The sequence below is a fragment of the Salmonella sp. SSDFZ54 genome (assembly GCF_004010735.1).
GTDB classification, from domain to species: domain Bacteria; phylum Pseudomonadota; class Gammaproteobacteria; order Enterobacterales; family Enterobacteriaceae; genus Salmonella; species Salmonella enterica.
Genome location: NZ_CP034821.1, coordinates 57,672 through 113,929, shown reverse-complemented (window position 1 = coordinate 113,929; position 56,258 = coordinate 57,672). Strand labels below are relative to the sequence as shown.

The following is a 56,258-nucleotide window of genomic DNA, read 5'->3' as shown; positions in this document are numbered from 1 at the left end:
TGCCGGTTTCTTGTCTACCGGATTGGCAACACGCTTCGCTTTGGCGATCAGTGATTTCTGGAATTTTGCGGAGTTTTTGCGGGCCGCTTGCCCCATGACGGTACCAAGCGTCTTGATATCCGGCGACTGAGCGTTAGGAATAGCTTTTCCATTCAGCCTCACAGACGATATATCGCCAGTATCGTTTACCTGTATGGCAAGAATTTGTCCGTCGTTAAGAACCAGCTTTGCGGTTTTAACTTTAACGCCATCTTTCGTTGTTGCGCGGTTGCTGGAGTCAACCTCAATTACCGTAACACTGGTTTTATTGATCGCCGCGATAAGGGATTTCAGCCCCTTTTCATTAACCTGGTCAAAATCGACCGTTGCATACTTATTTTTCGTCATCTGACACATCCTGTGCGAGATTTATTACGTAACTTCTGCGGATTTGCTGAGTAACAGGGAAAATCCGATACAACGGGTTAATGAACGAGTCGCCATGCGTAACCATGACGTTGAAATGCCACAGCCGTTCTCCTTTACCCATATATTCAGTGGGTATGTACAACCATTCACTGTTTTCGCCCTGTTCAGCCGACGTCAGACAACGTTGTTCGCCTTCAATCACTGTCGTCGGCTTCTGAACATCGCGGATCCAATATCTGACCGTTGCGCCGCGCAAAAACGGGAATTTAGACCGGTATTTGAACGGCACCCGGATGAAACCCGGTTTAATTTCCACATCACCAAGTTCTAAATGCGTGATGTCCTTGCGTTTTAGCAAATAGCGATCGGCTAAGGCTAACGCAAGAGCGCATACACCCCAGCCAATCATTTCCCACCTCCCTTTTTCACCAAACTTGTAAGAACATTCAGAATGCTATCGATATTCACTCGTTTCATCCCTGAAATCACCTCATGACCGTTATTGCTGGCTATCGTTACCATTAAGTACGTAATTGATAACTCCCAGCCCTCGTGTTGCCCCAATAGGTACGCCACCGCGCCAGCTGTCACTGCAACAAAGATCTCCGTAACCAATCCCAACAAATTGCCAGACTGGCGACCGTCTCGGACATCCATCAGGAACGTGCCTATCCCACCAATTACTGAAAGCAGGAGCGCAATAGCAACTGGAGCTAATTCCTGTGTGTCAAGCACAAGTTCCCTCCTACGTTGTCAGGAGGTAATGGTATGCAAAGTAACTTCTCAACCGGTTATGTTGCATAAGAGACTTACCTATTCAACCGACTTTTGGAACCTTCAATAATAAGCCTGCTATTGGCGCTGAAAATAAGAACCATGCAGCTCTGAAGGCTTTCATTCATGTCCTTATATTCCGCGAGATACATGCCAATAAAGCCAGCAAGTACGGCGGAAATACATTCGGCCAGCAATTTCTTGCATGAAGACTCGTAACGGTTTTCACATAGCCCACTCAAATACGAATACACCCCACCAAGAAGGGATAACATCACGATATGTACATAAAATGTCATTTTTTACCTATACAACAGTAAGTTGAACAACATTTGAGAACGGTATGCACTTTGTGATTTCCACACACACTGGTTTTGTTAATTAAAACCTGTAGCTTGCAATAAATAACGATAGTGGGCAGAAAATATGCTAATAGGCTATGTACGCGTATCAACAAATGAACAAAACACTGCTTTGCAACGAAATGCCCTTGAAAGCGCAGGATGTGAGCTGATTTTTGAGGACAAGGCGAGCGGCAAAAAGGCTGAACGCCCAGGGCTAAAAAAGGTTTTGCGTATGCTTTCCAGAGGTGACACCCTGGTCGTATGGGCGTTAGATCATTTTGCGGGCAGCAGCGTTACTTGGTTGTGATGTTGGAAAATGAGGTCTTACAGCGAATTGATTTCATCTCACCTCCTTTACATCAATTCGCCACTATCGAAAAAAACATCGTGGGTTGAGTGTGGCTATTGGGGCACAATCAATCTGTGTTGCCGACCGATTCAATTGGTTTGAGCGTTACTTTCTATGCACGTTCGTTTGGCGGGGTGTTTTTTATACAAAGTTGACAGAGCCACATCGTAGATCAATGCGACCTGCTTGCGGGGGACTCCTTGCGCTAATAAACGTCCGGCCTGCTCCCATTGCTCTGGTGTCAGTTTTGAACGGCGTCCTCCTATCCTGCCGTTAGCCCTTGCCACAGCCAATCCTGCACGCGTTCTTTCAATAATATTTTCCCGCTCCAGCTCTGCAGCCGCACTCAGCATCGTGTAAGCAAAGCGGCCAATTGATGTGCTAATTTTTATCCCTTCTGTAACCGAAATAAACTCAATGTTGTTTGATAAAAAAAAGTTCAGTAACTCAACAAGATGAATCAGAGAACGTCCCATTCGGTCCAGTTTCCAGACAACAACCGTATCGCCAGGCCGCAACACTTTTATCAGCTTATCAAGCCCTGGTCGTTTTGACTTCGCACCGGATATTTTATCTTCAAAAATCCGGTCACATCCTGAACTCCTGAGCGCCTCCAGTTGTAATTCTAAATTTTGGTCAAAAGTTGACACTCTCGCATAACCATATTGCATACTTTATCACCAGCGATTGTTGCTAAAAGCGGGAAAAAATATCGTTCAGACGACACGGAGGCAATTCGCAAAAACCTTGGTTTAGGAGAAACGATAAATCTCGCTGCGGGTGCACTGCAAAAATCGCAGAATGGCGGCGATATTCCGGACAAAAAACAATTTGCGAGAACTATCGGCGCGGTAACATCGACTACCATTACACTTGGTGAATCAGGCTGGTTCAAAATCGCCACGGTTGTAATGCCGCAGGCTACATCAACAGCGGTGATTAAACTGTACGGTGGGGCGGGGTTTAACGCTGGTTCACCTGAACAGGCGGCAATCAGCGAACTGGTATTGCGTGCCGGTAATGGCTCACCTGTTGGAATAACTGCCACGTTGTGGAGACGCTCGCCTGCTGCGGCTAACGAGGTCGCATGGGTTAATACATCAGGCGACACCTACGATATTTATATTAATATCGGCCAGTATGCGTACTGGTTAATTGCGCAATATGACTACACCGGTAATGCAAATGTCACGTTGCACAGTACGCCTGAATATTCATCAGTACAGCCGGGAAACTCAACCAGCGGTCAGACATATACAATTTACAGTAGTCTGATGAAACCAACAGCCGGTGATGTGGGTGCATTGCCGATTACAGGGGGACAGCTAAACGGTCCGTTAAGCATTGGTACTGACAATGCACTGGGCGGTAATTCAATTGTACTCGGTGATAACGATACCGGTTTTAAAGGCACTGTTGCAAAGTTAGCGATGAGGCAGCCTTTTGTCTTATTCAAAGGCCTTACATTTCAAAAACTCTGCTTACCAGGCGCATTTCGCCCAGGGGATCACCATAATAAAATGCTGAGGCCTGGCCTTTGCGTAGTGCACGCATCACCTCAATACCTTTGATGGTGGCGTAAGCCGTCTTCATGGATTTAAATCCCAGCGTGGCGTTGATTATCCGTTTCAGTTTGCCATGATCGCATTCAATCACGTTGTTCCGGTACTTAATCTGTCGGTGTTCAACGTCAGACGGGCACCGGCCTTCGCGTTTGAGCAGAGCAAGCGCGCGACCATAGGCGGGCGCTTTATCCGTGTTGATGAATCGTGGGATCTGCCACTTCTTCACGTTGTTGAGGATTTTACCCAGAAACCGGTATGCAGCTTTGCTGTTACGACGGGAGGAGAGATAAAAATCGACAGTGCGGCCCCGGCTGTCGACGGCCCGGTACAGATACGCCCAGCGGCCATTGACCTTCACGTAGGTTTCATCCATGTGCCACGGGCAAAGATCGGAAGGGTTACGCCAGTACCAGCGCAGCCGTTTTTCCATTTCAGGCGCATAACGCTGAACCCAGCGGTAAATCGTGGAGTGATCGACATTCACTCCGCGTTCAGCCAGCATCTCCTGCAGCTCACGGTAACTGATGCCGTATTTGCAGTACCAGCGTACGGCCCACAGAATGATGTCACGCTGAAAATGCCGGCCTTTGAATGGGTTCATGTGCAGCTCCATCAGCAAAAGGGGATGATAAGTTTATCACCACCGACTATTTGCAACAGTGCCGTATTGAAATCGGTGATTTTGATAACCTTCATGTCACAGCAACAACGAAAGAGGAAGCCGTCCACCGCGCCAGTGAGGTTTTATTACGTACACTGGCTATTGCGGCACAGAAAGGCGAACGCGTCCCATCTCCCGGAGCTTTGCCTGTAAACGACCCTGACTACATAATGATTTGCCCACTGAACCCGGGCAACACTCCGCTGTAAGCACCATTCAAAACACATACAAAACGGCGAGTTACAACAACTCGCCAAACACATTCGATCTGCATGATCGAAATTATTCGTTTCACCAGAAAAATCACCGAAGATACAATAACCACATGAGCTGAAAAGACTTTTTCAGTCGGAGGAACAATGAGACTGAATACGACCGGTATTGCGGCCAGAATGATGCTCTCGCTGGACAAAAAAGCAATCGGCGAAAAACTCATCAACGGTCGTCAGATAAACCCGACACCGCTGCAGGTCCGTTACCCACAAGGGGTGAGAGACGTGCTGGGGATAATGAGCGAGCAATTAGCCATATCCACCGCTGATTTGACCCGAATCCTGCTTGAGGATGCTCTGCATAATATGTTCATGCCTGCGGATAACACCACGGGAAACATTATAAGCAGAATTGAATGCATCATGCTGTCGCATGATATAAATGCACCATTGCTGGCAACATTGTTGTCGCCATGGAATATCCGTTCGACGGTTATACAGGACCCGGCAAGACTTGCTGACTATCTCTCAACTGACGCTCTCGAACATCTGGCTGAATATTTTAATCTTAATCCGGACTGGGTGAATGGCCGCGAAAATTATCCGATAGCATTGTCCTGTGAATGGCCAGATACTGCTGAAAACTTCAAAATGCTTGTTAATGATGACGGTAACACTGACATTATTTTCTGGCATAGCTTCCCCTACGCAGGAAACGCTAAAAGGGAATATTGCGGAGTAATATTGCGACAGAAAAAACTTATAAACGGTTCCGTAATATATCCCGCTCTGTCATTAGTACCCACACTAATGAACGATGAGAAAAGAAAATGGTTAACTGAATATACAACCAGGCAGAATGCAACAATGTCTTTGCGCCGCGTCACGTTGCGACCTGGCCTTGCCGGTAACCTTATTACAGGACAAATACTACCTGTTAGTTTATTTAATACGTCTTTATTACCCTGGTAAATACCAGATAGTACCGAAGTAAAAATTTACGGCACATCCGTGTCATAGCGTTATTTTGTCTGAATTCTGATAAACAGGAAATTAAATGATGAAGAAAAATCATATTACCCGCACCATCATTGCATCTGCTGTATTATTTTCATTTAACGCTGCAGCAGCGACGTCATATTTTGAAGCGCGTAACGATGCAATGGGTGGCACCGGGGTGGCATCTTCCCATTATGGTGTGGCACCTCTGGCAAACCCGGCTTTACTGACAAAGCACAACAGCAATGATGATTTCAGCCTGTTACTGCCGTCCGTGGGCGCACAATTGTCAGACCCGAACGACATCGCTAACAAAGCCGATGACATTCAGGATGACTGGGATGCCTTCGACCGCGCGGTCGACAGCAATTACGGTGTTGACCAGGCAGCGGCAAACCTGAAACAGCGCCTGCTGGAGTTCCGCAATATCCACGCTGATGCGCAGGTGGGTGTTTCTGCCGTTGCGGCACTGCCGAATGACACGCTGCCGGTTGCCCTGATGGTGAAATCTTACGGTACGGTCAGCGTTGACGGCAAAGTCAGCGACGCCGACCTGGACTATCTGGAGAAAGTCGCCAACGGCACAATCACGGATGTGGACAAAAACGCGCTCACCTCCCGCGCGTATGGTCGTGCCGCAGTGGTCACTGATGTGGGTATTTCCTTTGCAAAAGAACTGGAAACCGCCGGTCAGAAATGGTCACTGGGCTTCACACCCAAATACCAGCGCGTGGATCTGTTCAACTACAACGTCTCCGTGCGTGACTACGACAACAGCGATTTCAGCGACGACAAATACCACAACACGAAAAACGGCGTGAACGCCGACATCGGGGCATATACCGACCTCGATGACAACTGGACGCTGGGTCTGGTGGCGCAGAACCTCATTCCACGCAGCATCGATACGAAAGTGGTCGACGGTGTTAAGGAAACCTACAAAATCCGTCCGCAGGCCACTGCCGGTGTGTCCTGGCACAACGACCTGTTCACCACCGCACTTGATGTTGACCTGACACCGGCCAGCGGATTCACCTCCGACAGCAAACGTCAGTTCGCCAGCATCGGCGCAGAATTCAACGCATGGAAATGGGCACAATTGCGTGCCGGTTATCGCCAGAACATGGCATCAAACTCCGGAAGCGCCTTCACCGCAGGCGTTGGCATCTCTCCATTCGACGTCGTACATATCGATGTATCCGGCCTGGTCGGGACCGACCATGATTACGGTGCAATCGCACAACTCCAGTTCACTTTCTGATTCATATTCCTGCCCCCGGTACTTTCCCGGGGGTCTTTTTATAGGCCCGGAGAAAGCACAGTAAGAAGGTATTAAGTTCTAACAATCGTCAGTGAGGGTGATATTTCCGTGCCCGGCTTAGTCTTGACGGAGAATACAACAAAGATGCATAGAGGATATTTGAATTTATATAAAATCTGATATACTCGGTAAGTAACAAGAGTGTACGGGCACATGTGCCTGTCTGAATTGCAGGTTATCCGGACGAGGGCCGGGGACTGTTTCAGGGACAAGCGCTGGTACATTCGATTCACAAATCGTCGAGTCATCCTTCATGGATCGATTCGGCGCGGAGCGTTAAAGATTACGCTCATGTTTGTTTATCTGACAACACATCAACCAGCCAGTCAGAGATAATTACCTCAGTTCAGTAATCTATGAGGATATTTACCTCTCCACTCTGGCATTCATCTCCGGTAATACAAGAACGACTGGTAGCAAACATCATCCTGTCTGTATCTGGACACCGGTATATTCAATTTTGATCTGGCTGCCCGAAAACTATTATGGGCGTATTCTACCTACGGTGCGTTTTTCCGCCCGTAGCTGGCTGCAATTTTCCTTCTCAGCATACTTCTGCTCCCATGAGGTAATGCATGTTTGACAAAGAAACGTACATCGAAAACAAAGCCTTTACGGTGCGACCATTTGATCCCGCAAACCTGCGATTGATCACCGACAGGAAAAATAAATCTTTCATTTTCCAGACAGAATGCATAGTCGCTGTGGAACCGCGCCAGTCGTTCGGGGACCCGATGGTTACCGAATCTGACGTCATCCTGGCGAACGACGTTCGTATCCGGGTATCGCTATCACCTTCTGACGTGTTCCGGCAGCTCAGCAAAAACACAGACCTGTAAGTAACCCTCCCCTAACTCTTTCTTCACTGCTCAGGAAAATCCACCATGAACCGTATGATACCTGCGGGGTGTCTGGCCGTACTCCTGCTGGGCGGCTGCCACGCAACACCACATAAACCCGATTACGGCGCTGCATCCGATGTGGCCAGAACCCGCCACGCGCAGTACCAGCTGTGGGAGCACGGTGCGCTGTCAGGACAGACGCACGCTGTAACCTCCCAGCCCGTGCTGACCGCAAACAGCGGACGACTTTCCTTTGACTGGGACGGCGATGCCATTGAACTGCTGGACAGTCTGGCCCGTGCCCGGGGTCTGCAGTTTGGTTACAACGGCGTCCGGCTCCCCCTGCCACTGACGCTGCATGTCCGGGATATGACCTTTGAAAATACGTTAAGGCTGATACAGGCACAGACCGCCTGGCGCGCCACACTCACTCAGTATCCCGGCGTACTCTGGCTGGACTTCATGCCGGTCCGGAAAAACCACAAGGAGTGACCATGTTTCGTCATCTCATTCTGGCCACCACCATTGCCGTCGCACTGTCCGGCTGTGCACAGATGGCAGCCGGCAGCCGCCCGCACACAGACACCGGCACGCCGGATATCAGTACCTTCCTGCATCCGGAAAATGCCCGCCCCGACGGCATGTCGGATATCCGCTATCAGTTGCTGAACGAGACAGGAAAAACACTGGGATTCCGGGGAGGACGTGCAGAGCGCGCCGCCGAGCTGCGCAGGACACTTGAACACCGCGCCACGACACTTGATGCCCTGTATGACTTCCGGCCACTGCTCAGCCCGGAAGGCTGGCTGCCCCCGGTGATTGACGAAGCCCGGGACGTGGCACATGTCACGGGCGAACAGTTCAGAACGGCGGACACTGTGTGGACCATCGTCTCTCCTGAACGCTTCGTCAGCAATCCACCCGGCTGGCGAACCTGGCTGTTCACCGGTCTGTCGGACAAAGTCACGCCGCCTGACGGCAGCGTTATCCCGGAGGACCGCAGTCAGCGAAAAGTCTGGGAGCAGGCGGTCAGGACAGGCTGGCAGGAAGGGCGTGATGCAGCAGACCAGATCCTTGAAGCCAACTTTAACCGCCTTAACCGTGACTATCGCGGCATGATGCTGTACGCCATGCTGCGCTCACGCGGAATGATTTCAGCACCTGCCGTCTCCGACACCGTTCAGTCCGTCACCGGCTCCGGCACAAAACTGGTCACCGGCGACCGCGTCCGCAGGCTGAAACAGCACGCAGGCTTCGAACTGAACAAAACGCACTGGCGTCCCGTCATCAGCACGGAGAAACCGTAATGTCCCATGAATTCACACCGTATGACTTTCACGGCACACCGTCTGCGGAAGACTTCAAAGCCTTCATGGCATGGTGTGCCACACAACAGGTATCCGATATCAACATGCAGGGCGGCAGTCCGCTGTCCGTGGCCCGCTTCGGTCGCCGTTGCCGGGCAAGTCACATGGTGCTGGCCTGCGATACGGTCAGCCGGCTCACGGATGAAGTCTTTGGGCTGGATATCCGCCCGGTCATTACCAGCGGGCAGCCGGTGGACCGGGCCTTCCAGCTTGACGGCGACATGAACGGCCGTTACGGCCTGCAGCGCGGGGAGCGGGTCCGTTTCCGCTGCAATTTTATTCTCGGCACTGCCGGACGCTTTGAAGAGTCCATCTCCCTGACCATGCGGGTCATTCCCTCGGCTATCCCGTCGCTGGATTCGCTGAATATTGAACCGGAACTGAAAGCGGCGCTGCTGCCACAACAGGGGCTGGGACTGGTCTGCGGGGCCACCGGCTCCGGCAAGTCCACGCTGCTGGCAGCAATATACCGTTACTGCCAGGACAATTTTCCTGACCGCGTCATCGTGACCTACGAAGATCCGGTTGAATATATTCTCGGGCGGGACTCTGACCTGCTCAAACCTCACCAGTCACAGATTGGCCGGCACGTGCCCAGCTTTGCTGAAGGTATCCGTGCTGGCATGCGACGAAACCCGGACCTGATTGGGGTGGGTGAAATCCGCGATCAGGAGACGGCTGAGGCTGCCATTGCCGCCGGAGAATCCGGTCACGTCTGCCTTGCCACCTGCCACACCCACTCACCGGGTGAAACCATTTCAAGGATGCTGGGTCTGCTGCCGGTGCAGTCCCGTGATGGCATGGCGCATGCCCTGCTGGGCACCCTGTCATTCATTGTTGTGCAGGTGCTGGTCAGAACCCGGGATGGACGCCGGCGTGCTGTCCGTGAGTTCATCACTTTTGACACGGCACTGCGAAGTGCACTGGGTCAGCTTCCTCATGAAAAGTGGGGAGAACATATCGACAACATCATCCTGCTCGAAAAACGCAGAATCGCCGATCAGGTTGCCACCCTGTACCGCCGTCATGACATCACCCGTGAGGAGGCCTGTCTGTTCATCCCCCATCACGAGTGGTCACGACTGCCCGACGCGTGAGGACACACCATGTATTACGCATGCCGCTGGCGGGATGCATCGCCACCCGTCGCTGTTTTTGGCATTCCGTTGCCGTTCACACTGATTTACCTGTTCTGGTGCCCGTTTCCGTCCGGCAACACGATTTTCATCTGCACGCTTGTCCTGGGCGCATTCGTTCTGCTGGGCCATTTTGGCTGGCGACTTCAGGTGCTGCTCCGGCGACTGGTTTATCTCTGGCACGGAAGCCGGGCTGCCGGTCGCCCGTGGTGGTATCGCCACTTCACGGAAGCGCCCCGTCGCTGGTCCGGTCTGTGAGTTCCCGCCCATCCTGCCGAACCGAAAATGTTACAGCTGTTTCACTGATGCCACCCCGGTTTCCGGCGGTGGTTTTTTTCCGTCTTTTTTCAGGAGAAGCACTCATGCCGTCTGTATCCCGCTACCGCACCTGGCTTGCCGTGCCTGCAGATGAAATAGAAGATCTCAAAAAAGCACATCCCCCGATGAACGGGCACACGCCCGTCATCTGGGACAAGGAGCACAAACTCTGGTTCGCCCGCCCGGGGGCGGACCTGTCCAGGCTGGACCGCTGGCTGCCCCGGCCACAGGACGTCTCCATGAACGGCAGTGATCCGGTCACCGAGTTTGCCCAGGTTCTGGAGAATGCCGGACTGGTTCTGAAAGAACTGCCGGTCATGGACGGGAAAATCCACCGTGTCCCGACCGCCGATGACAAAAAGGGACAAAAAAGTGGCGCATATCGCGGATTCCTGGACGGCAGACCTGCCGGCTGGTACAGGGATTACCGCAGCGCGGATGATTCGCCGGTCACCTGGACCTTCTCCGGCGGAGAACAGACAGATCCCCGCGCAAGACTCCACCTGAAAGCGCATTCAATGCAACGCAGGGAGGACGCGGAGCGGGAACTGAAAGCGCAGTACAACAGACAGGCCGCGTATGCCCGCCGCTATGTCAACAAATGGCCGCAGGCCACAGCACATGAATACCTGACCCGGAAAGGCATTCAGGCTGCACCGGGGGTGCGGGTAAACAACAAAAATGAACTGGTTATTCCCTTCAGTAACCGTAACGGCGCGATACGCTCTTACCAGCGTATTCCGGTCACCGGGGGGAAGGATGCCCGCATCCTGATAGATTCGGAGAAAACCGGTAACTGGTTTGCGCTGGGCACACCGCGCAACGGTCAGCCGGTACTGTTTGCCGAGGGCTATGCCACTGCGGCCTCCCTGCACGAAGCCACGGGCCTTCCGGTGCTGATGACGGTGGATGGAGGCAACATGATTGCCGTTGCCGAAAATGCCCGGCAAAAGTGGACGCAAAGCCCCTTTATCTTCTGTGCCGACAACGATCATGCAATCCGGGTTAACAAAGGTATCGTCAGTGCAACAAAAGCCGCAGAACTGACAGGAGGAACGGTCATCTTTCCTGCGTTCACCGATGCCGAAAAAGCGCAGGGGCTGACCGATTTCAATGACCTGGACGCCAGCCGGGGACGGGCCGCTTTTCAGCATGTCATCAACGCCCAGTTAGAACATATCGGCATTTCCACCCCCAACAGCAACACTCCGGAAATCCGGGAGGCACTGGTGATCGGCAACCTCGTTTTTACACCGGTCCACACTGAGGAAAAAAATATGACTCCGACAGAATATCCTGAAACATCACCCGATACAGCACACAGCAGTGAACATGAACCGGCACCTTCTCTGCCTCCTGCACCGCCTGAAGTGCAGCCGTCACTCTCCGGTAACGTTCATCATGAGCCGGTGACAACCGGGGAGGAGATGAAGCAACCGGAAAGCATCGCTGACCAGGACTCTCCGGAGGCCCCCACGGACAACACACAGACGTCTGACGTTGTACCTGACACCTCCGGTACAACCGCTGAGCTCCGGGAAGGACATGAGGCTGTCACGATGGCGACAGCGCAGGACTGGCAACACTTTGAGGAGGAGATGAAACAGCCCGAAAATATCGCCGGGCACGACGCGGATGAGACATCCGCAGAGCACACTACGTTCGTATCGTCGGCAGATGCCCCGGAACCTGAGCCCTCTGCCACAGAGACAGCATCCACTGAAGCGGCTGTCAGCAATGACCAGGCAGAGACAACGCTCACACAACAGGAAAAACCTGACACGGCAGAAACCTCCGCAGAACATACGGATGCCACTGCAGCAGCGCCGGCAGAACAGACACCGTCTCCGTCAGCGAGTGAGCCAGCCCTCCCTGAAGATACTGCCGGCGATGAGCAGCTGGCAGCAGAGACATCCCTACAGCCGGATGTACCGGGTGCAGGTGATGACGGATACCCTGGCTATGACGTCGAATACCAGGACTACAGCGCGGAATATGAGGACTATGATGCCAGTGCCCTGCAGGAGTACGCAGCCATGCAGCAGGCAGCCACGATGCAGCATGCAGAGGCTGAAGCCGGAACGGAGACAGAACAGACAACGGACGTGCCCCTTCAGCAGCCCCAACAGCCCCGTACAGAACCGGCACAACCGCAGGCCACCTCAGCCGCCCCCGGAGGCACTGCATCCCCGGCATCAGAAGCGTCAGACAACAGCGAGCCCGACGCCATCACCTATGGCCCTGAACGAAAAAATCATACCCGCGTCCGCACGGATATCGACAAACTGGTCCGCAGTCTCCAGACCAGAGAGCAGTCTGACCATACACTGCAGTATCACCTTCCGGATGGCACGCACGCCTTCACAGACGTCGGAGGGCATCTGCTCATGGCTAAAGGGCAGAGCACGCAGGAGCAGTCCATCCTGGCCGCTCTCGGGGTGGCCATGCAGTATTACGGCGGGGTGATTGAGCTCACCGGCAGCGATGAGTTCAAAAAACGGACAATGGAAATCATCGTCGACTATGACCTGAAGGTCACGATGAAAGATCCCGTGCAGCGAAATGCGCTGGAGCAGATGCGGGCAGAGCGGGAGAATCCTGACACCATCATGACGCACATGCCCACACCGGAACTGAACAGAACAACCGGACAGGCCATGACGCAGCCGGAAGCACCGGTACCATCACAACCTGCTGCTGTACCGCCCCAACAGCCCGCTGAAGCTGCGGCATCGCCGACACAGGATGAAACGCCACAGCCGCCGGCAGAGGCATCCGCACCACCGGTCACACCCGTACCGCCGGCAACAGAAACGCAGAACGCTCCGGCACCCACAACCAGCGATAATGCGCGTATGGTTCCGGGCAAACCTGTCACTGGCCGTCTGGAGGCATCCGGACGGGGCACCGATCCGGAAAGCAACCAGATGACTGACTGGATACAGCTGAAGACACGCTCACAGACCGTCACTTTCTGGGGGGATGCCTTCGGCAAACTGACCCGGGATTACAAAGCCGGGCAGATGGTCACTGTGACAATGGCCTCACGCAACGAAGCACAGTGCGAATGGACTATGCAGTCTGCAGGAAAAGCAACAGCAAGGATCTCTGAAGAGCCGCAACCCGGCGAACAGATGAAACTCTTCGATGCCGGGACATTCCGGGCAGCAATGGAGCAGATTTGCCGGGTACTGCCACAGTGGCAGGATGAGCTGAAACAACTGCCACTGCCGTCACAGGATATCGCCCTGCTGGACAACGGGCGTCCGGGCACCCCGACTGCCTCATCCCGTTGCCTGCCAGCACCGCTGCCGCGCAACAGTCTCACAATGATCGCCGGGGGCAGTAATGACAACGGCCTGCAGGCAGCCCTGTTCCGGACAGCCGGGAATTACTATCAGGGCGTGATGCGGCTGGGCGGGCACGGGCTTTTCCCCGTTCTTGTCACACCGGTCAACCAGAAACTGGTCGTTACGGCCATCACGAAAGACGGCCCACGCTATGCCGGATACGGCAATGCCCGGACGTCCTCTCAGGACGGCACCCCCGTACCTCCGGACACGCTCAGCTTCACACTGGCCGGTAATAAAACCACCCTGCATGTGCCGCTGACGGCCCCCCGTAAGCTGTCTGCCGACAACTTCCGGCTGCTCGGTTTCCCGCAAACCATGCAGCAGTGGGACCAGCAGCAACAGGCAAAAAAAACACAGCAGGCGGAGATGGCAGCACAGCACAACCCCGCGCCGGGACGGTGAGACCCGGCACCACTTCGTCTGCATAACCTTCATTTTCCAGATTAAAGGAACCCGCCATGACACAGAGCTCCGTCAGACGGGTGGCTGCAGCCACCTGTCTGCTTCTTTTGCCTTTATTCGCCACCCCGGCCTCCGCCGCTTCCACATGTCGGGCATACACAGCAGCACAGGAAGGGGCCTCCCGGGGCTATTCGCTGGCCAAATCAGCGGCGCAGTCCTGGTCTGACTATGAGTCGGATTATTCCGGTGCCCTGGAAGACTGCCTGTCTCAAATCCGGGATTTGTCCCTGACGGTCAATCTCAGTGCCAATATCGATGCCCTGCTGCAGTCACTGGAGAAGAAAGTCTGCAGTGTCGTGGTTTCCTCAGCCAACAGTTACATCCCCCCCAGCGTGACGCTGGACCCCTGGAGCGAGGTTACCAGTTCTGTTAATTCACTGTTCTGAGTCCGTCATGCAGAAAACAAAAAAACCGGCTTCGGCCGGAAAAGCAAAACAATCGTCACGGGAGAAAACTCCTTACGCCGATGCCGTGGCCCTGATGAAAAAAGCAGCCGACGTGCTGACCATCGGACGCGGCATGATCCACATCACGCTTGTGCTGGCGTATGCCCTTGCCGTAATCGTCACGCTGGCAGGCTGGCTGGTCTGGAAGGTCGCCCACCCTCCGGTGCACTACTTCTCAACAGAGAACGGCGTTATCACCCGTATTGTGCCGACAGATGAACCCGGATGGTCCCAGAATGACGCCATTGATTTCGGTGCCCGCGCCCTGCGCGAATCCTTCTCTCTGGATTTCGTGCACTTCCGGGAGCAGACGGCGGCGGTCCGTCCGTACTACTCCGCCGAAGGCTATACCGGCTACGTCAGGGGACTGGAAAGTTCCAACATCCTCTCCTCCATACGCGATGACAGGATGAACCTGACCAACAGTATCGGTGCCGGCGTTGTGTCAAAAACCGGCCGCCTGAGCGACGGTACCTGGGTCTGGGTGATCCAGTACCGGGTCAGCCTGCAGCTTGTTGGTCAGAAAACCAAACGTCCCGAACAGAAGCAACTGTTCGAAGTCACCATCCAGCGCACGGACCCCCGTGTGAAATACGCCGGGATGGAAATCCGCCAGATCATCTCCCGCGACGCACCGCGCGATTAACCAGTCCGAGGACACAATGCCAAAATTACTCCCTTTGACGGGGCTGCTTCTTGCCGTCCTGTCAGGCCAGGTACTGGCCGAATCCACAGGAACGCCGGGGACATCCGCGCAGGGTACGCGGGGAAGTGTGCCGGCCTCCCCCATCAGCGGCACCGCCCCCCTGCCGGGACTGTCTCCGGCAGCTCAGGAGGCGGCTGCCCTTGACTCACCGCTGACCCCGGACGAAATCCGGGAACTGGCAAAACGGCTGCAGGCCACGGAGCAGGCGCTGGCCGCCCCGGTGACCAGCGTCGTTCCCCGCATCAGCTCACTGACTGTCAGTCTTTCTCCGGGGGCCAGCCTGCCGGTTCTGCGCCTTGCCCTCAACAACGCCAGCACGGTGACGTTCCAGGACAGCACGGGAGCCCCCTGGCCTCTGGCGGCACCACCGATGAATCCGAATGAACATCTCTTTCAAATCAACTACATCCCGGACTCACCGGTATTCTCCGTCCTGCCACGTACAGCCTGGGCATCAGGCAACGTCACGGTGCTTCTGAAAGGACTGGAAGTGCCGGTCATCATCAGTCTGACCAGCGGCGATCCCGACAGCAATATATCGTCACGTGAAATCGATGCCCGTCTTGATTTGCGCATCCCCCGGCAGGGACCGCAGGCCGCTGCCGGCCCCACACCACCGGCACGGGTGGCGCTTCATGATGAAACGCTGCAGGCCTTTCTGGACGGGACACCGCCCGATGGTGCCCGTCGCCTGAAGGTCAGGGGTGGGCCGGATAATCTGCGGGTGTGGCGTATCGGCGATGACCTGTATGTCCGGTGCCGTGCAATGCTGCGCGATGAGTTCGAACAGACGCTGTCATCTGCCGACGGAACCCGCCTGTGGAAGCTGCCCGTCACCCCGTTGTTAACGTTTTCCGTTGACGGTCGCACCGTCACAGCCTCACCGGAACTGGAGTAAACGATGTCCACAGAAAAGGATGCCGGACAGTCCGGCAAAAAAGGCGTTGTACTGGTCGTCGCTGCGCTGGTACTCATCGCCGGCATAAGCTACGTCGGGATGGGCTGGTTCCAGCCACAGGAAAGAACACAGAGCAGACTCGCCCTGAGTGCCGCCAGCGTCCGGACAGGCACCACCACCGATGAAACGGCGCATTACCGGGAGCTCCTGCGTCAGGATAACGATCAGGGCGCAGCAGAGGCAGAAAAAAACAATACATCCTTCCTGGCCAGTATTCCCCGTGGCGTGGATATCCCCGTCGAAAACACAGACACGGGAAAAACCGGCCAATCCGGTAACGACGAAAAACGCACAACACGGGAAAATAACCGGACGCCGCCGTCACAGCAACGCGTGAACGACAAGGACAGGCAGGAGCGCCTGAAGCAGCTGCTGGCACGCCTGCGAAATACGACACCGGCCACACTGACGGTGGCTACCGTACCCGGCGGGGAGAGCGGCGGGAGCGGGCGCAGCAACGGGGGACAGAGTCAGGGCATCTGGCACAACTGGACCTCATCGCTGTCCAGTGGGAACAGCATCATTCCTGCCACCATGCGCAGCACGGATGTGACCACACCGCCCGTCACGATAATTCCGGCGCTGACCCGTGTGCCGGCTTATATCGAGACGGCAGTGGATTCGGACAACACCACGTCTCAGGTGGTGGCGAATATCCCCGCAGGTCCCTGGGCCGGGGCCAGACTGCATGCGGCCCGTGTCACCCTTGTCGGCGATGGTGTTGAAATCAACTTCACCCGGATGTTCTGGCAGGGTACGGAATACAAGGTTAATGCCTGGGCACAGGATCAGAAGACGCTGCAGTCTTCCGTCGCCAGCGACGTTAACCACCGCTACGTGTCCCGCATTTTCCTGCCCGCCTTTCTGGGAGGCTTTGGCGAGGCCGGCTCGCTGTTCAAATCCGCCAACACACAAATCCTCACCAACCAGTACAGCACCCTCGCCAGTACGGCAATGCCGTCCGGCAAGGTGCTGGCAGGCGTGATTGGCGGCGGAATGGCAGAAAAAGGTGGCAGTGTCCTGCAGCAGGATGCAGCAAAACTGCCAGCCACCCAGGTCACCGTAAACCGCAACGAAACCATCGCCATCCAGTTTGTGGACGGCGTCTACAGCACGGATGCCATCAAACCCGGAGCCAGCCGGACAACACAAAACGCACAGGTCACGTCGGAGAGCCGACAGCCAACACTGGCGCAACTTCGCGCCCGACAGAAAACAGAGGACGAATCCGATGAGTAAGCAGCACAACAACACCGGTGACTTTGACATCCCGGACATACTCCCTGATCCCGCCACAGACACAGACCTGCAGGTGCTCACGGCACCGCCACCGGACACAGACCCCGACCTTCCTGAAGCGGACGAGGAAATCACGGATACCGATGACGATCCGGAAAGTGCCCCGGAAGATGAGGAAGATACCCCACTACCCTTCTGGCACTGGCAGCGCCCGCTCTTTCTCGGCCTCAGTCTTCCCATTATCGGCGGTATTCTGCTGGCCATTGTCGCCCTTGTCGTCACGTCACTGCCCTCCTCACCGCCGGCAGGCAACGACCTGACACTTACCCCGGCGGAAACGACGGCGGCCGACACAGCTCTCCGGACGGCACACACGCAGTCCCGCGCGATGACGATGGACAACAACCAGCCCGGAGAAGCCGTCCCCCCGACCGGGGGCACTGACCTTCAGGCACTGACCCGCGCTCTGAAGGAGGAAATGGATCAGCGAACAGACGCCCTGCAGTCGCAGATAACAAAACTGTCCGGGGGCGTCGCCAGCCTGTCAGATGCCCTGCGCAAGGATGAAGACGCCCTGCGTAACCTGATGACCCGGGTACAGGCGCTGGAGGCGGCAGTCCGGCAGACAACCACGGCCCCGCGAACTGCGGCGCAGCCTGCACAGGCGACAGACACCGCACCGGCTTCCCGGCGCGCCACCGTCCACTCCGCCATCAGTGGCATGCGTATTGTGTCGATGGACAGCGGCATGGCCTGGATACGCTGGAAAGACAGTACCTGGTCTGTCCGTCAGGGAGACCAGCTGGGCAGTGTGACCATCACCGGTATTGACCCGGCTGAACGCACTGTGACCACCACCGGCGGAGTGATCCACTAATGTCCACAGATGCACTGTCAGCCATCATCAGTTTTGGCAACAACATCTACAGCTCCGGTCTCTCCTTTCTGGTTTCCTGGAGCACATTCGTTGGTGTGGCAGGCTTTGCGCTGGTACTGGCCAGCGCCCACAGCAGGGGAAACCGGGGCGGTCAGGTGTATACAGGGAAGACACTGCTCAGCCTCTTCTTCTGTGCCGGTCTGACATGTCTGAAGCCGCTCGTGAATGCTTCCGGTGCGCAGTTTGGCTTTGAAATGACCTCCTTTGACAGCATTTCCTGGGCCCCCACATCCACGTTTGGTCAGGGGGCTGAAGCCGTCAACGCCCTGCTGACAGTGGCACGCCTGTTCGGTATTGGCTGTTTCATGGGCGGCCTCAACACCCTGAGACGTTCCGGACTGGAAGGTCATACGGCACTGAGTGCCAGTGAAAACACCAGTCTCGGCTTCGGAAAAATCATTTTCGGCACGCTGCTCGCGTTCATCGACAACGTGCTGGATGCCACGCTCACTTCGCTGAACATCCATTTTTAACCCTTCAGTCCACCTTTCTGTTTTATGAGGAAAAACATATGCGTAACTATCTCCGCACGCTGTCCCTGTGCCACCCGGCTGAACGCTGGCTGATGATCTGTGCCCGTATCAGCTGGCACCTGACCCGCCAGCAGCATCGTCTGGTGAAAGTACTGACCGCGCTGCTGGTTCCCCTGCTGCCCATTCAGGCTCATGCCTCCTCAGACTGGGCCGCAATTCTGAACAGTTGGGCAAACGGTGCCGACTCCGGCCTCACCTCCCTGCTGACCTACGCAAAATTCGGGGGGGCTGCGCTGTTCATCGGGGGCCTGGTGGGTTTCTCCCGTGTGGGTAAAACCCCCAACGTCACGGCGAAAGGCTGCTTTATTGCCCTGCTCGTCGGGGCCGGGCTGTTCTCCGTGGGGGCGCTAATCAACAGTACCCAGAGCCAGTCCGGTCTGGAAACCACCACCGTCGGTTAATTTCTCACCGTGCCGTTTCCTGCGGGAAACGGCATTCAGGGAGTGTTTTTATGCTGATTAACAGAAAAAAACTGCCGGCCCTTGCCGTTCTCTTCAGTCTTGTCATTCTGCCATCCGTCTGTCCGGCTGCAGAGCAGGTAACCGTGGGATTCTCCCCCGGCGGCAGTGCTCAGGCGGCAGTGCTCGATGTCATCGGTCAGGCCCGGGAAAGCATTGACCTTGCTGCCTATTACCTCACCTCAAAGAGCACGGCACAGGCACTGGCTGAGGCTGCTGAACGGGGCGTCAGTGTACGCGTGGTGGCAGACAAAAAAGCCAATGGTTCACGCTATACCGCCGCCACCTGGCTGGCCCGTCACGGTATTCCCGTTCGTGTGAACGGGCATTACGACATCATGCATAACAAGTTCATGATTATCGACGGGCGGACCGTGGAAACCGGCAGCTTCAACTACACCGCCTCTGCCGACAAACGAAACGCAGAAAACGTCATTGTCCTTCGCGATATGCCGGATGCAGCACAACCGTATGCCCGGGAATTCGAACGCCTGTGGAATGAATCCGAACCGCTGAACAGCGGGCTGTAAGTGGAGGAATTCATGAACCTGCCTTATCCGGACGTTGTACCCGACACAACGTACGACCAGCGGCCACAGCCGCATCACGGCGGCATTTGTCCGGCCTGCCGGATGAATGCCAGTACACTCTGGCAACTACCGGACGCCAGCGTTCTCCGCCACCATGAACAGCATATCGTCACGCTGCAACATATGCTCGAGCCCGGCAGGAATACAGCGGGGGCAACAGAAGCCTGCCGACACTACCTGGAGCAGCACCTGCCGTTCGGCACAGATGAAGATCTGACAGACACGGTGGATATCAGGCCCCTGACATCAACTGAAGCCACACAACTGGATTCACGGCGTCACGCATTCAGGAAAAACGCCGTCTGTGATATCTGCCATGCCTGGCTGTGGCTGAACGGACCAGCGGCCACGCAGGGTGAAATGGTCTGGATGCCCGACCTTGCCGCCCCCTGGATAGTTGGCCTGAACCGCCTGGCACTCCGCGACATGATGAGCACCAGTGATACGCGCCAGCAGGCCGGACGCCGCGCACTGGATCACCTGTTGCTGTTCAGTCGCCCCGTGCGCCGTATGTTCGGCTCCTCCCGCCCTGCGGATTTTGCTGCAACCCTGCTCAGCGCACCGCCCGGTGAACGCAGCAACATGCGCAAACGCCTGCGGGGACTGGCGCTCATCCTGCGCCCGGCATCCCTTCATATCTACCGTACAGAGAAACCGTAATGTCAATCATCACCCGCATTGAAGACAGCCTCATCTGGCTGTCCCGCTACGGACTTGCCAGAGAATTTCCGGAATACTGCGATCTGGAAACAGTCATTGCACTGACCGACGATGACCGTATCCGACACCCGGAACTGACCTCCCCTTACATTGCCGTCACTGCCAGAGGAGAATACATGTCGACACTGGAAATCGCCGGCGCACTGAAAGAGATGAGGGAGGATGTTCCACCGGATCAGATTCCACCAGGAAGCCCGTGCACCTCCCTGGCGCATTTTGCACAGCACCTGACACCTGCGCTGGCGACGTTTTTCCGGACCCTCGGACACAAAATCAGTATGGTTCTCGAGCGGGACCCCGAAGGCGGAGAAGCGGAAATCCGGAACATGCTGGCCCCCCAGTATGCCTCCCTGCGCCGGACCGGCATGCAGATGGAGGATATTCTTGACGAGAAAATCGCCACGCTGTCTCCCTGGCTGATCCGCGAACGCTGCTGGCTGTCCGTCTGGAGCTCACATGAGGCAACCAGCCGTACGGAGTACACGGATTACCTGAAAAAGAAAACGCAGACAGAAACAGCAATGCCTCATGCCAGGTACGGACAGCCGCTCTGGGAACCGATGTTCTCCGGGCTGAAAATCCGGCATGACGCACTTATCAACACACTGATTCATGCCCTGTCTGCCGACAGGGAAGGTCAGCTTGTCAGACTGATGGAAACGGCAGAAGTCTGCAGGGAACTGCGCAGCCAGATACTGCGCGGACAGGTTCCCCGGGACTGGCGACCGGTCCTTGCCGGTGAAAACAGACCCGCAGGCTGGCCACAGCAGGATGATATATCCGCACTGCTCGCCCCACCACTGAACTTTCAGCTGTTCAGCGATGATGTGGAGACATCGGGCAGTCTGGTCCGGGCTGGCGGACTCTGGCATGGCACGGCGAGTATCGTGCTGCCACCGCAGCAACTGCAGAGCATGAACGACCTGATTGTCCGTATTCCCCGGAGCGTCCCCTGGCGGATACGCATGGATATTGCGCCCGGCGGCATGAAAAAGCTCCAGGGAAAACGTTTTCTGGCCAGTATGGGACGCTTCATTAATTCCATCCGCCCCCTGAGCGATGCCATTGAGACGCTTGCTGAAACTGACCGCACCACGCCGGTCTGCGTCATGACCATCGTGGCATCCACCTGGGCGGCCACAAAGGAGGACTGCCGACGTAACCTGATGCTGCTGCGTTCAGCACTGGAAGGCTGGGGCATCTGCGAGGTCACCACTACGTTTGGTGACCCACGCCGTGGCTGGGTGAACAGCCTGCTGGCTGCCTCCACCTCATCCGGCCCGAACCTGCTCTACCCGCCGCTGAACGAGGCACTCTGGCTGGCGCCCTTCAACCGTCCGGCATCGGCCTGGTCAGATGACGCGCAGGTGATGGGGCATGTAGAGGACGGGAAACCCGTTCCGCTGGGGCTGGCCAGCTCCCGACAGACAAAGTTCACGGAGATTGTCGGTGGTGAACCGGGCACCGGGAAATCGGTACTGGTGAACGCCCTCAGTAACGCAATGGTGACCTCTGCCATGCAGAAACTGCCGTTTCTTGCTGTCATTGACAAAGGGTACTCCGCGCTGGGTCAGATCCAGCTGGTTCGCGATAACCTGCCGGAAGACAGGAAAGATGAGGCGGTGGGCATCGTACTGAAGAACAGCGACGAATACTGCCGCAACCCCTTTGACATTCTGTTCGGTGCCCGTTATCCCATCCCGCCGGAGCGGGAGTTCATGCTCAACCTGCTGTATGCCCTCTGCATTGACGCCTCGAAAGCCGATGCCCCCAACCCGGCAGACACCCGACAGATTTTGTCCCGGATCATCGATGCCGCCTTCACGCAGACCGCAGAGACCGCTCCCCGCCTCTATGAATACGGCACCCTCCCGGCGGTGGACCGGGCGCTGGCCGAGAGCGGCCTGCGGGAAATGCATGACGCAGAGTGGTGGAGTCTCTGCACCTGGTACGACGTGCGGGATATGCTGCACGACAGAGGGTATCAGACAGAGGCGCAGCAGGCGCACTACCAGGCCGTTCCGGAGCTGACAGACATGATCGGTCTGCTCTCCACTGAAGCCATCCGGACCACCTTCGGCACCGTGCAGCGTGACGGCTCACAGGAGCTGCTGCTGAGTTATATCCAGCGCTCGCTGACCAGCGCCCGCAGCGAGTACAGAATGCTGGCAGGCCGGACACGTTTCGCCCTGAACCCGGACACGCGCCTGATTGCCGTTGACCTGAACCTGGTGGCCGGAGATGCCACGCCGGCAGGAAGGCTGAAAACCGGGATTATGTATCTGTTCGCCGGGCAAATCACCAGCGGGGACTTCATCCTGCCGCAGTACCAGGAAGAGGTGAAAAAAACGCTGGCACCGGCATACTGGCCGGCCATGCAGGAACGTATTCGCCAGCTGGACCAGGAAATTAAAACAAAGCTGTACGATGAGCTGCACAATGTGCGGGGTATTGATTTCATTCTGCAGGCGCTGGAAACCAACGACAGGGAAATGCGTAAGTTCGGTATCCGGACCGTGCTGTGCTCCCAGTATCTGGGGGACTTCCCGGAGGCAATATTAAAATCTGCCAACTCACTGTGGCTGATGAAAATCCGGGAAGGCGACAAGGAGCTTCTCCGGAAGCACTTTGGCGTACCGGACGTGACGCTGACACGCTTCTCACGACATACCGGAGGTGCCGCACCGGACGGCAGCGGAACATCGTTCCTCGGCGTGTTCAGAACCCGCCTGGGAACAATGGCCCGGATACTGAAAAACACACTGGGGCCCAGAGAACTCTGGGCACTGAACTCATCACCGGAAGACAGCGCCCTGCGCCGTCTGCTGAATGAAGAGGTGGGTACGAAAACCGCACGCCGTATTCTGGCAGAGAACTTTCCGCACGGCTCGGCAGCCCGGGTGATTGAGTACCGCCGGAAACAGGCCGGTGACAGGGAAGCAACGTCAGTGACGGCAGGACTGGCGACAGAACTGCTCGGAAAGCAGGGTTATCGTCTTTAAAGGAGTCTGTCACTGCCGGTTGAACCATACATCACCGGGCTGTTACGCTATGCGTGCAATGCAGAGATGTGCCCCGACGCGCTGCTCATACCCTGCGGGGCATGAACGTTCGCCGGGGCATTTTCAGCCCTCACACAGCCTGTACCCCCGATTCTTTCCCTTTTTTCTTTCTTCATCACATCCGTGAGGTATTTTCATGCGCCTTACTTTTTGTCGGCTCCCTGCTGCCGTCTTCGGCCTGGGATGCTACTGCATACCACTGGCGGTCTCCGCAGTGACCGTGAATGTGAATTCAAGCGTTCCCATATCAACCGAGGTTGTTCCCCAGCTCAGTACCGCAAACACGGCACTGGCCAGCATCCTGACCACTGAGCAGGAAATCGCAACGGCGATTGCGGAAAACGCGTCGAAAACCAATGCCATCATCACGCAGACAGCGCAGGCAAACCGCGAACAGCAGATTTTCAGTAATCAGGTCCAGCGGCTTGAGGAAGCCCGTAGGAGCTTCACTCTGCCGGAAAGTATCTGCAGTGAATCCGCCTCCGGCGTGGCCGTTCAGGCCCGCAACGAGGCGCGGGCCACCACATCCAGCCTGTCTTCCGGTTCAGGGATTTCAAAAGCCGCCGTGAAGGAGCGTTTCACCACGCCGCCGGCCTCCGAAGCCACGGATGCCTATACAGGTGCAGCTGTTCATGCGTCGTACTGTACGGAGGTCGATTACAGCGCTTTCGGCGGAACCACTCTCTGCCCTTCCGTTGGCAGTTATCCGGGCGGCGACAGCCAGGTCCGGTCACTGTATGACGGAGCGGGGAAAACAGGAAAGACTCCCGACCTGACGTTCTCTCAGGACCAGATAGATGCCGCACAGGCCTACCTGAAAAACACGGCCAGACCTTCTGCCGGGCGAACGCTGAAAAAAGGGGATGCCGTCACGACTACTGGCATGGCCTACACCGGCCTGCAGAATGAATTCAATGCCATTCTGGATGCAGCTGCAGAACCCCAGCAGTCCCTGATTGCTGACAGTACCCCCAATTCCGCCACCACCGCTGCCGTGAACGAGGCCATTAACGGCTCTGATTCGGCAAAAAGCTATTACGAAGCCACGGTGTCAGATACGGCCAGAACGTCCGGAATGAGCAACCGGGAGTTTGAAGCCTTTGAAGTGGGACGCCGCTATGCCAACACGGATTATCAGACGGACCTGCAGCAGATGGACGGGGACAACCTGACACGAGAACAAATCCGCATCAGTTCGCTGATTGCCTGGGAGCTGCACGACATTAAAGAGCAGATCAGGAAAAACAACATTCTCACAGGACAACTGCTGGCCGTCACCGCACGCGATTCCTACGCGGCACGACTGGGCGCGCTTGAAGACAAAATCAATAACGGAGTCAGCCGATGACACACTCCCCTGAAAACAAAGAGAGCAACATTCTCACACGCATGGGCCGGACCGTGCTCTGGGTCCTTCTTCCGGTCGACGCCCTGCGTGTTATCGGGAAAACCGCCCGCAACCAGGCTAACGCCCGAATGAAGGATGCCCGGAAACACCTTCCCGGCCTGTCCGGCACAGCCGGCGATGAAACAACAGCACCGGACAATCAGACCACTGAGGGCTGGGCACAGGCCGTGGCAGCGTCAGGCAAAACACCGGCACAGCTGGAGCAGGGATACCGCCGCCAGCAACTGGTATTCCGCTTTATTTTCTGGATATCTGCGCTCTCAACCGGTTACTGGACTACCCGGACTCTTGACACCCCGTCCGGGCTGTTTTTCTCCAACATATTTCTGATGCTGGGCTGCGCCATGTGCGGATTATCGCAGTCACTCATTGCAGGATTCCGGCTGTGGCAGATACGCAACCGCCGTGTCAGCCCGGCAGAAAAAGGCACATTTCGTCATTTCCTCGCTGAGTCAAACTGGTTCAGCGAGGCCACAGGTATCGGCAAAGGGAAACACTGATAATGCCACTCATCATTCAAATCACCATCAGTGAAGACACTGAACGTTCACGCCGTAAAGGACAGGTTCCGGGCTGTCATATCCATGTGGATCAGATATCTCCCGTCATGGCTGCCACAGAGGCCGAACAAATGACGGCAGAAATGCTGCTCAGTCACGGCTTATCGCTCATGACCCCGTCAGCATCTTTTCCCACCACGCCAGACGCCACCACCAAAAAACACTGATTCTGGTTTTCATCCGAAAGCGCCGGAGTGCTTTATGAATAAAAAAATCAGCCTGCTGGTCACAGCGGGCCTGCTGCCATTCTGTCTGCCGGCACAGGCAGACGACGTCACATACGAAACCATTGCTTCCGCAGCGGAGAAAAGCACTGACCTGTCCCGTCAGGCGCTGGTCACCATATTCGGAGATGTGGTCGTCAACCCGTTCAGTTTCACGAACGCCAGTGTCATCGGCAATACATTTGCCATATTCAACGGGATTCTGTGCGGGCTGGCTCTGTTCTGGTTCGGCTTCATTGGTATCCGCAAGGTTATCAGCGCGGCTCAGGCCGGACGTTTTCAGGGCGCATCCGCAATTATCAGCACCCTGCTGGCGTTTCTGGGCATTGTGCCCACGGCCAGCGGCTGGTCACTCTCGCAGCTCATTTTCCTCTGGGGCGTCTCAGTGATGGGCGTGGGGGGAGCAAACCTGATAGTCACGACTGCCGGTAACGATATCGCCGGCGGGTACAGTCTGACGACCCAGCCAACCAGTGCCAGCACAAGGACGGCAGCGCGAGGCATCTTTGAGATGGAGTTGTGCAAATATGCCATCAACCAGTCGCTGTCAGATCTGAACAGCCTGATGCAGTCGGAGACGGCCTACATGACCACCACAACCAGCAGTACCGACAAAAGCTACACGCTCACGGTCAGTAACGGCAGTGGCACATGTGGCTCTGTTGAACTGCCTTATTCATCTGCCAGAACAGCTGTCTCAGACAGCTTCTTCAATGGTCTGAGCGACCAGGATGTCAGCGGTATTTATACTGCCCAGAAAAACGCGCTCAGCACGATGATTAACACGATGGACTCGGCAGCAAAAACTTTCCTGACGACCTTCATTGAACGCCGGGATAACAACACCGGCACCTTCGAAGACGTGGAAAGTATCATTCAGTCGGCTGCATCCAGCTATGAAAGCACGGTGCAGCAGGCCATCAACAACGTGAACGGTGAAAACACGATACAGGAAGCATTGACAGAGTACCTGGACACCCAGGGCTGGATCACTCTGGGCGCGTGGTATCAGACCTTTGCGACCGCCAACCAGAGACTGGCAAGCATTGCCAACCAGGCACCTTCAGTGACATCGCTTTCATCAATCGGAGAGTCCGGCCCAACCGATTTATATCAGGCAGTACTGGCTGCATACCGGACAAACTTGCAAAACACTACCTATACACCAACAGCTCTCGGCTCAGGGACAGTATTGTCAAAAGATGAAATGGGAGATCAAGAAAGTAACGATGCAAAATCTCTTCTTTATAGAGTCTTAAAGCCCTCATTTGGTGTAGATAGAGTCAATGACATAGTTGAACAATTAAATAAGAACACAACCAGCCCATTAATAATCATGAAAAATATTGGGGACTACACTCTAGCTTCAGTTGAAACAACTTACGGTGCATATATTGCCGCACAAGCCATAACTAAAGGGGCAGAGAATTCTGCCATTGGTTGGTTCGTTAATAAATTCACAGGAGTAGCCACCTTTATTAATAAAATATTCTCCGCTACCGCGCCAGCCATTAACTTTTTCCTGTTATGGGTTTTTGTTATTGGCTTTCAGCTTTCTATCTTTTTACCTGCAATACCATTCATCTTCTGGATGATTGCCATAGGTAACTGGATAGTGAGCGTACTAATCGGTTGCGCTGCCGGCCCACTCTGGGCAGCAACACATCTCGGCGTAGAACATGACAGGGGAAGTCGTGCTGCCTATGGATATATTTACCTGATCGATGGGATGATCCGCCCTTCATTGATGGTTCTGGGTTTTATATTCGCATCTGTCGCCGTTGTTGCTGTAGGAACAATCCTGAACAAGCTCTTTGCTGTTGCACTCACAAACATTCAGGCAGATTCGCTGACTGGGATTGTCAGTATCGCGGGTTTTCTAATGATATACGCAAGGATGTGTACCACAATGGTAACCAATATATTTGCTCTTCAGGCATATATGCCAGATTATATTATAGCTTTCCTCGGTGGCAGAGAAGCAGCAAATACATATTCTGGCATGGTGGACTCAGTGAAAGGTATTTTTGTTTCTGGTGGAAGTAATTTAAGAAGGTCTCCTGCCACAAATATTATTCAGAAGAAGGATACAAACAAAAATGATGATGGCATAAAAAGTTAATTCCATTGACTACTCTCCCCTGCAATATTAAAATAACAAAGATAACAATGTTGGCGGGGGAGAGAATTATGTATAGTGAAGTAAAAAGATATAAATGGTATCAGGAAATCGCTCTGATTTTGTGGTACCCATATCTTTTTGTTGGTTTCCCAATTACCCTTTTCTTTTGCTGGCTTATAATACACTCAGACCATAGAGCATATGGTGAATATTATCGCAATGAATATAATCTTGCATGGATTTGTATAATCATTGCATTCGTTCCTATCATCATCCACTTCTGGACTATGCACAGACGAACAGCAGTCCTGAAAAGAGTTGTTGAATACGTGAAGGAAGAAACAGGATTCACTCTTGCACGGGGATGGAGAGATGAGGTATTTCTCCGCTACCATTCCACCTGGGTGGGTATAGATAACATTAACGGTAATCTGTTATATGTGAAAGTATTTCCCAACGGTGTACTGGACGTTATAGGCCTCAGCCCGTCTAATATCAGTGCTTACGGAATTGAAAGTAATAAGTTAATCACATTACATACGAATCTGCCGCGATATCCATTCATCAAATGGAGTGATTTCGGTAAAAACGAAAGATTTTATGAACTCATCACTCAATTCATGAATAATCACAGCGGTGACAACAGATTCCAGTCACGCATATTCTCGTTGCGCGAGAAACTGGAGGATATATCAGGCCTCATCGTTCCGGATATTTCTGTCACAACCGGCAGTAATATGACTCATGCCGAAAAAATCGCACAGGCCCACGCCAACGCGCAAAAACTTAAAGCATGGCAGGCGGAAATGCAGCGCAAGGAAGACGAGGAGCGCGCGCGTGAACGCCAGCAGCAGAATGCAAACCATTCAGCACCGGCAACAGATGAACCGGAATATGTTGAACTGCCACGAATCCCTGAATTATCACCGGAAGAGCAGGCAGCACTGGACAAATCGATGGAAAAAGAGCGCGCAGAAATGGAGAAAATTCTGGGACCAATCCCCACGTCATTCAATTAAGACTCTCCATCTGCCGTCTCTCTCAGGGCACCGTATGGTGCCCTCTGCAATTATTAAAGGGCAGGAAGCGGTCACCTCCTGCCCTTAGTTACGTTTCCGCAGTCATCAATCGATGAACTGACGAATCAGTTCCAGAACAGCAATCAGCGCGTTTGCAACGGCAACTACTGCCCTGAGAACGATGATTAACAGATTAATCATCCGCTTCTCCATCACTGGAGAAAGAACCCCGCTGTTCGCTCTTACACTGCCTGTCACAACGGTTTCTATAGTGTCAGTTATAGACAGTTCTTCTCCGACCAGAGCACCAAAACCAGCACCACCTGATGTTTTGGCCAGGACTTGCAACCTGTTCTTCCCGCTGAACAATATGCCGGACAGAACATGCCTCAGAGCTGACATGCCGAGTATACACTTATCCAGTACTTGCAGAAATATAATTCCGGACGTACTATTTACAGGTCAGTTATAGACAGTTCTTTTCCGACCAGAGCCACCAACTCTGTAGCGGAACAGTAAAAAAGCCGACCTCACCAGTCGGTTTTTTTACGCTCGTAACTCCTGCATATCTGTTTCTCCTGCACGATGATGAATAATCTGAAATTCCACGCTAAACCACCTGAAAACAACTCTTTCTGGGAAAGAGTCGCCATCGTCACTGCTGCCGCATTCATTCTTTTTGCGGTATTCTGGCGTGCCTGACTATTCCCTGAAGAAGTTCCCCGCCCTGCAGGACTTTAACCTCAACCAGGACAGACGATGAACAGAATGATGATTGCGGCACTCACTGCCGCCGGCATGTTACTTTCGGTCAGTGTGACACAGGCTGCGGAGCCTCCAGCTCTCCCCAAAAAGGTTGACTGCAGAAAACCATCTGAGCCACCAAAAGGTAAGGACGGAAAACCGTTACCGCCACCGGACAGCAAATTCAAAGACGGGAAGAAAGACAGCAGGCCGGTTCCACCTCCGGATGGCTGCACCCCACCACCGGACGGTAAAAAATAAAAACAGGGCGCAATGAGGCCAGCCTTCGCAACAAAGCGGCGGCAGAAAACCTGCCGCCGTGTTGCCCGTTAACGTTTAACTTCGTAGGCTAACGTTGCCACAAGCACTGTGTTTCCCTGCTGGAGCCGGAATCCGCAAAGCGAATCCCTCACTATCCAGACAAAACACAGAATCGTCACACAGACGACGATTAACATCATTAAAAACGTTCGCTGTGGCATCATAGCCCCTCCATTGCCTTCCGGCGGTTATCGGGCTACTATAATGTTGTCTAGGCATTACAGTAGAGCCCCTGGTTGATTGATAAAAAAATCGCCTGGGGCTTTCTGCTGTATACCGTCCACAAAACGCTTTCGGCATACAGCCTCAAGCGCCCGCAGCTATTCTGACTTTTTTCGAACTCCGCAACAATCCTTTTGTTTTCCTGACGTTATTTCACACCTGTCGACAGGGGCTTCTGCCCGCCTGCCGCCAGTCCCACACATCCTTTCTTTCTGTATCAGGGCATCTTATGAGACTTTTCATTGCCGAAAAGCCTCAGGTGGCCATGGCCATCGCTGAGGCACTCTCCGATATCAACAACACGCCTGTTTCCAGAAAAGACGGCTACATCCTCTGCGGGAAGGACGCCATCACCTGGTGTCTCGGACATCTCCTGCAGCTTCAGGAGCCGGAGACCATTAATCCTGACTGGGCAATCTGGAAAGCAGAAGACCTGCCCATCCGGCTGTGGCCTCCCCGTTACTGCCCGAGAACACGCCGGGAGCCTGGCAAGCCTCCTGCCGAAGACCCCGCTGTACTCAGGCAACTGAACGTGATCTCTTCCCTTGCCCGACAGGCCTCACGTATCGTGCATGCCGGAGACCCGGATGACGAGGGGCAGTTGCTTGTCGAGGAGGTTCTGGTCTGGATCGGGAATCAGTTGCCGGTGGACCGTATCCTGATTAACGACATCACGCTGGCCACCGTCAAAAAAGCCCTGGCGGACATCCGCGACAACCGCCAGTTCTGGCCGCTCTACCAGCGTGCACTGGCCCGCAGTGTGGGTGACCAGATGTTTGGCTACAACATGACCCGGGCCTGTACCGTGGCGGCCCGCGCACGTTACCCGGAAATGCGCGGCGTGCTTCCGGTGGGCCGGGTTCAGACCCCCACGCTCGGACTGGTCGTTAACCGCTGGCTGGCCGTCAAAAACCATCAGGAGGCCTGGTATTTCACCGTGGATGCCGCATTCTCTGGCGCAGAACACGCTATCGAAGCCCGGATGCAGGTACCTGAAGATGCCCCCTGCGATGAGAAAAAACGTATCAGTGACGAGGGCTGGGCGACCCGTTGCGCGCAGTCACTGACAAAACAGCCCGCCGTGGTGGAGAACGTCAGGACAGGCACCGAGGTAAGTAATCCGCCGCTGCCACTGACGCTGCTGGATCTGCAGCGCCTCATGGCCCGTCAGCACGGCATCGATGGCCAGACCACGCTGGCCATCACACAGTCCCTGCGCGACAACTGGAAAGCCATCACCTACAACCGCAGCGACTGCCCGTACCTTTCTGATGATCAGTATGCGGAATCCCCCGCACTGCTTGACGCACTGCAGCGCACGGGCTGCTGGCATAACCTGCCGCTGGACCCGTCACGCAAATCTGCCGCTTTCAACACTGCAAAGGTGGGGGCACATACCGCTATCATACCCACGACGTCGCTCCCCGATCTGAGCAGACTGAATGACCAGGAGCGCCTCGTCTGGCAGACCATTGCGGAATACTTCCTGGTGCAGTTCATGCAGCCCCGCCAGCGGGAAGTGGTGACCGTAACGCTGACCTGCCGGGGACAACGTTTCATGGTTCGTGCACGACGCCTGCTGGAGCCGGGATACACCTCGCTGCTGAAAGCCTCCCGACAGGAAGACACAGAGCAGGATGAACAGGGCACACTGGCCGGGGATAACACGGCCTGGCTGAAACGTCTGGTACCGGGACAACAGCTGCAGTGTGTCTCCGCCACGGCAGTCCGCCACAAAACCACGCCACCGCCCCTGTTCACAGAAGACACGCTGCTGGCGGCGATGGCACGCATTGCTGACTTCGTCACCGATGAACGGGTCCGGGCGCTGTTGCGCCAGAAGGATGAAGACAAGGAAAAAGAGAACGGCGGTATTGGAACAGCCGCCACGCGGGCCGGGCATATCCAGCTTCTCAGGCGTCGCGGCCTCATCACAGAGATGAAAGGCAAACTCATTCCCACCGAAAACGGCATCGCCCTTATCCGCAGCCTGCCGCCCACCATCACCCGCCCTGACCTCACGGCGCTCTGGGTCGAACGCCAGAATGCCATCATCGACGGCAGAATGACCGTTGAGCAGTTTGCTGAAAAGCTGCACGAGGAACTGAAAGTGCTGGTTGTCCGGGCTGCTGATATCAACGGAATAAAACCAGGCGGTGACCAGGCAGTCAGCCTGCCCTGCCCCGGTTGTCGTAAACCGCTCCGCTTCTGGAAGGACAACGTCAGTTGTTCAGCCAGGTGCGGGTTCCGCCTGTCAAGGACGCTGCTCGGCAAGGAGCTGACGCAGCATCAGCTGACCACGCTTCTGACCACAGGACGCTCCCCGTTAATCAGGGGTTTTAAAGGGAAAAATGACAAAACCTTTGATGCGTATCTGGTGTTCCGGGATATCAGGAAAGGCGACATCGGCTTTGTGTTCCCGGAGAGAAAGAAAAAACGTTAAGGAAACGACATCATCATGAGTACGTCCACAAACAGTGTGCAACAGGGTGAGCAGGGACTTGCCCTGGTTGCCATGATCATCATTTCGATCATTCTCTTTCTGGTTGTCTGGCTGAAAGGCACGGTATATGCCACCTGTGCGTTTCTGCACAGCTGCTGGGGCATTCTGCTGGCACTCCCCCGGGATTTCGCCCTGCACAGGCTGGCAGCAGAGAAGTACAACCTGCTCGCAGAAACGGCCGCACGCGCTGACAGTATCACCGCCTCCGAATGGCTGGACGTGATGGCAGACACCGTCACGATACTTTATGCCGTGCTGTTCCCGCTGGGGCTGCTGCTGTTATATCTCTGGTGGGGACATCCGTCCCAGAACCGTTTCAGCCGCAGACGCGTCAGCATCACCACACTGCCACACATGCTCGCTCCCCTGTCACCGGCCCTGCAGTACATCCTCGCCCGCAGTAACGGCCGGAAACGGCTTCTGCTGGACCTGCCGTCCCCGACAAACCGCCTGGCACAGACACCCCAGGCCTTTGTTAAAAAGTACAGACTGGTTTCCGGCAGAATTCTGGATGAAAGGAAGACGGCAGCCTGTTTCATGAAACAGGCCGGTCCGGCGCTGGCGGGGTGGAAAAGCCTGAGACCACATCACCGGGCTTTATTTACCGTCTTCGGACTACAGTTTTTTCTGCAGGACCGCCCCGCCGCAGAAGCCCTGCTGGACAAACTGAACATCTCCGCCGCCACGGCCCGGAAAACGGGGGCTTACCGAAAATGCCGGCATCCGTTGCCGGACTGGTCACTGGTGACACAGGATTTCATGCGCGTGGCACGCCATCCTGCGGCACGCCGGTGGCTGAAAGAGCACCGTTTTGTACGCAGTGGTCTGGTCTGGCTGTATGCCCATGACCTTCGCCTGAATTCGCCCCGCTGGTACTGGCTGAAAGAACTCGAGCGGCCACTGTGGTATGCCCTGCACAGGGCAAACAGCAGCAAGGGATTCATTGAGGGGGCGGGTATTGTGGCCATCGCCAGAAACGAAGGGCTGGCGAAAAGTCTGCACCTTCCGGTTCCGGAACCTGACGTCAGTATGGCAGTCCGGGGACTCCGGGCAGACCTTATCGCCTGTGGCCTGTTGTGGGAAGAAGAAAACACACCGCCCGCACGACCGGAAACACACAACGCCGGCTGGGAATGCCCGGAGCTGTGACCTGCATCCCCGTGCCCCGCACGGGGAAATTCACGCCTTTATTCATTCCATAAACACATAACGGATATCACCATGTTTCAGAACGATATTTTTGACGAAGACCAGAACAGCACCTGGCATGCCGAATCCACTGACAACTATTTCATCGTCACGGAACGCTACAGCGACAACACGGAAAGGGTGGCACTGGTACTGAAAAAGGACATAACACACCTGTACTCCCCGACGGACGCGAGCGGCATCAGACTCTCTTACAGTAAATGGAGCGGTGATGAGCTGACTTTAATGCCCGACCTGTCGCCGGAAAAAGCCCGCAGGGTGGTTGATGCCATTGCGGATGAAATCCGCCGCAGGGAAAGTACCCCGGTCATACTTCGCCCGCTAAACAACATAAAAGCAGAACGCAGTATCACCTGGTTCGCCCGGCGAATTGTTCCCGTGGTCGGCGGCATACTCATCGCAGCCGGACTTATGTGGATGATATCGGGCTGGAGCGGCCCATTCACCGCCGCTGAGCATATCTACCGTACAGATATGACGCCACAGTATGTCGGGGAGGACAAGCCGGAGCCGGTGCACACTGCTCATGAACGCCCCCTCCGCCAGGTGCTCAGTTCAGCGGTGGCAACCCGTGATGCCGCCACACAGCATATCCGTGACCGTCTGCCGGCGACACCGGATGCCGTCACTCAGCGACAGTCGCCTGCAGAAAGTACAGAACACCCGTACACATCGACACAACCGGCGTCGGGCGAACAGCGTCTGGCGGAAAATCTGAAACGCGCGGATGAACGCAACATTTTCACGGTTCCGCTCTCTGAAGGACATGAGCGGACGCTTTATGTCTTCTCGGACCCGTCATGCCCGCACTGCCGTGATATCGAACCTGTGCTGGAGCGTCTTTCCGGCAGTTTCAACATTCGCATATTCCCGGTGTCCGTGATTGGCGGAGAAAAATCGGCCAGCATGGCACAGAAAGTGCTGTGCGAATCCGATGCCACTGCCCGCCGCAACGCCTGGAAGGCACTGTTCAGCCCGGGCGAGGAGATGCTGTTTCCGGTTAAAAAAGAGAACGGGGATACGAAAGCAGCATCAGACTGTGAGCTGGCTTCCCGCGCCGTCAGTGTGAATGACAAGGCATTCCGGGCCTATCAGTTTGCCGGAACGCCGTGGGTGCTCAGTGACCGTGGTCAGGCCGTCCCGCAGGAGCTACTGAACAACGCAACAGAAGTCGCCCTCTGGCTGAAACTGAACGACAACACCACGAAGTCCGAAAAATAAGAACTTATTTTGAACACGCTAACTCAGAGCTGAAATCCAGATAAAGGAAACTGCTATGTACCTGCATCTTGTTCCAAAACTTTTTCATCGCATGGCTAATAAATGCAGCCTGAAATCCATTTCCATACCTGAACTTGATTTTATAATTGACAGCGATTCGTTATCTGTAGGCAGGCCATGGCCTAATAAATGTGTATGGGTTGGAATGAGGAAAGGAAGGAAAGCCGTTAATGGTCTGATATTGCAAACAAATAAAAAATTAAGATGGTTTACCACCATATACACCTGGGATATTGAAAACATGGGGTTAATTCATCATCAGGTCAATACTTATATAGAAGATGATGAGTTTGATATGGTGTCACAGGAATTTCTTTTAAACGGTGCTTTTGATAAGTGGAGCGACAGAGTACATACCGCTTACGAGAATAAGCCGCCAGCAAGAATCCAGCCCAAAATGGAGTCCTTGTTAAATAATCCCGGTGAAGACAGTCATGATGTATGGGAAGAGTTCGAATGGGGAAACTTCCTTATATCCAGAGAAGAAAGTATTTTACTTCACACCATTCAGTCTGAACGATTAAACACCGACTTCTCTTTATTCAGGAGACAGCCACCAGTTAATCAACCATTACTTGTTTAAAGAGGCCCCTGTCGTTTTCCGATATTTATGTGAGTTATAAAACAACATGAAGACTAATAAAAAAAACACAAAATGGCATGTTTTTTACCGTAGGAATTCAGGAGAAGAGAGATTACTTGGCATGTCATCATTTCAGGAATGTCTTTCCGTATCTGCAGAACTAATGACTCCATCGAACTACATGATATGCATAAAAAGAAATGGCGAGAGGATAAAACGCTGGGACAGGGAAATCATCGCCGGCTCTAACAAATGGCTTAACTGCCCACCTGATAGTTTCGAAATATTAGGCGAGCTGATAACCATCAATAAAGTTATCAGGCAATAATTCCGGCCTCAGTAAAAAATGCCCCCGGCGGGAGAGAAATAGAAATAAAAAAACTGGAGTTTATTATGGCTTCGAAAGGTATTAATAAAGTAATTCTGATAGGTAATCTGGGGCAGGACCCGGATATTCGATATATGCCAAACGGCGGCGCTGTGGCCAGCATTGCGCTGGCCACCTCCGAAACCTGGCGGGACAAACAGACAGGGGAGATGCGGGAACAAACCGAATGGCACCGCGTGGTGCTGTTCGGCAAACTGGCGGAAGTGGCCAGTGAATACCTGCGCAAAGGAGCTCAGGTGTACATCGAGGGTCAGCTGCGTACCCGAAAATGGACCGACCAGACCGGCCTGGAACGATACACGACTGAAGTGGTGGTGCATACCGGCGGCACCATGCAGATGCTGGGCTCCCGGCAGAATAGTGCACAGGGTGGCCGGGTACAGCCTCAACAACCACAACAGGGCAGACAGTTTTCAGGTAATTCGCCATCTCCGGGCAATACCACACCGTCCGGCAGTTTCAGCGACGATGACGACAGTATCCCGTTCTGACGTTCGGCCTCCTCAGTCCCCTGCTTCCTGCATTTTCATCCGGAAATTCAATCATGCAACACAAAGTCAACGAGCAGTTTATACGCCGCAGCGCGTGGCACTCCCCCGTCACCTCGCTGCTGCAGAATCCCGACTTCTTTGGCCCTGCCATCATGGCAATGATGATACTCCCGCTCTTTCTGCCGTTACTGACCCCGCTCAGTATCCTGGGCATGCTCTTTACAGGCGTCATCTTCAACAACCACCGCTGGCGCTGCCCCATGAGGATGCCCGCCACGCTGAAGTGTGACGACCCCAGCGAAGATCGAGAGGAGACAGCCCGCTTTCTTGGTGCGTGGAATTACACACGCATCAGGCCGGGTAAAGCTCGGGGGGTATTCTTCCTCGGCACACAACGAGGCAGTGATGTCGGTCGCGAGCTCTGGTTATCCCAGGCGGACCTGGTCCGGCACATCATGTTCTTCTCCACGACAGGGGGCGGTAAGACAGAAACACTGTTCTCCCTGATGCTGAACTCACTCTGCCATGCCCGGGGCTTTACCATGATGGACGGCAAGGCACAGAACGACACGGCGAGGACCATCTGGTATCTGGCCCTGCGCTTCGGTCGTGAAGATGATGTGGAGTTCATCAACTATATGACCGGCGGACGCTCCCGCAGTGAACTGCTCCATGCCGGCGACAAATCCCTGCCGGAATCCAACTCCTTCAATCCCTTTGTCTACGCCACGGAGACACTGGTCACCGAAACGCTTCAGTCGATGCTGCCCCAGAACGTCCAGGGGGGGGAATGGCAGTCCCGCGCCATCGCAATGAACAAGGCTCTGGTGTCGGGTGTTAAATACCTGTGCGTCGCAGAAAAAAGGTGCATGTCGATGCAGCTGCTGCGCGAATACATGCCTCTGGAAAAGATGGCCGCGCTTTACGTGACCGGCGTCGATGCCCGCTGGCCGGAAGAGGCGCTTTCTCCCCTGAAAAACTATCTGCAGGAGCTGCCCGGCTTCGACATGGCACATGTCAGGACACCTGCCATGTGGACCGAAGAACCGCGCAAACAGCACGGCTACCTGACCGGTCAGTTCTCGGAAACATACTCCACCTTTACCGAAACCTACGGCCACATTTTTGCTCAGGATGCCGGTGATATCGATCTGCGGGACAGTATTCATAGTGACCGTATCCTCATCACGATGATCCCGGCTCTTGAGCTGTCCTCGCATACCGCATCCGCGCTGGGGAAAATCATGGTGACGCAGCAGAGCATGATCCTCGCCCGTGACCTGGGTCACCGGATTGGCGGGACGGATGAAGAGGCACTCGAAGTCAAAAAGTACGCAACGACGTTTCCTTATATCAACTATCTTGATGAGATTGGTGCCTACTACACAGAGCGAATCACCGCAATGGCAACGCAGGTACGCTCTCTCTACTTTGCCCTGCTGATGGCAGCACAGGATGCGGAACGTATGGAAGGGACCGCAGGGGGGAACAGCGTTTCCACCCTGATGCAGAATGCCGGCGTCAAGATCAGCGGGAAAATCGTCAGTGATGAGAAAACCATGAACATCCTGCGTCGTGCAGCCGGTCAGGAAGCTCACGCCCGGATGGATACGCTGAAAAGAAAGGATGGCCTGCTGGGAACCGACTGGCAGGACGGTGATCAGACGAGGATTGTCGACGAAGACAAGCTGAAACTCAAAGACCTGATCAATCTTCAGGCAGGGGAAAACGTCACCATTTTCAACGGACATCCCGTGGCCGGCACATCCATGTATATTCCGGATTCAGAAAAAACGTCTGGCACTCCGGTACAAATCAACCGGCTGATACAGGTCGACCCGATTCCGCTGGCAGAACTGCGGCATCTGGTGCCCCGGGAAAGTGAACGCCGCATTCCGCGACCGGAGAAAGTCTCCCGCCTGATCGGGATACTAAAGGGAGAAGTGGAAAGTCCCGTCGACAGCTTCACACTCATCAGTCCGGTGATGCGAAGACTGCACGATGAATGCGCCAGCCAGGTGCTCGACATGCCGGATATTTTCGACATCAGCGAAGCGGTTTACAACCTTTACAGCCTGCTGTATACGGCAGATATCCGTACCAACCGGATATCACTTATCAGCAATGCGCCTCCTCAGCTGTCGTCCGGGGATGGGGAGTGCGATATTATACCTTTCAGTCTGTCCGGCACCCGGCCTTCCCCTGAGCAGCTTTTCTCTGCGATGATGCAGGCAGCTACACGCTCAGGCGAAGATACTGCGGATGCTGACATGCAGAATACCGGTACTGACGCTGGCGCGACGCCCTCAGCAGACGAGGCCTCATCCGGTGAGGACCACGACGAACTCTTCGACAAAGTGTTGTCAGGGTGCTGAAAATTTCACCTGTAAAACGGGGGCATGCGCAGTGATTAACGTCCCATCCCCGGCCCCTTATGACCAACCGGAGTCGGGCCATGAGCATTACCATCCTGCTGTTGCTCTTCCCGATCCAGTTGTTCCGCCAGGTACTCTGCAACATACTGCCAGTTGCGCGCATCCCGTTCGGATTTTTCAACCCGCTTCTGGTGTCTGCTCACTGCGGCCTGACGATAATCATCGGCATCTTTTCTGCTGATAATACGGATATGTTGCGGGTCCTTCCGGTTGTGCCAGGCAACAATCTCACCAAACGAGCGGAGTAGAGCAGGATCATTACCATCCGGCTCAAAACGCTCACTCTCCCGCCCAAATATCAACGGTACTGTTTTAAGTGCAGACCGTCCCAGCACACCACTCTGTGGATCGCGGTTAAGAACAATGTTGTCACCGTTATCCCGACAGATTGTCCGTCCGTTATCATCCTGCCTGTATACAATGCTGCCGTCACGACGTAACTCACCGGTAGCCCCCTCCAGTTTCATCATCTGTGGATCAATTCCGGCATCAAATTTAATGACGCCAAATCCCGGCGTGGTGACGGTTTCTTTCTTACCCCGTTTTTCACGATATGCCATCCCCCTGAGCGCGGAAATCGCTGCTTTATCACCCTTCAGCGCCTCCTGCTCCACCCACTGACGCCATGAAGGTGGATGCAGTTTCCCTGCTTCAGCAAGACGTATGCGTTCTTCTTTCAGCATGTCCTTCAGGTTCATTCTGGCCTGATAACGCCGCAGCTCTGCTGCGTTGTAATGTATTCTCCGGATACGCGGGTCACGGAAACGCTGCCGGATGATCGCCTTCTCACGACGGGTCGCCTCATTGATACGCGCATAACGTTCCTTTGCCTGCAGGTCCGGTTTCTGCCAGGTTGCACGGAATGTGTTATAGCGTTCGCGCAGATTCGCACGTTCAGTGGCACGCTCTATACGACGCTCCATACGCACCGCTTTCTCACGTGCACTTAACGACTGCCGGTACTGAGACTGCGGAGGCACTCGTTCAAAGATATCCATCGGCACCGGCTCAAACGGACCGGCATGCTGCTCCGCAATCTGCAGTGACAGGTCAGGATGAATGGCCGTTGCACGCACCGGCGTTGGAATACTCCGCCACGCATCCATCACTACCAGCCCTTTGTACTGCGGAACCAGCAGCAGTCCTTCCTTCGCAAACATCTCATGACACGCCAGCCACGTGAAACGGCCTTCCCGGATCATGTCATCAATTTTCTGCCGACAGTGATCAACCGCATAGCCATAAAGGGACTCCCTGTCAGAGAACATTTCGCGTTTCAGTGCACCCTGTGGACCTGCACCGAAGAAAGTTTTCTGCCGTTCACTGTCACTGAGCACCACACGCTCAAGCCCTTCAGATTTATATGCACGCTCCGGCGGGACATGCGTAAAAATGTCCCGTGGCACGGCTTTCCAGCCGCCATCAAGATCCGCTAACAGAGGCACCTGCAATTTAGGATGAACAGATTCAGCACGCACGGGAGTTCGTTTTCTGTCGTAAGCGTCACACACCACAAGCTCGTTATTCATGACCTGCAGATACAGACCGTTACGGGCAAACAGGGCATGAAGCTCATCAACTGTATGATGAGCGCCACGCCATGTCATTTTTTCAAATGCATCATGAATATGCTCCCGCGCATAATCAGCCAGACTGTATTTCTCCTGCATCCGGTAAAGCGGACGGGGTACATAATCTGTTTTGGGTTCGAAGAAAACCGGTCTGTGCCGTAGCTTTTCCAGCTGCTGCAGAACATTTTCGGAAGGCGCCTGCCATTCTCCCATGACGGCTACGAGCGACTGCATCTTCCACTCATGACCAAAATCAGATAACGGCACAACAAAACGTTCAGGATTACGGATATCGCGAACGGCAAATTCACCATTGCTCATTCTGTCCAGCGTGAGGCCCTTACTACCCATAAACAGATAAAAAGCACGCCATCCCTGAGTCTGGAATTTACCCGCAAAAGGTAACGTTTTTACACGAATATAGTTTCTGAAATTCTCCTGCGCATCACAGTTCCATGCACTCAGTTGTTTCCGTTCATGCGCGGAACGACGGACAATCTGCTGGTTTTCATCAACAATAAAATTGCCATTTGTCAGAGCAAAGCCATGTTTTATTTCCAGCTCGCGACAGGCTTTATGTAGACGATCTATTGCCATTCCGACAGCACGGGTTCGAAAAGTTTCCGGGTGTATCCGGTTGACGGCAACATGCACATGAAGGTTATCTGTATCCGTATGCACCGCCGCCATAAACTGATGCCCGGTCAGCCCCAGACGATTCAGCGTATGACGGATGCAGTCCTGAATCTGCTCCGGACGGGGACATTCATGCTCCGGCCAGCTCAGAATGTAATGAAAAACAGGATCAGTATCGCCACGCGTACTACGTTTACGATCAACGACAGACTGCATTTCATCCACTGCCGTTTCCACTGAACTGCAGTTATGAAAGCAGGTCACCCCGTGGAAGTTCTCCTGAAAAACGCCATCCTTGTAGACCTTCTCAAGCGATGAAACGCCAGACTGTCTCTCCTTGCAGAGATAGTCGACAATACGCGAAAAACGGTTACCCTTCGTCTCCGAACCGCGCAGTTCGCAGGCCTCAACCTTCTGGTATTTTTTATCCATCTCTTCATGGTCACGGACCACAATATACGACACCAGATCATCAAAGGATGATCCGCCATCGCGTCGTTTTTGTGGTATTACCGGAACCATGTCGTCTCTTCTTATCCTGTCACTGTCTTCAGCTGCCGATGCGTTTCTTCAGCGCATCCGCGCACTCACGCAGGGCCACTATCACTTCTGAATACTCTTTGTCGCCGACGCGTCCTCCCTCCAGAAACAGGTGTTTCTGCAGTGCACCGAGACGGCGAAGTTCGAAAAGCATGTCCTGGTCGATGACCGGGATCAGCGGCTTTCCGAGCGCCAGCCGCCGCAGGTATTCGGGAACACTGACGCCAAAGAAGTTCGCCTTTTCGGTGATGGTGTCCTTCTCTGCCTGAGTGCAACGAATCCGGGGAATCACTGCATCCTTAATCCGTTTTTCGCTTTTACTCATGGGCTATTTTCCTGCTGTTTCTTCACCGGGGTGTCGGGGCGAAGCCCTGACCGTAAGTGCATCTTTGTATTATCGCCCGTGTGGCGGGAATACAAAGATGTATCTTGTCCCGATTTTTACTCCATTATAGCCTTTGAATGCTGTGCATCATAGTCTTATGATGACGGCAGAGGCAGGGCGAAGCCCTGACAGATGGTGACTACGGTGATAGAATTGGAGCTCTGTTACTGACTGAAAGGAGTTTTCCCCATGGCAGGAAAGAAATTTTTTTCCGATGACGATATTGAAGCGGCACGTCTTGCTCTCTCTGAACTCCCTGACCTGACCGCAAAACGCAAAACGCTGCATGATTTTCTGTCCGCAATCCGGGATGACATCATCGTCCTGGTCAGGACGAAAGGTTACACCCTTGCCGACATCAGAAGCACACTGAAGGAAGCCGGTTATGAGGTGGGCGAAAAGACACTGAGGGATATCATTCGTGAAGCCGAAGCGAAGAAACCCCGACGCCGTTCTGGCAGGTCTTCAGCAACAGAAAAGGCAACATCTCCTCATGCTGAATCACAGGACAAAGTAAAGATATCGTCAGCACAGTGATGTGACATTGTCACAATAGAGGTAAAAATTTTTTACTTTTTTCTGCTCCGGACAGGTGTTTACCTGGTAAAGGCCTGTTGTTAACCTGAGCGAGAAAGGCGATAGCCATATCCGCCTTCTGTCCTGTCAAATGACAATTGACGAAAGCAAACTTTCTTCACTTCTGCCGCATAAATGCGGCAGTTCTTTTTCCACACTGCATCTCCACTCTTGAAATTAATTAACCTGTAATGATATTTTACGGCCCGCCCGGAGGTGTCGTGTTTATCTCCGTACGAAGACTCATTCCTGGCACTTTATCTGGTTTTATTCTTTGTCATGTCCGGCTCCTCACGTCAGGAGCCGTTTTTTTTCTTGGCAGTTAATAGCCTGTTACACACCGATATACCCGTACATCCATGGCTGTGTCAGAATTTATTTGCGGAAAACAACCGTCTTCATTTAATCCTGTTTTAGTGCATATTCATCCTTCATATCCATATAGCGTTGCCCTGACTGGACCCTGACAGGGCATTTTTTTATCACACTGGCGACTTCATACTTTCTCCACTTTTTCATTGCATAGTCTCCATCGTTAATTCAGAAAGTGGAGATTAACCGACCATGAAAATGCCATCAGGATGTTCCCGTATTCTCATTGCGGCTGCCATTATGGGCTGCTCAGGTATGGCACTTGCCGCGCCAGAACCGGCACCGTCTGCCGGACAACTGCCGCCGCCATGCCCGGAACGACTGGCACCACCACCGGCACAGCCACCGCTCTATGCCTTATCACAACAGACCACCACACCGGCAGAAACACTGAGCGCGGCGGTAAAAAATCTTCCTGACCTGGAAAAAGCGAAAAAATATGAAGTCCGTGTGGAAGTTCGTGAGATAACCCCACCACCACCGGCACAGCCACCGCTCTATGCCTTATCACAACAGACCACCACACCGGCAGAAACACTGAGCGCGGCGGTAAAAAATATTCCTGCCCTGGAAAAAGCGAAAAAGTATGAAGTCCGTGTGGAAGTTCGTGAGATAACCCCACCACCACCGGCACCGGATATGGATGACCCTCGCCCTTAAATAGCTTCATCAGTTGCCCGATATGATGCCATTTACCCTGACTGCTGACGGTAACGGGCGAAATATATCTCCGAAAGTGTAGATTATGACATTTGTCACCCTGGCATCCCCGCCAGGGATTTTTTTTCTGCATTGCTCAGGCAATAAACATGCTCTTCAAATTTCCTCCATATTTTTTCGTATAATCGCAGTGCACATACACAATCATCATCCCAGAATGAAGTAATGCATTTAGCCCTGAATCCACCTTCAGGGCATTTTTTTGTCAGACACGCGGCGGCAGTGCGCCGGGATAATGGCGGGCAATGATGTCATTCAGTCGCTCAACAAGGTCCGGACGGCGGAAGGTGATATGCATCGTACCTTTCCGGTATCCCCGCACCGTAAAATATTCCCCTTCAAACAACTCACCGATATTGTCGCCGTTCCCGAGAAATTCACCATACTGCGCCCCGATGCAGCTCCGGAAGTCAGGAATGTTGCGCCCTTCCAGCAGATAAAAAGGACGTACCAGGTCATCCAGTGCCTCCCGTCCGCTGCAGTCCAGCGTCACACGCCCGTTACTCCAGCGGTACAGAAGGTTTTCAATAATGATTCTCTTGCCCAGACGGCAGGGATTATTGGTTCTGTAATCCCATGACAATTTCCGGTAGACATCAATCAGTCCCTGTTCAAATGTCTGCATCTTGCTGGCATTCAGATGGCGGAATGTTGCCAGTACATTGTCCAGGGTGATTTCAGGACAGGTGTCGCTCATCAGCTGGCTGTTCCACTCATCACGCTGGCATGAACTCATGAAGGTGTACATGCCCGTATCTGTCATCAGGCGATCCCAGATTTTCCGGTCGGCAAGACGGGTGATATTCCTTTTCGCTTCTTCCGGCTTATCCATGCGACGAACGGAATCAGTCACGCAGTCTTCAAACCCGTAAAGAAAAATATCACCTGACGCATCGAGCAGAATCCTGCGCGCTGTCGCCAGGCATTCCATCGCCTGCATGAACAGTGCAATACCTTCGTTACGCTGCGCGATGATGCGGTCGATAGCCACAGACGGAATAACATCTGTCGTGCCGGCAGTATTCAGGTCAGCAGTGGGTAAAGTCTGATTCATCACATTGTCTCCTCATCGTCACGACTGCCGGGTCAGCCAGGTCATTTCCCGGAGGAGCGAAGCTCCTTCTGCCGTCCGGGTCTTCGGGGATTTCCCCGCAGTGGACCTTTCCGACGGGGGACGCTCACCACGTCACGGGGCAGTTGTCCGGGGGCAGACGCAAAAGTTTTTGACGCCTGCGGCAAAAAGTTTTGTGGCTGGTACATCTCTCCCCTGGACGACTGAAACGGGATGTGGTCGTGTATGTACCCCCGGAAAGTCCGTCTGCGGAGAACGGGCCGCAGTGCGGCGGCAGACAGGCAGAGACAGCTGCGCCATCAGGCGCAGTGGCCTTACACACCGTCAGGTGTGCAGGGAGCGCCGCATCCGGCGCGACTGAAGAAAAACGACAGCACAACAATGGCATGTCGTGGTCACTGGCGCACCACTCCCGCACAGGTGAAAACAGAGAAAACCGCACGACATCTACAACCAAAAAAAGTGAAATTTCTTCACTTTTTCACACTTATTTATCGCGCTGATTTGGTGATTATGATGATAAAATAAAGTGAAGTTTTTTCACTTTTTCAAAGGTGTTTTATGACCGGCTGGGAACTGCGAATCTGGCGAAAAAGCATGCTCTGGTCACGCGAAAAAGCGGCCAGAGAATTTGGCGTGACGCAGAGAACATGGCACGCCTGGGAAAATGCGGAACAGGTGGACGTCACCGTCTGGAGGACCACCCAGGCACTTTCAGTCCGTGACCTGCTGCCTCACATGCAGGGGATGCGCAAGGCAGATATCATCAGGCGTCTGGAAAATGAACTGGGGGAAACGGCAGGGAATGTGTGAGCGTGATTCACAGCCTGGCAGAATGCCAGGCTACTGCTCATCAGGAAACAGCTTTTTCAGTTCTTCACCGGAAAGTCCGGTTGCCTCCTGAATCCGTTCCGGCGTCCAGCCCATATCCCGCAGCCGGCAGGCTGCTTCCCGCGCCACTTCAAGCGCACCTTTCTTAAAACCTTCTTTAAAACCTTCGTCGAAACCTTTCTGTATAAGACGTTCTGCAATCGTCATACTGTTTTTTCTGCTCCTGCTGGCAAAAGGCCCGGTATTTTGCCGGGCCTTTTGGTTCTCATCAGTGAGTGATGTTCTTCAGTTCAGCTTCAGAAAGTCCGGTCAGCTGACAGATTTGTGCTGTCGGCATTCCCGCGTTCCGGAGCTCCCGGGCGATTTCCCGTGCTTTTTGAAGCGCCCCCTGCTGGATACCCTGCTGGATACCTTCCTGCTTAAGACGTTCTGCCAGTGTCATAATGCTGTCCTCGTGCTGCGGCAGTCGCTGCGCCAGCGTCTGCAAAAATTCAACCGTTACATGTTCGCTGCCATTAAGCAGATAGTTGAAAAGAACTGTAATCTGCTCTTCATCCTGGATGTCCTGCAGTGCTCTGACCAGGTTGTCCAGACACATCAGCATATCCCGCTGACGGATATGCTTCATCAGCAGCGTCAGTGCGGCCATCCGGCGATGGTTCATGATTTCATTGTCATCAACGACAGTGATATCAACCAGCGGAAACGGCTTTGTGTATATTTTAGCCGCAAGCGCCGGATTCTCAAAACAGTCCAGCCAGTTCATGCTGTACGGGTACGGGCTGCGCTCACCATGATAGAACAGCACCGGAATCACCAGTGGCAATGTTTTATGCTGCTCCAGATGTCTCTGCATCGCCGCCACACTGTAACGTAACATCCGGAAAGGCATGTACAGATTTTCGGTACTCTGGTGCTCAATCAGAGTGTAAACATAGCCGTCTTCACCCCCGGTGGTTTTCACGCTCCAGAGGATATCGCTGGCGTACTGATGCAGGTCCGGCTCAACAAAGGTGGCGGGTTCCAGCTTCAGCGTGGACAGGTCGCACAACTGCCGGTACTCCGCAGGAAGATGCAGTTCCAGAAAATCCCTGGCAACGTCGGGATTCGCCAGGAACGACCGGAACGCGGCATCATGCGGCGTGGGCGTTGTGGTGTTTTTCTTCTTACTCACGGTTCCTCCTGGTGAGATGTATGAACGTATCCTGCCGCCTGCACAGGCAGACGGCAAGGGTTAATCAGTGACAGACCCGTTCAATTTCAAGCGCGCGGAGCAGATGCCCCCACTCGCTGACTTTCATGGCAGGGATACGCACCCGCTTCTGCTCACTGCAGCGTCTGGCAATATGCCCGCTCATCGCCAGAACGTCCGGGTTAATCTCATCCTGTGCCAGCTCCTGACGTCTGAAGCGGGTATGGCGGTGCAGGGGTTTATTCTCCCGCTGGCACTCTTCACGCAGACGCTTTACATACTCGGCGGTTGCGAAGATAATTGATGGTCTCACAAATATTTCTCCTTATGTTGTTGATGACTGCCGCTCTTCCTGGCGGGGAAGTAACGGCGGAGAGAGGCAGGGTTTATCGCCCTGCCTTTTTTTCATTTCGGACAGCGGCGCAGTGCCAGCGCGAGCGCTTTCATCTTCCAGCCTTCCGGCGTGCGGTACATCACCTTCCAGTAGCCGTCGATGAACACATAATGGAAGCGCACCTCTTCAGTGCTTTCAGTGGCAATAGCCTCCCTGAAAGAACGGTACTCACGCGCCTCACTGTCCATCCGGAAACCACTGTCACGTCCGTAATAAGCCGTCACACCGTCCACCGGGTTCTGAAGCGTATGCCCGGCGGGTTTGTCGCAACGGGGACCGAGGCAACGGATATCACCGTGTTCAACCAGGGCTTCGGCCTGCTGACCGGTGGCATAGTGGGTATGCAGGATGCGACCGTTCCAGGTCGGCTCACCGTGCAGGTGGCAGTAAACGGTACGGAACACCCCGTCGCGGCAAAAAACGGAAATCGTGCTGCTGACTGTCATGAAAACGTCTCCTTCTGCTGAATCAGGTCGCCGGGCCGACCGGTTGCTCCCCGGAGGGGCGAAAGCCCCTTCTGCCGTCCACTTCTTCGGGGTTTCTCCCCGCAGTGGACCTTTCCGATGGGGCGTCCGTCACCACGTCACGGGGCAGCTGTCCGGGGGCGGACGCAAAATTTTTTGCCGGGTTTATGGCTAAAAATTTTGTGGACGGTATATCTTCCCCTGGACTGCTGAAACGGGATGTGGTTACTCCAGCCCCCGGAAAGTCCACAGCGGGAAACAGGCCGCAGGGGTGGCGGCGGAAGGGTTGACTGCGCCATCAGGCGCAGTTGCCTTACACACCGTCAGGTGTGCAGGGAGCGCCGTTTCCGGCGCGACAGGGGCGGCGCGACCGGAACGGTCGCTGCAAGCCTGGTTTTTCAGACATCGGACCGTAGCGGCAGCCCGAAACCGCGCCAGCGGGTTCGGCGGAGACTGGCGGGTGCGCCAGCAGCTGCCTGTCGGAGTCGGGCCTGACGACCGGATGCCGCCAGGCAGCCGGGAGCCGAAGGTGTCCCCGCCTCCGGAAATCAGAACAACAGAAACGACATAACAGAAAAATGCCTCACACCATGACGGGCAGGAAGGGCAGCGCCGCAGGCGCGGCCCTCCTGCATTTCAGGCAGGCGTAAGCCTGCCAGGGTTTTCCGGGGGCCCGGCAGGCCATACCCCCGCCGGAGCGGGGAGTAAATCACCGACGGAACACATGACCGTCAATAAAGGTGAAGGAGTCCAGGAATAAATCCCGCGCATACGCCTCATAGTCAAAATAGAGCGCCACCGTCTCCGGCACGTCAGCCAGCAGGCCGGTATCACTGGCGAACTCAACCGCAAAAGCCTCCTCACTGTCAGCCTCGCCCCACCAGGCATCGCGGAAGGTGTCAAAATCCGTCTCACCGGTATCATCCACCCAGAGACGATAAGCCTCTTCGCAGCCTTCATCCCGTGCCCGGCGGAAGCCTTCAACCCAGGCCCAGTTGATATGACATTCAGAGGCCATATTCCCCGGGAATCCCTCATAATCCTGAAACATCAGTTCAGGATCGGCTTCATCCTGGTGAAGAGCACGGCAGGCGGCGAAAAAGTCGCGCTCATCATCAAACGTGGTCAGGTCAAACCAGCGTCCGGCGATGCTTCCACAGTTGTATTTGTGCCAGGTTCCAACGTATACAGCAGGTGCAACAACAGACATTCCCGAATCCTCCATAGTCACATGTTCTGCGGCACCGGGCGGTGCCGTGCCTCCATAAAAGCCGGGCGATAAGGCGGGGATGCACAGGGCGCAAGGGAAGCCGCAGCCTGACGCACACGGCTGGCGGGAGTTGGAGGGTGAGACCGCGAAATCTGAGCGGGTGAACGACCGGAAAATCACGGCAGACGGGAAGGAGGGACCGGGTGACCGCAGCGGCGAAGCGTACCCTTGCATCCCTGCCAGCCCGGCTAAGATGGAGGCACGGCACAGCCCGCACACGACACGGCGGCCACATAACTGAAAACCCACAAGGCCATGCCCTGCATGGCCGGGTAAAGCGGAGCCGGCGGCGACTTCCTTTGTGCTCTTTCCGGGGACCGGCAGGAAAAAGGCGGGGATTTACCCCGCCAGTGTCATCATTTCCGGATTTTTGCCAGGGCATCCGCCATGCTGCGGATTTCGGTCCGGGCTTCCCGGACCACCTCCCGCAGAACACCACGGTCAAACCAGCGGCGGGGCGGTTCATCCGGTATACGCAGCACATCGCAGGCCAGCCCACTGGACAGGATATGCTCAATACAATCGCTGACCAGGTACATTTCCACCGACGAAAAACGAGCGCCCCGGTTCAGGATGGCATCGAGCACCACGGGCAGGTTTTCGTCGTCTTCATCGAGCCAGCAGGGGTGATCGCTTTCCTTCACCACCAGGCGAAAGCGGCGGGTCTGGCGGGTCAGCAACGTCTGACCGGTGGTGGTCAGCGCCGCCCGGATACACCGCGCATCTTCTGCCACCTGGTAACAGATGCTTCGTACCGCATCGTGCACCGCATCAAGAACAGCCCTGATTTCGTCTTCGGTCAGCCATTCTCCGGCATACGGGAAAGACACCTGAGTTCCGTCTGCCGGAAGTACCGGCAGCGATTGCCACTGACTGCCGGACAGTACCAGTTCCGCCCCGGTTCCGGTCAGTCTCTGAATGGCGGAGGCCAGGAGCGGCGGCAGTACGCCGCCGTGACGGTTGATAAGTAACGTCGCCAGCCGGGGCGCATCCAGCCGCACGTAAATGCTGATCCAGCCCGGATACTTCGGGTTACGCTGGTCAACATCCGTCTCTTCCGGCCAGCCCTGCGCCAGCAGCAGGTTACGGGCGTGACGACAAACCAGTGCATTCAGCGTTTTGTTCATGATTAAGCGTTCTCCCTGTATCGCCGCCCGCAAGGCAGGCGGCGATAACATCAGTTGTTTTCGTGTGTGTTGTTTTTCAGCAGGGTGCGGGCCTGATTAATCACTGCCTGACGGCGGGTAACACATTCCGGGACGGCAAGGCCGTTATCACGGGCGGCCCATTCACGTTTCCACAGTGCCTGTTCAGCGGTCTGAATCAGGGACGCCAGCAGTTCAGCCGGGACGGTCACCAGGCGGTTTTCGCTCACGTTGCTGATAATCTCCATCGCAGCGGCGGAAGAAATACCGGACTCCATCCGCTGGTCTTCCGGGATGTCCTCCAGGTGCGCCAGGACAGTCCTGATTTCATGATCGGTCAGAGAAATTTCCATACCGTCGGCCAGTGCCTGAATCTCTTCCGGGGACCAGATAAGCAGCATCAGCGGCGTGTTTCCCGGATACTTTGCTGCCAGCTCACGGCAGAGCGTTTCGCATGTTCCGTACATTTCGTCTCCTCCTTAATCTTTGAAGCACGCATCCAGTTCAAGAATTTCGGTATATGCCTCCATCAGGAGGCGGTTTGCGCGAAACAACGTCTGACGCACCAGACGTTCCGGCAGGGTGTCAGCATTAAAGCTGTACCGCCGCTCCATCTCATTCATGGTTGTACGCAGGTCGCACATGGCATTGGCCACCTCCGCCACTTCGGCGCGAAGTTTTTCGTGTCCGGCATAGTTCATTTACGCAGCCTCCGGCATAAACCAGTCATCATTCGCGGCCCCCTGCTGCATGGCCCGTTGCACGGCGGCAAGGCGTTGCTGCCCGGCACGGTGATACTGCTCAAGCAGCTCGATACCGATATACCGGCGTCCGGACTGGAAGGCGGCAACGCAGGTTGAGCCGCTGCCTGCAAACGGGTCCAGCACAATTGCGTTCGGGTGTGTGAAGCTCTCAATCAGCGGTTGCAGGCTGGTAACAGGCTTTTCCGTCGGGTGATGACGATTGCCTGAATATTTCCAGCCCAGCACGTCCGGCAGCGGGTTTTGTGGCAGACGTGGACGGCCTTTTGCCAGGATGTAGGCGCATTCGTGGCGATAGCCCACATATGCGGCCTTCGATGTGTAGTTTTTGGTGAAGACCAGGTGACCAACAACGCTGAATCCCGCATTTTTCCAGGCAGACATAAAGCGATCGACGCGGTTCCAGCCATAGAAACTCACCATCAGCGCGTCTTTTTTCAGCACGCGGTACATCTCATTACAGGCCGGTTGCAGCCATTCGTCGGTTTTATCGCCGGCAATGGTGCGCCCGGAACGGTCACGGAAACCGACGAGATACGGCGGGTCAGTCAGTATGAAATCAATGGCGTTATCAGGAATACGGGCCATAACATCGATGCAGTTACCGAGGACAAAACGGGACATAACAACGCTCCTTCTCTTACAGAAGGCACCGGGAGGGCACCCCTGTGGTGCCCGTTCCCCGCTGCCTGTGGGCTGTTCACCGCGTCCGGTAACGGGTCAGGCCGACCGTGGAATACCGCAGCCGTCGTCTTTTTGACGGCAAGGCTATGCCGCGAAAGCGGCTTGAAGGGCGTTCATCAGAAAAGGGCGACGGGCTGGCGTACACTGTCACCGACGCCAGCCGGGAGCGGTAAAAGCGCCCGTCCCGTGCCCGCCGGACGCGGGACACTGACCACAGGCAGCGTTTATGCCGCGCCGCGTCAGCCGGCGCAGTAAAAAGAGGAGCCCGGCGACATCCTTTACCGGAAAAGAAACGGGCGGTTGCCCGCCCGTCTCCGTCATACTTCATCCGCCATAATGCGCCACCTTGTCGACTATCCACGCAGGTCCGGTGACTTCCGGCAGCTCATCGTCATCTGTCGGGGAAGACCATTCCAGTTCCCCCCACAGCACATCAACGAGCTCTCCGCGCTCATACAACTGCCAGCCACAGAAATTGCAGCCCTGTTCGGCGTACCAGTGCTCCAGCGTGCAGCCGAAGCGGCGGCTTAATTCTGCAATAACGTCGCTTTCCGGCTGACACCACGGCGTGTCGAAATCCACCTGAATGAAGTTGTCTCCCTGACGGCTGATATTCACCTCATACCCCACAGGCCACTTCACGCCATACTGTTCCGTATACCAGTGATATGCAGAAGGAACACCGTTCAGAACACCACCGTTAAAGCCATTCACTTCAACATCCAGGCGGGTGGGCAGAACCGTCAGCAGGTCAAACGGCATGGTTTTTTCCGGCAGTACGTTGTCACACAGACGGTTCCACCACACCGATACATCCTCGTTACTCCAGAAGCCACACCAGTCACCTCTTTTGGCGGTGAAATGCACGGTGATGGTTTCTCTGACCTCATCCGGTAATCCTTCCCAGCGACACTGGCCAGTACCGCTCTGCAGCCAGAGTTCATGCAGCATCAGGCAGTTTTGCTCATCCAGCAGTACACCGTCCTGCAGGTATGTCAGCCAGCGGGTGAACGCGATATTCTCCGGCGATACAACGCCACGCCCGGCAGCCGTCAGTCCGGGGCATGGTTCAAACCGCACATCTTCAGTGGTCTGCAGAAGTCCGGCACTTCCGGCCAGAAACAGCTGAATACCTTCATCTGTGGCGCGGCGATAAAACGGTGTGACTGCACCGCTGGCCAGTCGTTTAATCTCAGCGATCTGTGCTGGTTCACCAGAAAAATACATACGATTCGAGCACCAGTTTGGCATGGGAATTCTCCTCTCACATGCGGCCTCCATCAGGCCGTGCCGCACCTGTAACCGGGCGACCGCATACGAATGCAGGTGCGGCCCCGAAGCCGCAGCGCGTGGAGGAGGAACGACGAAACGTGACCGGGTGAGGAGGCCGGCGACAGCGACACACTTGCATCGGATGCAGCCCGGTTAACGTGCCGGCACGGCCTGGGTAACCAGGTATTTTATTCACAGAACCGTGCGCAAAATGCTGTGGATAAGCTGGACACAGCAGTCCACAGCAGGCATACAGCCACACTCTCAGAGAATTGAGCGTTTTTTAGTCACAATAATGACATTTGACTGTGTGTGGATTCAGTTATTAGAATACTGTATATGCATACAGCAAAAGAAAAGGGAGATGAGAACATGATCCGCATTGAAATTCTTTTCGACCGCCAGAGCACAAAAAACCTCAAATCAGGCACACTTCAGGCGCTACAGAATGAAATCGAACAACGTCTGAAACCACACTACCCGGAAATCTGGCTGCGTATAGACCAGGGCAGCGCCCCGTCTGTATCTGTCACAGGAGCCCGCAACGACAAGGATAAAGAACGTATCCTGTCTCTGCTGGAAGAAATCTGGCAGGACGACAGCTGGCTGCCTGCAGCATGAGTACCGTTTATTACCGTCCGGCTGACCCTTCAGGCGATGACAGTTACGTGCGACCGTTGTTTGCCGATCGTTGCCAGGCCGGTTTTCCTTCGCCTGCCACTGATTATGCTGAGCAGGAACTGGATCTGAACAGCTATTGCATCAGCAGACCTGCAGCCACCTTCTTTCTGCGCGCCAGCGGTGAATCGATGAACCAGGCTGGCGTGCAGAATGGCGATCTGCTGGTAGTGGACAGGGCCGAAAAACCACAACACGGGGACATCGTTATCGCTGAGATCGACGGTGAGTTCACCGTCAAACGACTGCTGTTGCGCCCACGCCCGGCACTGGAGCCGGTTTCAGACAGCCCGGAGTTCCGCACACTGTATCCGGAAAACATCTGTATTTTTGGTGTTGTCACTCACGTGATACACAGGACGCGGGAGTTACGCTGATGTTTGCACTGGCTGATATCAACAGTTTCTACGCCTCATGTGAAAAAGTTTTCCGCCCGGACCTTCGCAACGAACCGGTCATCGTACTCAGCAATAACGATGGCTGTGTGATCGCGCGCAGCCCGGAGGCAAAAGCCCTTGGCATCAGAATGGGGCAGCCCTGGTTTCAGGTGAGACAGATGCGCCTGGAGAAGAAAATACATGTATTTTCCAGCAATTATGCGCTGTACCACAGCATGAGCCAACGGGTCATGGCTGTTCTGGAGTCGCTTTCTCCCGCAGTTGAGCCCTACTCAATTGATGAAATGTTTATTGATTTGCGGGGGATAAATCATTGCATCTCTCCGGAGTTTTTTGGTCATCAGCTCAGGGAACAGGTAAAGAGCTGGACAGGACTCACCATGGGGGTGGGCATTGCGCCTACAAAAACGCTGGCTAAAAGTGCACAGTGGGCAACAAAGCAATGGCCACAGTTTTCCGGTGTGGTCGCGCTGACGGCAGAAAACCGTAATCGGATCTTGAAGCTACTGGGACTGCAGCCAGTTGGTGAGGTCTGGGGAGTAGGACGCAGACTGACGGAAAAGCTGAATGCGCTGGGTATTAACACAGCACTGCAGCTGGCGCAGGCTAACACGGCATTCATCCGGAAAAACTTCAGCGTCATTCTTGAGCGTACGGTACGCGAACTCAACGGCGAGTCCTGCATATCCCTGGAAGAAGCACCACCGGCAAAACAGCAGATTGTCTGTAGTCGCAGTTTTGGTGAACGAATCACAGACAAAGATGCCATGCACCAGGCTGTTGTTCAGTATGCAGAGCGGGCCGCAGAGAAACTACGTGGGGAGCGTCAGTATTGCCGGCAGGTGACGACATTTGTACGGACATCCCCCTTTGCAGTAAAAGAACCCTGTTACAGCAATGCCGCTGTGGAAAAGCTTCCATTGCCCACACAGGACAGCCGGGACATTATTGCCGCCGCATGCAGAGCCTTAAACCATGTCTGGCGTGAAGGGTACCGCTATATGAAGGCAGGAGTCATGCTGGCTGATTTCACACCATCGGGTATAGCGCAGCCGGGATTATTTGATGAAATCCAGCCCCGTAAAAACAGTGAAAAGTTAATGAAAACACTCGATGAACTGAACCAGTCGGGAAAAGGGAAAGTGTGGTTTGCGGGGCGAGGAACCGCCCCTGAATGGCAAATGAAACGGGAAATGTTGAGTCAGTGTTATACAACTAAATGGCGAGATATTCCCCTGGCCAGGCTGGGTTAGTTCAGTCATCTCCGAACATATTTTCAGCGTTTCTTCTGGTCTGGTCTTCACCGTCATTTCTCGACAGACTCTGCTCTGTAAGAGGAGTACTGCAATCCACAGACGTATGGAGACCAGATTGTTTTTCCAGTAATTCAAGCAATTTCTTTTCAACCGAAAAAGCACCTGGTATCACGCTGGAAATCACCTTATTAATATCATCCAGAGTCGTATTTTCTGTCAGTAACTCCGATATCAGCAAAGGAAGACGTTTATCTATAGCTGCAAACGCCGCACCAGTAACTAACATCGCGCGCATGAAACGTCCCCGCTCCTTCAGTTTTTCATTTGCAATGAGCTCATCTGCTATCTTATCTCCTGTCCGTTCATCCGGGAAAAGTTCAAATGAGCAGCGTCTGGATTTATTTTCATCACTCATTAGTCACACCACCTTTCATTTTTATCATTCCCATGACTAAATCAAACTGCGGGGATGAGCTCAGATAAAAGCGCTCATCAGGAACCTTAGTCAGGTTCTTCACAGCCTCGGCCACAATTTCAGCCCCACCACCAACACACATTACATGTGTATAGTCGGTGAAACGGCTGATGACATCATTAACTCGTTTAATAAGCAACTTCTGCCGTTCATTGATAACATTAATGATAGACTCACGCTGTTCAGCATTATAAATGCGACGGGAAAGGTAGTCAGGTTCATTACGGTGCACAATGATATTGTCAGCCTGGAATGAGCTCACTCTTGTATTAGCATGTACAGCCATCTGTTCCTTA

General features: G+C 54.6%; 60 protein-coding genes and 4 pseudogenes (2 of these 64 cut by a window edge). 40 read left to right on the top strand and 24 right to left on the bottom strand.

The features are described from left to right. The 4 genes from EOS97_RS26265 to EOS97_RS26250 all read right to left on the bottom strand — a co-directional run. On the bottom strand, positions 1-387 hold the 5' portion of the coding sequence (locus EOS97_RS26265; RefSeq protein ID WP_072649194.1) for an odaE. The gene continues 216 nt to the left of window position 1, outside the view; the window shows 387 of its 603 coding nt (coding positions 1-387); the start codon lies at positions 385-387; the stop codon falls past the left edge of the window. Next, on the bottom strand, positions 374-817 hold the full coding sequence (locus EOS97_RS26260) for a hypothetical protein (protein WP_000580770.1): 444 nt from the start codon (positions 815-817) through the stop codon (positions 374-376). The genes EOS97_RS26265 and EOS97_RS26260 overlap by 14 nt, the downstream gene beginning before the upstream one ends. Continuing rightward, positions 814-1,143, bottom strand: a complete 330-nt coding sequence (locus EOS97_RS26255; protein WP_000887652.1) for a phage holin family protein — start codon at positions 1,141-1,143, stop codon at positions 814-816. Before EOS97_RS26255 ends, EOS97_RS26260 begins: the two co-directional genes overlap by 4 nt. A 74-nt stretch (positions 1,144-1,217) precedes the next feature. Then, positions 1,218-1,457 (bottom strand): phage holin family protein, encoded by a 240-nt coding sequence (locus tag EOS97_RS26250; protein WP_072258887.1) that lies wholly within the window; start codon positions 1,455-1,457, stop codon positions 1,218-1,220. Positions 1,458-1,608: 151 nt separating this feature from the next. Here EOS97_RS26250 and EOS97_RS26245 point away from each other — a divergent pair. Further along, a pseudogene (locus tag EOS97_RS26245) lies at positions 1,609-1,841 on the top strand (recombinase family protein); the annotation flags it as partial. Positions 1,842-1,964: 123 nt separating this feature from the next. Here the strand turns inward: EOS97_RS26245 and EOS97_RS26240 are convergent. Continuing rightward, a complete protein-coding gene (locus tag EOS97_RS26240; RefSeq protein WP_001749380.1) occupies positions 1,965-2,546 on the bottom strand; it encodes a recombinase family protein in 582 nt (193 codons plus the stop codon). Positions 2,547-2,621: 75 nt separating this feature from the next. Here EOS97_RS26240 and EOS97_RS26235 point away from each other — a divergent pair. Next, positions 2,622-3,284 (top strand): annotated as a pseudogene (locus tag EOS97_RS26235) (phage tail protein); the annotation flags it as partial. 52 nt (positions 3,285-3,336) lie between these two features. On the opposite strand, the gene EOS97_RS26230 reads toward EOS97_RS26235, so the two are convergent. Beyond that, complete coding sequence (locus EOS97_RS26230; protein ID WP_001067858.1) at positions 3,337-4,041, bottom strand: IS6-like element IS26 family transposase; 705 nt, start codon at positions 4,039-4,041, stop codon at positions 3,337-3,339. Between the two features lie 62 nt (positions 4,042-4,103). Here EOS97_RS26230 and EOS97_RS26225 point away from each other — a divergent pair. The 24 genes and pseudogenes from EOS97_RS26225 to EOS97_RS26110 form a co-directional block, all read left to right on the top strand. Beyond that, positions 4,104-4,310 (top strand): annotated as a pseudogene (locus tag EOS97_RS26225) (integrase); the annotation flags it as partial. A gap of 150 nt (positions 4,311-4,460) precedes the next feature. Then, a complete protein-coding gene (locus tag EOS97_RS26220; protein ID WP_019842559.1) occupies positions 4,461-5,285 on the top strand; it encodes a hypothetical protein in 825 nt (274 codons plus the stop codon). 85 nt (positions 5,286-5,370) lie between these two features. Beyond that, positions 5,371-6,573, top strand: a complete 1,203-nt coding sequence (locus tag EOS97_RS26215) for a conjugal transfer protein TraF (RefSeq protein WP_019842558.1) — start codon at positions 5,371-5,373, stop codon at positions 6,571-6,573. A gap of 635 nt (positions 6,574-7,208) precedes the next feature. After that, positions 7,209-7,472 carry a hypothetical protein gene (locus EOS97_RS26210; protein ID WP_019842557.1) on the top strand — a complete coding sequence of 88 codons (264 nt, stop codon included), beginning with the start codon at positions 7,209-7,211 and terminating at the stop codon, positions 7,470-7,472. A gap of 45 nt (positions 7,473-7,517) precedes the next feature. Then, on the top strand, positions 7,518-7,967 hold the full coding sequence (locus EOS97_RS26205; RefSeq protein ID WP_019842556.1) for a DotD/TraH family lipoprotein: 450 nt from the start codon (positions 7,518-7,520) through the stop codon (positions 7,965-7,967). 62 nt (positions 7,968-8,029) lie between these two features. Continuing rightward, positions 8,030-8,782, top strand: coding sequence for a type IV secretory system conjugative DNA transfer family protein (locus EOS97_RS26200; protein ID WP_223598013.1), 753 nt, complete (start codon positions 8,030-8,032; stop codon positions 8,780-8,782). Continuing rightward, complete coding sequence (gene traJ, locus EOS97_RS26195; protein ID WP_050869048.1) at positions 8,782-9,939, top strand: plasmid transfer ATPase TraJ; 1,158 nt, start codon at positions 8,782-8,784, stop codon at positions 9,937-9,939. Before EOS97_RS26200 ends, traJ begins: the two co-directional genes overlap by 1 nt. A gap of 9 nt (positions 9,940-9,948) precedes the next feature. Continuing rightward, positions 9,949-10,236 (top strand): hypothetical protein, encoded by a 288-nt coding sequence (locus tag EOS97_RS26190; protein WP_000289978.1) that lies wholly within the window; start codon positions 9,949-9,951, stop codon positions 10,234-10,236. Between the two features lie 104 nt (positions 10,237-10,340). Then, on the top strand, positions 10,341-14,051 hold the full coding sequence (locus EOS97_RS26185) for an LPD7 domain-containing protein (protein ID WP_164848161.1): 3,711 nt from the start codon (positions 10,341-10,343) through the stop codon (positions 14,049-14,051). A gap of 56 nt (positions 14,052-14,107) precedes the next feature. Then, entirely contained in the window at positions 14,108-14,497 is a 390-nt protein-coding gene (locus EOS97_RS26180) for a hypothetical protein (protein ID WP_021560342.1), read from the top strand. 7 nt (positions 14,498-14,504) lie between these two features. Further along, positions 14,505-15,203: a DotI/IcmL family type IV secretion protein gene (locus tag EOS97_RS26175; RefSeq protein ID WP_019842550.1), complete on the top strand. Its 699-nt coding sequence runs from the start codon at positions 14,505-14,507 to the stop codon at positions 15,201-15,203. Between the two features lie 16 nt (positions 15,204-15,219). Further along, positions 15,220-16,161, top strand: coding sequence for a DotH/IcmK family type IV secretion protein (locus EOS97_RS26170; RefSeq protein ID WP_050869046.1), 942 nt, complete (start codon positions 15,220-15,222; stop codon positions 16,159-16,161). Between the two features lie 3 nt (positions 16,162-16,164). After that, positions 16,165-17,460 (top strand): conjugal transfer protein TraO, encoded by a 1,296-nt coding sequence (gene traO, locus EOS97_RS26165; RefSeq protein ID WP_050869045.1) that lies wholly within the window; start codon positions 16,165-16,167, stop codon positions 17,458-17,460. Then, the gene (gene traP, locus EOS97_RS26160; RefSeq protein ID WP_050869044.1) at positions 17,453-18,337 is read left to right on the top strand and encodes a conjugal transfer protein TraP; all 885 of its coding nucleotides are present in this window, start codon (positions 17,453-17,455) and stop codon (positions 18,335-18,337) included. The genes traO and traP overlap by 8 nt, the downstream gene beginning before the upstream one ends. Continuing rightward, complete coding sequence (gene traQ, locus EOS97_RS26155; RefSeq protein WP_019842546.1) at positions 18,337-18,870, top strand: conjugal transfer protein TraQ; 534 nt, start codon at positions 18,337-18,339, stop codon at positions 18,868-18,870. The genes traP and traQ overlap by 1 nt, the downstream gene beginning before the upstream one ends. Before the next feature lie 38 nt (positions 18,871-18,908). Next, entirely contained in the window at positions 18,909-19,331 is a 423-nt protein-coding gene (locus EOS97_RS26150; RefSeq protein ID WP_019842545.1) for a DUF6750 family protein, read from the top strand. A gap of 50 nt (positions 19,332-19,381) precedes the next feature. After that, the gene (locus EOS97_RS26145; RefSeq protein WP_000906794.1) at positions 19,382-19,918 is read left to right on the top strand and encodes a phospholipase D family protein; all 537 of its coding nucleotides are present in this window, start codon (positions 19,382-19,384) and stop codon (positions 19,916-19,918) included. 12 nt (positions 19,919-19,930) lie between these two features. Continuing rightward, positions 19,931-20,638: a hypothetical protein gene (locus EOS97_RS26140; protein WP_021560346.1), complete on the top strand. Its 708-nt coding sequence runs from the start codon at positions 19,931-19,933 to the stop codon at positions 20,636-20,638. After that, on the top strand, positions 20,638-23,700 hold the full coding sequence (locus tag EOS97_RS26135) for a hypothetical protein (RefSeq protein WP_021560347.1): 3,063 nt from the start codon (positions 20,638-20,640) through the stop codon (positions 23,698-23,700). Before EOS97_RS26140 ends, EOS97_RS26135 begins: the two co-directional genes overlap by 1 nt. A 196-nt stretch (positions 23,701-23,896) precedes the next feature. Beyond that, positions 23,897-25,108, top strand: a complete 1,212-nt coding sequence (gene traW / locus EOS97_RS26130; RefSeq protein ID WP_021560348.1) for a conjugal transfer protein TraW — start codon at positions 23,897-23,899, stop codon at positions 25,106-25,108. Then, the gene (traX, locus tag EOS97_RS26125) at positions 25,105-25,668 is read left to right on the top strand and encodes a conjugal transfer protein TraX (RefSeq protein ID WP_021560349.1); all 564 of its coding nucleotides are present in this window, start codon (positions 25,105-25,107) and stop codon (positions 25,666-25,668) included. The genes traW and traX overlap by 4 nt, the downstream gene beginning before the upstream one ends. Positions 25,669-25,670: 2 nt before the next feature. Further along, positions 25,671-25,895: a hypothetical protein gene (locus tag EOS97_RS26120; RefSeq protein ID WP_021560350.1), complete on the top strand. Its 225-nt coding sequence runs from the start codon at positions 25,671-25,673 to the stop codon at positions 25,893-25,895. Positions 25,896-25,929: 34 nt separating this feature from the next. Continuing rightward, positions 25,930-28,074, top strand: coding sequence for a DotA/TraY family protein (locus tag EOS97_RS26115; RefSeq protein ID WP_024222936.1), 2,145 nt, complete (start codon positions 25,930-25,932; stop codon positions 28,072-28,074). A gap of 68 nt (positions 28,075-28,142) precedes the next feature. Further along, positions 28,143-29,093 carry a hypothetical protein gene (locus EOS97_RS26110; RefSeq protein ID WP_124744016.1) on the top strand — a complete coding sequence of 317 codons (951 nt, stop codon included), beginning with the start codon at positions 28,143-28,145 and terminating at the stop codon, positions 29,091-29,093. Between the two features lie 105 nt (positions 29,094-29,198). On the opposite strand, the gene dqlB is transcribed toward EOS97_RS26110, so the two are convergent. Further along, a complete protein-coding gene (dqlB, locus tag EOS97_RS27430) occupies positions 29,199-29,294 on the bottom strand; it encodes a DinQ-like type I toxin DqlB (protein ID WP_000609149.1) in 96 nt (31 codons plus the stop codon). A 558-nt stretch (positions 29,295-29,852) separates the two neighbouring features. Between dqlB and EOS97_RS26095 the strand changes: the two genes are divergently transcribed. Continuing rightward, a complete protein-coding gene (locus tag EOS97_RS26095) occupies positions 29,853-30,098 on the top strand; it encodes a hypothetical protein (RefSeq protein WP_064772872.1) in 246 nt (81 codons plus the stop codon). Positions 30,099-30,166: 68 nt separating this feature from the next. On the opposite strand, the gene EOS97_RS26090 is transcribed toward EOS97_RS26095, so the two are convergent. Continuing rightward, positions 30,167-30,319, bottom strand: coding sequence for a Hok/Gef family protein (locus EOS97_RS26090; RefSeq protein WP_050869050.1), 153 nt, complete (start codon positions 30,317-30,319; stop codon positions 30,167-30,169). A 290-nt stretch (positions 30,320-30,609) separates the two neighbouring features. Between EOS97_RS26090 and EOS97_RS26085 the strand changes: the two genes are divergently transcribed. From EOS97_RS26085 to trbC, 6 genes are all read left to right on the top strand, one after another. After that, positions 30,610-32,823: a type IA DNA topoisomerase gene (locus EOS97_RS26085; RefSeq protein ID WP_124744032.1), complete on the top strand. Its 2,214-nt coding sequence runs from the start codon at positions 30,610-30,612 to the stop codon at positions 32,821-32,823. A gap of 15 nt (positions 32,824-32,838) precedes the next feature. Then, the gene (locus tag EOS97_RS26080) at positions 32,839-34,032 is read left to right on the top strand and encodes a hypothetical protein (protein WP_050869035.1); all 1,194 of its coding nucleotides are present in this window, start codon (positions 32,839-32,841) and stop codon (positions 34,030-34,032) included. A 72-nt stretch (positions 34,033-34,104) separates the two neighbouring features. Next, positions 34,105-35,313 carry a DsbC family protein gene (locus EOS97_RS26075; protein WP_050869034.1) on the top strand — a complete coding sequence of 403 codons (1,209 nt, stop codon included), beginning with the start codon at positions 34,105-34,107 and terminating at the stop codon, positions 35,311-35,313. A gap of 55 nt (positions 35,314-35,368) precedes the next feature. Further along, positions 35,369-35,956: a DUF6012 family protein gene (locus EOS97_RS26070; RefSeq protein WP_050869033.1), complete on the top strand. Its 588-nt coding sequence runs from the start codon at positions 35,369-35,371 to the stop codon at positions 35,954-35,956. A gap of 393 nt (positions 35,957-36,349) precedes the next feature. Further along, entirely contained in the window at positions 36,350-36,835 is a 486-nt protein-coding gene (locus EOS97_RS26060) for a single-stranded DNA-binding protein (protein WP_021560357.1), read from the top strand. A 53-nt stretch (positions 36,836-36,888) separates the two neighbouring features. Beyond that, positions 36,889-39,210, top strand: a complete 2,322-nt coding sequence (gene trbC / locus EOS97_RS26055) for an F-type conjugative transfer protein TrbC (protein ID WP_050869031.1) — start codon at positions 36,889-36,891, stop codon at positions 39,208-39,210. A 35-nt stretch (positions 39,211-39,245) separates the two neighbouring features. Here trbC and EOS97_RS26050 read toward each other — a convergent pair whose 3' ends face one another. Beyond that, positions 39,246-41,999, bottom strand: a complete 2,754-nt coding sequence (locus tag EOS97_RS26050) for a relaxase/mobilization nuclease domain-containing protein (RefSeq protein ID WP_050869030.1) — start codon at positions 41,997-41,999, stop codon at positions 39,246-39,248. A gap of 28 nt (positions 42,000-42,027) precedes the next feature. Continuing rightward, positions 42,028-42,342 (bottom strand): plasmid mobilization protein MobA, encoded by a 315-nt coding sequence (mobA, locus tag EOS97_RS26045; RefSeq protein ID WP_050869029.1) that lies wholly within the window; start codon positions 42,340-42,342, stop codon positions 42,028-42,030. Positions 42,343-42,591: 249 nt separating this feature from the next. Between mobA and EOS97_RS26040 the strand changes: the two genes are divergently transcribed. Beyond that, positions 42,592-42,939 carry a hypothetical protein gene (locus EOS97_RS26040; RefSeq protein WP_050869028.1) on the top strand — a complete coding sequence of 116 codons (348 nt, stop codon included), beginning with the start codon at positions 42,592-42,594 and terminating at the stop codon, positions 42,937-42,939. Positions 42,940-43,542: 603 nt separating this feature from the next. After that, on the top strand, positions 43,543-44,010 hold the full coding sequence (locus EOS97_RS26035) for a hypothetical protein (protein WP_080179347.1): 468 nt from the start codon (positions 43,543-43,545) through the stop codon (positions 44,008-44,010). Positions 44,011-44,275: 265 nt separating this feature from the next. Here EOS97_RS26035 and EOS97_RS26030 read toward each other — a convergent pair whose 3' ends face one another. Then, positions 44,276-45,124 (bottom strand): DUF4942 domain-containing protein, encoded by an 849-nt coding sequence (locus EOS97_RS26030; protein WP_064772868.1) that lies wholly within the window; start codon positions 45,122-45,124, stop codon positions 44,276-44,278. A gap of 348 nt (positions 45,125-45,472) precedes the next feature. Between EOS97_RS26030 and EOS97_RS27550 the strand changes: the two genes are divergently transcribed. Continuing rightward, positions 45,473-45,670: a hypothetical protein gene (locus EOS97_RS27550; protein WP_024192155.1), complete on the top strand. Its 198-nt coding sequence runs from the start codon at positions 45,473-45,475 to the stop codon at positions 45,668-45,670. Between the two features lie 33 nt (positions 45,671-45,703). Beyond that, positions 45,704-45,955: a helix-turn-helix transcriptional regulator gene (locus tag EOS97_RS26015; RefSeq protein WP_000148286.1), complete on the top strand. Its 252-nt coding sequence runs from the start codon at positions 45,704-45,706 to the stop codon at positions 45,953-45,955. A 30-nt stretch (positions 45,956-45,985) separates the two neighbouring features. On the opposite strand, the gene EOS97_RS26010 is transcribed toward EOS97_RS26015, so the two are convergent. The 11 genes and pseudogenes from EOS97_RS26010 to EOS97_RS25945 form a co-directional block, all read right to left on the bottom strand. After that, a complete protein-coding gene (locus EOS97_RS26010) occupies positions 45,986-46,180 on the bottom strand; it encodes a hypothetical protein (RefSeq protein ID WP_001577563.1) in 195 nt (64 codons plus the stop codon). Between the two features lie 61 nt (positions 46,181-46,241). Further along, the gene (locus tag EOS97_RS26005) at positions 46,242-47,147 is read right to left on the bottom strand and encodes an Rpn family recombination-promoting nuclease/putative transposase (RefSeq protein WP_127836221.1); all 906 of its coding nucleotides are present in this window, start codon (positions 47,145-47,147) and stop codon (positions 46,242-46,244) included. 64 nt (positions 47,148-47,211) lie between these two features. Beyond that, positions 47,212-47,478: a hypothetical protein gene (locus EOS97_RS26000; RefSeq protein ID WP_001578094.1), complete on the bottom strand. Its 267-nt coding sequence runs from the start codon at positions 47,476-47,478 to the stop codon at positions 47,212-47,214. A gap of 92 nt (positions 47,479-47,570) precedes the next feature. Then, positions 47,571-48,005, bottom strand: a complete 435-nt coding sequence (locus tag EOS97_RS25995) for a hypothetical protein (protein ID WP_000218863.1) — start codon at positions 48,003-48,005, stop codon at positions 47,571-47,573. 727 nt (positions 48,006-48,732) lie between these two features. Further along, positions 48,733-49,233 (bottom strand): antirestriction protein ArdA, encoded by a 501-nt coding sequence (locus EOS97_RS25980; RefSeq protein WP_000117626.1) that lies wholly within the window; start codon positions 49,231-49,233, stop codon positions 48,733-48,735. A gap of 416 nt (positions 49,234-49,649) precedes the next feature. Next, positions 49,650-50,420 carry a hypothetical protein gene (locus EOS97_RS25970; protein WP_024262138.1) on the bottom strand — a complete coding sequence of 257 codons (771 nt, stop codon included), beginning with the start codon at positions 50,418-50,420 and terminating at the stop codon, positions 49,650-49,652. A 50-nt stretch (positions 50,421-50,470) separates the two neighbouring features. Next, positions 50,471-50,937, bottom strand: a pseudogene (locus EOS97_RS25965) (DUF1380 family protein). Continuing rightward, entirely contained in the window at positions 50,918-51,139 is a 222-nt protein-coding gene (locus EOS97_RS25960; RefSeq protein ID WP_001104885.1) for a hypothetical protein, read from the bottom strand. The pseudogene EOS97_RS25965 and the gene EOS97_RS25960 overlap by 20 nt, the downstream one beginning before the upstream one ends. Continuing rightward, the gene (locus EOS97_RS25955; protein ID WP_033548816.1) at positions 51,140-51,823 is read right to left on the bottom strand and encodes a DNA methylase; all 684 of its coding nucleotides are present in this window, start codon (positions 51,821-51,823) and stop codon (positions 51,140-51,142) included. Between the two features lie 76 nt (positions 51,824-51,899). Then, entirely contained in the window at positions 51,900-52,211 is a 312-nt protein-coding gene (locus EOS97_RS25950) for a hypothetical protein (protein WP_012680995.1), read from the bottom strand. Further along, entirely contained in the window at positions 52,208-53,110 is a 903-nt protein-coding gene (locus tag EOS97_RS25945) for a DUF1281 domain-containing protein (protein WP_077779877.1), read from the bottom strand. Before EOS97_RS25945 ends, EOS97_RS25950 begins: the two co-directional genes overlap by 4 nt. A gap of 417 nt (positions 53,111-53,527) precedes the next feature. Here EOS97_RS25945 and EOS97_RS25935 point away from each other — a divergent pair, with 417 nt between their 5' ends. The 3 genes from EOS97_RS25935 to EOS97_RS25925 are packed head-to-tail and all read left to right on the top strand — an operon-like array spanning position 53,528 to position 55,484. Beyond that, complete coding sequence (locus EOS97_RS25935) at positions 53,528-53,776, top strand: DinI-like family protein (protein ID WP_000618110.1); 249 nt, start codon at positions 53,528-53,530, stop codon at positions 53,774-53,776. Continuing rightward, positions 53,773-54,210 (top strand): translesion error-prone DNA polymerase V autoproteolytic subunit, encoded by a 438-nt coding sequence (gene umuD, locus EOS97_RS25930; RefSeq protein ID WP_064772921.1) that lies wholly within the window; start codon positions 53,773-53,775, stop codon positions 54,208-54,210. The genes EOS97_RS25935 and umuD overlap by 4 nt, the downstream gene beginning before the upstream one ends. Beyond that, positions 54,210-55,484: a Y-family DNA polymerase gene (locus EOS97_RS25925; RefSeq protein ID WP_000457498.1), complete on the top strand. Its 1,275-nt coding sequence runs from the start codon at positions 54,210-54,212 to the stop codon at positions 55,482-55,484. The genes umuD and EOS97_RS25925 overlap by 1 nt, the downstream gene beginning before the upstream one ends. A 1-nt stretch (position 55,485) precedes the next feature. Here the strand turns inward: EOS97_RS25925 and EOS97_RS25920 are convergent, their stop codons facing one another. Both EOS97_RS25920 and EOS97_RS25915 read right to left on the bottom strand, forming a co-directional pair. Continuing rightward, the gene (locus EOS97_RS25920) at positions 55,486-55,902 is read right to left on the bottom strand and encodes a plasmid partitioning/stability family protein (RefSeq protein WP_001278818.1); all 417 of its coding nucleotides are present in this window, start codon (positions 55,900-55,902) and stop codon (positions 55,486-55,488) included. After that, a protein-coding gene (locus tag EOS97_RS25915; protein WP_000688514.1) for a plasmid segregation protein ParM crosses the window boundary here: on the bottom strand, positions 55,895-56,258 show its 3' portion. 617 nt of this gene lie beyond the right edge of the window; the window shows 364 of its 981 coding nt (coding positions 618-981); its start codon lies beyond the right edge, outside the window; the stop codon is at positions 55,895-55,897. Before EOS97_RS25915 ends, EOS97_RS25920 begins: the two co-directional genes overlap by 8 nt.

Excerpts from the sequence above, each read along its gene's own strand:
- EOS97_RS26050 (WP_050869030.1), bottom strand. The coding sequence starts at position 41,999 with ATGGTTCCGGTAATACCACAAAAACGACGCGATGGCGGATCATCCTTT.
- EOS97_RS26135 (WP_021560347.1), top strand. The coding sequence starts at position 20,638 with ATGTCAATCATCACCCGCATTGAAGACAGCCTCATCTGGCTGTCCCGC.
- dqlB (WP_000609149.1), bottom strand. The coding sequence starts at position 29,294 with ATGATTAATCTGTTAATCATCGTTCTCAGGGCAGTAGTTGCCGTTGCA.
- EOS97_RS26185 (WP_164848161.1), top strand. The coding sequence starts at position 10,341 with ATGCCGTCTGTATCCCGCTACCGCACCTGGCTTGCCGTGCCTGCAGAT.
- EOS97_RS26090 (WP_050869050.1), bottom strand. The coding sequence starts at position 30,319 with ATGCCACAGCGAACGTTTTTAATGATGTTAATCGTCGTCTGTGTGACG.
- EOS97_RS26210 (WP_019842557.1), top strand. The coding sequence starts at position 7,209 with ATGTTTGACAAAGAAACGTACATCGAAAACAAAGCCTTTACGGTGCGA.
- EOS97_RS25960 (WP_001104885.1), bottom strand. The coding sequence starts at position 51,139 with ATGAACTATGCCGGACACGAAAAACTTCGCGCCGAAGTGGCGGAGGTG.
- EOS97_RS26260 (WP_000580770.1), bottom strand. The coding sequence starts at position 817 with ATGATTGGCTGGGGTGTATGCGCTCTTGCGTTAGCCTTAGCCGATCGC.
- traX (WP_021560349.1), top strand. The coding sequence starts at position 25,105 with ATGACACACTCCCCTGAAAACAAAGAGAGCAACATTCTCACACGCATG.
- EOS97_RS26190 (WP_000289978.1), top strand. The coding sequence starts at position 9,949 with ATGTATTACGCATGCCGCTGGCGGGATGCATCGCCACCCGTCGCTGTT.
- EOS97_RS26110 (WP_124744016.1), top strand. The coding sequence starts at position 28,143 with ATGTATAGTGAAGTAAAAAGATATAAATGGTATCAGGAAATCGCTCTG.
- EOS97_RS26170 (WP_050869046.1), top strand. The coding sequence starts at position 15,220 with ATGCCAAAATTACTCCCTTTGACGGGGCTGCTTCTTGCCGTCCTGTCA.
- EOS97_RS26030 (WP_064772868.1), bottom strand. The coding sequence starts at position 45,124 with ATGAATCAGACTTTACCCACTGCTGACCTGAATACTGCCGGCACGACA.
- EOS97_RS26060 (WP_021560357.1), top strand. The coding sequence starts at position 36,350 with ATGGCTTCGAAAGGTATTAATAAAGTAATTCTGATAGGTAATCTGGGG.
- EOS97_RS25995 (WP_000218863.1), bottom strand. The coding sequence starts at position 48,005 with ATGACAGTCAGCAGCACGATTTCCGTTTTTTGCCGCGACGGGGTGTTC.
- traJ (WP_050869048.1), top strand. The coding sequence starts at position 8,782 with ATGTCCCATGAATTCACACCGTATGACTTTCACGGCACACCGTCTGCG.
- EOS97_RS26175 (WP_019842550.1), top strand. The coding sequence starts at position 14,505 with ATGCAGAAAACAAAAAAACCGGCTTCGGCCGGAAAAGCAAAACAATCG.
- EOS97_RS26230 (WP_001067858.1), bottom strand. The coding sequence starts at position 4,041 with ATGAACCCATTCAAAGGCCGGCATTTTCAGCGTGACATCATTCTGTGG.
- EOS97_RS26085 (WP_124744032.1), top strand. The coding sequence starts at position 30,610 with ATGAGACTTTTCATTGCCGAAAAGCCTCAGGTGGCCATGGCCATCGCT.
- mobA (WP_050869029.1), bottom strand. The coding sequence starts at position 42,342 with ATGAGTAAAAGCGAAAAACGGATTAAGGATGCAGTGATTCCCCGGATT.
- traW (WP_021560348.1), top strand. The coding sequence starts at position 23,897 with ATGCGCCTTACTTTTTGTCGGCTCCCTGCTGCCGTCTTCGGCCTGGGA.
- EOS97_RS25955 (WP_033548816.1), bottom strand. The coding sequence starts at position 51,823 with ATGTCCCGTTTTGTCCTCGGTAACTGCATCGATGTTATGGCCCGTATT.
- EOS97_RS25945 (WP_077779877.1), bottom strand. The coding sequence starts at position 53,110 with ATGTATTTTTCTGGTGAACCAGCACAGATCGCTGAGATTAAACGACTG.
- EOS97_RS26040 (WP_050869028.1), top strand. The coding sequence starts at position 42,592 with ATGGCAGGAAAGAAATTTTTTTCCGATGACGATATTGAAGCGGCACGT.
- EOS97_RS26120 (WP_021560350.1), top strand. The coding sequence starts at position 25,671 with ATGCCACTCATCATTCAAATCACCATCAGTGAAGACACTGAACGTTCA.
- EOS97_RS26220 (WP_019842559.1), top strand. The coding sequence starts at position 4,461 with ATGAGACTGAATACGACCGGTATTGCGGCCAGAATGATGCTCTCGCTG.
- EOS97_RS25935 (WP_000618110.1), top strand. The coding sequence starts at position 53,528 with ATGATCCGCATTGAAATTCTTTTCGACCGCCAGAGCACAAAAAACCTC.
- EOS97_RS25950 (WP_012680995.1), bottom strand. The coding sequence starts at position 52,211 with ATGAAGTATGACGGAGACGGGCGGGCAACCGCCCGTTTCTTTTCCGGT.
- umuD (WP_064772921.1), top strand. The coding sequence starts at position 53,773 with ATGAGTACCGTTTATTACCGTCCGGCTGACCCTTCAGGCGATGACAGT.
- EOS97_RS26145 (WP_000906794.1), top strand. The coding sequence starts at position 19,382 with ATGCTGATTAACAGAAAAAAACTGCCGGCCCTTGCCGTTCTCTTCAGT.
- EOS97_RS26075 (WP_050869034.1), top strand. The coding sequence starts at position 34,105 with ATGTTTCAGAACGATATTTTTGACGAAGACCAGAACAGCACCTGGCAT.
- EOS97_RS26070 (WP_050869033.1), top strand. The coding sequence starts at position 35,369 with ATGTACCTGCATCTTGTTCCAAAACTTTTTCATCGCATGGCTAATAAA.
- EOS97_RS26215 (WP_019842558.1), top strand. The coding sequence starts at position 5,371 with ATGATGAAGAAAAATCATATTACCCGCACCATCATTGCATCTGCTGTA.
- EOS97_RS26150 (WP_019842545.1), top strand. The coding sequence starts at position 18,909 with ATGCGTAACTATCTCCGCACGCTGTCCCTGTGCCACCCGGCTGAACGC.
- EOS97_RS26035 (WP_080179347.1), top strand. The coding sequence starts at position 43,543 with ATGAAAATGCCATCAGGATGTTCCCGTATTCTCATTGCGGCTGCCATT.
- EOS97_RS25925 (WP_000457498.1), top strand. The coding sequence starts at position 54,210 with ATGTTTGCACTGGCTGATATCAACAGTTTCTACGCCTCATGTGAAAAA.
- EOS97_RS25980 (WP_000117626.1), bottom strand. The coding sequence starts at position 49,233 with ATGTCTGTTGTTGCACCTGCTGTATACGTTGGAACCTGGCACAAATAC.
- EOS97_RS26115 (WP_024222936.1), top strand. The coding sequence starts at position 25,930 with ATGAATAAAAAAATCAGCCTGCTGGTCACAGCGGGCCTGCTGCCATTC.
- trbC (WP_050869031.1), top strand. The coding sequence starts at position 36,889 with ATGCAACACAAAGTCAACGAGCAGTTTATACGCCGCAGCGCGTGGCAC.
- EOS97_RS26205 (WP_019842556.1), top strand. The coding sequence starts at position 7,518 with ATGAACCGTATGATACCTGCGGGGTGTCTGGCCGTACTCCTGCTGGGC.
- EOS97_RS26010 (WP_001577563.1), bottom strand. The coding sequence starts at position 46,180 with ATGACGATTGCAGAACGTCTTATACAGAAAGGTTTCGACGAAGGTTTT.
- traP (WP_050869044.1), top strand. The coding sequence starts at position 17,453 with ATGAGTAAGCAGCACAACAACACCGGTGACTTTGACATCCCGGACATA.
- EOS97_RS26015 (WP_000148286.1), top strand. The coding sequence starts at position 45,704 with ATGACCGGCTGGGAACTGCGAATCTGGCGAAAAAGCATGCTCTGGTCA.
- EOS97_RS26080 (WP_050869035.1), top strand. The coding sequence starts at position 32,839 with ATGAGTACGTCCACAAACAGTGTGCAACAGGGTGAGCAGGGACTTGCC.
- EOS97_RS25920 (WP_001278818.1), bottom strand. The coding sequence starts at position 55,902 with ATGAGTGATGAAAATAAATCCAGACGCTGCTCATTTGAACTTTTCCCG.
- traQ (WP_019842546.1), top strand. The coding sequence starts at position 18,337 with ATGTCCACAGATGCACTGTCAGCCATCATCAGTTTTGGCAACAACATC.
- EOS97_RS26240 (WP_001749380.1), bottom strand. The coding sequence starts at position 2,546 with ATGCAATATGGTTATGCGAGAGTGTCAACTTTTGACCAAAATTTAGAA.
- EOS97_RS26200 (WP_223598013.1), top strand. The coding sequence starts at position 8,030 with ATGGCAGCCGGCAGCCGCCCGCACACAGACACCGGCACGCCGGATATC.
- EOS97_RS26095 (WP_064772872.1), top strand. The coding sequence starts at position 29,853 with ATGAACAGAATGATGATTGCGGCACTCACTGCCGCCGGCATGTTACTT.
- EOS97_RS26140 (WP_021560346.1), top strand. The coding sequence starts at position 19,931 with ATGAACCTGCCTTATCCGGACGTTGTACCCGACACAACGTACGACCAG.
- EOS97_RS26250 (WP_072258887.1), bottom strand. The coding sequence starts at position 1,457 with ATGTTATCCCTTCTTGGTGGGGTGTATTCGTATTTGAGTGGGCTATGT.
- EOS97_RS25970 (WP_024262138.1), bottom strand. The coding sequence starts at position 50,420 with ATGAACAAAACGCTGAATGCACTGGTTTGTCGTCACGCCCGTAACCTG.
- traO (WP_050869045.1), top strand. The coding sequence starts at position 16,165 with ATGTCCACAGAAAAGGATGCCGGACAGTCCGGCAAAAAAGGCGTTGTA.
- EOS97_RS26180 (WP_021560342.1), top strand. The coding sequence starts at position 14,108 with ATGACACAGAGCTCCGTCAGACGGGTGGCTGCAGCCACCTGTCTGCTT.